The 56,446-nt window shown below is 68.6% G+C and carries 52 protein-coding genes, 2 tRNA genes and 1 pseudogene (1 of these 55 cut by a window edge); 25 read left to right on the top strand and 30 right to left on the bottom strand.

The features are described from left to right. Together polA and BM145_RS11785 are read left to right on the top strand one after the other, a co-directional pair. Positions 1–1,428, top strand: the 3' portion of a protein-coding gene (polA, locus tag BM145_RS11790; protein ID WP_093333848.1) for a DNA polymerase I. 1,341 nt of this gene lie to the left of the window's left edge; the window shows 1,428 of its 2,769 coding nt (coding positions 1,342–2,769); its start codon lies beyond the left edge, outside the window; it ends in the stop codon at positions 1,426–1,428. Between the two features lie 135 nt (positions 1,429–1,563). Then, positions 1,564–3,078: a lipopolysaccharide biosynthesis protein gene (locus tag BM145_RS11785; protein ID WP_093333847.1), complete on the top strand. Its 1,515-nt coding sequence runs from the start codon at positions 1,564–1,566 to the stop codon at positions 3,076–3,078. 179 nt (positions 3,079–3,257) lie between these two features. Here the strand turns inward: BM145_RS11785 and purH are convergent, their stop codons facing one another. The 4 genes from purH to BM145_RS11765 all read right to left on the bottom strand — a co-directional run bounded on the left by purH (position 3,258) and on the right by BM145_RS11765 (position 8,655). Beyond that, entirely contained in the window at positions 3,258–4,838 is a 1,581-nt protein-coding gene (gene purH / locus BM145_RS11780) for a bifunctional phosphoribosylaminoimidazolecarboxamide formyltransferase/IMP cyclohydrolase (RefSeq protein ID WP_093333846.1), read from the bottom strand. 19 nt (positions 4,839–4,857) lie between these two features. After that, positions 4,858–6,534, bottom strand: a complete 1,677-nt coding sequence (locus BM145_RS11775) for a heparinase II/III family protein (protein WP_093333964.1) — start codon at positions 6,532–6,534, stop codon at positions 4,858–4,860. A 53-nt stretch (positions 6,535–6,587) separates the two neighbouring features. Continuing rightward, entirely contained in the window at positions 6,588–7,247 is a 660-nt protein-coding gene (gene rpe, locus BM145_RS11770) for a ribulose-phosphate 3-epimerase (protein ID WP_093333963.1), read from the bottom strand. A 136-nt stretch (positions 7,248–7,383) separates the two neighbouring features. Further along, on the bottom strand, positions 7,384–8,655 hold the full coding sequence (locus tag BM145_RS11765) for an RsmB/NOP family class I SAM-dependent RNA methyltransferase (protein ID WP_093333845.1): 1,272 nt from the start codon (positions 8,653–8,655) through the stop codon (positions 7,384–7,386). Between the two features lie 64 nt (positions 8,656–8,719). Between BM145_RS11765 and BM145_RS11760 the strand changes: the two genes are divergently transcribed. The 4 genes from BM145_RS11760 to BM145_RS11745 all read left to right on the top strand — a co-directional run bounded on the left by BM145_RS11760 (position 8,720) and on the right by BM145_RS11745 (position 11,774). Next, the gene (locus BM145_RS11760) at positions 8,720–8,881 is read left to right on the top strand and encodes a DUF1674 domain-containing protein (protein WP_093333844.1); all 162 of its coding nucleotides are present in this window, start codon (positions 8,720–8,722) and stop codon (positions 8,879–8,881) included. A 362-nt stretch (positions 8,882–9,243) separates the two neighbouring features. Beyond that, positions 9,244–10,155 carry a hydroxymethylbilane synthase gene (gene hemC / locus BM145_RS11755; protein ID WP_093333843.1) on the top strand — a complete coding sequence of 304 codons (912 nt, stop codon included), beginning with the start codon at positions 9,244–9,246 and terminating at the stop codon, positions 10,153–10,155. Further along, complete coding sequence (locus BM145_RS11750; RefSeq protein WP_093333842.1) at positions 10,152–10,814, top strand: uroporphyrinogen-III synthase; 663 nt, start codon at positions 10,152–10,154, stop codon at positions 10,812–10,814. The genes hemC and BM145_RS11750 overlap by 4 nt, the downstream gene beginning before the upstream one ends. Positions 10,815–10,847: 33 nt before the next feature. Beyond that, on the top strand, positions 10,848–11,774 hold the full coding sequence (locus BM145_RS11745; protein ID WP_093333841.1) for an MICOS complex subunit MIC60: 927 nt from the start codon (positions 10,848–10,850) through the stop codon (positions 11,772–11,774). A gap of 9 nt (positions 11,775–11,783) precedes the next feature. Here the strand turns inward: BM145_RS11745 and BM145_RS11740 are convergent, their stop codons facing one another. Then, the gene (locus BM145_RS11740) at positions 11,784–12,587 is read right to left on the bottom strand and encodes a DUF72 domain-containing protein (RefSeq protein ID WP_093333840.1); all 804 of its coding nucleotides are present in this window, start codon (positions 12,585–12,587) and stop codon (positions 11,784–11,786) included. Positions 12,588–12,795: 208 nt separating this feature from the next. On the opposite strand from BM145_RS11740, the gene BM145_RS11735 reads away from it, so the two are divergent. The 4 genes from BM145_RS11735 (at position 12,796) to BM145_RS11720 (ending at position 20,357) form a co-directional block, all read left to right on the top strand. After that, entirely contained in the window at positions 12,796–14,697 is a 1,902-nt protein-coding gene (locus BM145_RS11735) for an Svx/AvrXca family virulence/avirulence protein (protein ID WP_093333839.1), read from the top strand. Between the two features lie 95 nt (positions 14,698–14,792). Beyond that, positions 14,793–17,348, top strand: coding sequence for a TonB-dependent receptor (locus tag BM145_RS11730; protein ID WP_245739297.1), 2,556 nt, complete (start codon positions 14,793–14,795; stop codon positions 17,346–17,348). 109 nt (positions 17,349–17,457) lie between these two features. Beyond that, complete coding sequence (locus tag BM145_RS11725; protein WP_425441093.1) at positions 17,458–18,840, top strand: DUF4139 domain-containing protein; 1,383 nt, start codon at positions 17,458–17,460, stop codon at positions 18,838–18,840. Further along, positions 18,840–20,357 carry a DUF4139 domain-containing protein gene (locus BM145_RS11720; RefSeq protein WP_245739293.1) on the top strand — a complete coding sequence of 506 codons (1,518 nt, stop codon included), beginning with the start codon at positions 18,840–18,842 and terminating at the stop codon, positions 20,355–20,357. Before BM145_RS11725 ends, BM145_RS11720 begins: the two co-directional genes overlap by 1 nt. A 77-nt stretch (positions 20,358–20,434) precedes the next feature. On the opposite strand, the gene BM145_RS11715 is transcribed toward BM145_RS11720, so the two are convergent. Beyond that, positions 20,435–20,776 (bottom strand): SWIB/MDM2 domain-containing protein, encoded by a 342-nt coding sequence (locus BM145_RS11715; protein ID WP_177200191.1) that lies wholly within the window; start codon positions 20,774–20,776, stop codon positions 20,435–20,437. Positions 20,777–20,951: 175 nt separating this feature from the next. Here BM145_RS11715 and BM145_RS16085 point away from each other — a divergent pair, with 175 nt between their 5' ends. Continuing rightward, positions 20,952–21,455: a copper chaperone PCu(A)C gene (locus BM145_RS16085; protein WP_177200190.1), complete on the top strand. Its 504-nt coding sequence runs from the start codon at positions 20,952–20,954 to the stop codon at positions 21,453–21,455. Positions 21,456–21,488: 33 nt separating this feature from the next. Here BM145_RS16085 and BM145_RS11705 read toward each other — a convergent pair whose 3' ends face one another. The 6 genes from BM145_RS11705 to BM145_RS15760 all read right to left on the bottom strand — a co-directional run bounded on the left by BM145_RS11705 (position 21,489) and on the right by BM145_RS15760 (position 26,702). Next, positions 21,489–21,791 (bottom strand): cytochrome o ubiquinol oxidase subunit IV, encoded by a 303-nt coding sequence (locus BM145_RS11705; protein ID WP_093333835.1) that lies wholly within the window; start codon positions 21,789–21,791, stop codon positions 21,489–21,491. Beyond that, complete coding sequence (locus tag BM145_RS11700; RefSeq protein WP_093333834.1) at positions 21,788–22,414, bottom strand: cytochrome c oxidase subunit 3; 627 nt, start codon at positions 22,412–22,414, stop codon at positions 21,788–21,790. The genes BM145_RS11705 and BM145_RS11700 overlap by 4 nt, the downstream gene beginning before the upstream one ends. After that, positions 22,411–24,510: a cbb3-type cytochrome c oxidase subunit I gene (locus tag BM145_RS11695; protein WP_093333833.1), complete on the bottom strand. Its 2,100-nt coding sequence runs from the start codon at positions 24,508–24,510 to the stop codon at positions 22,411–22,413. Before BM145_RS11695 ends, BM145_RS11700 begins: the two co-directional genes overlap by 4 nt. Continuing rightward, positions 24,507–25,337 carry a cytochrome ubiquinol oxidase subunit II gene (locus BM145_RS11690; RefSeq protein WP_245739292.1) on the bottom strand — a complete coding sequence of 277 codons (831 nt, stop codon included), beginning with the start codon at positions 25,335–25,337 and terminating at the stop codon, positions 24,507–24,509. The genes BM145_RS11695 and BM145_RS11690 overlap by 4 nt, the downstream gene beginning before the upstream one ends. 172 nt (positions 25,338–25,509) lie before the next feature. Then, a tRNA-Val gene (locus BM145_RS11685) sits at positions 25,510–25,585 on the bottom strand. 85 nt (positions 25,586–25,670) lie between these two features. Beyond that, positions 25,671–26,702: a retropepsin-like aspartic protease gene (locus tag BM145_RS15760; RefSeq protein ID WP_177200188.1), complete on the bottom strand. Its 1,032-nt coding sequence runs from the start codon at positions 26,700–26,702 to the stop codon at positions 25,671–25,673. Between BM145_RS15760 and BM145_RS11675 the strand changes: the two genes are divergently transcribed. Beyond that, on the top strand, positions 26,701–27,786 hold the full coding sequence (locus BM145_RS11675) for a glycosyltransferase family 2 protein (RefSeq protein WP_093333959.1): 1,086 nt from the start codon (positions 26,701–26,703) through the stop codon (positions 27,784–27,786). The genes BM145_RS15760 and BM145_RS11675 overlap by 2 nt on opposite strands. Here BM145_RS11675 and BM145_RS11670 read toward each other — a convergent pair. Together BM145_RS11670 and BM145_RS11665 are read right to left on the bottom strand one after the other, a co-directional pair. Further along, positions 27,682–28,410: a class I SAM-dependent methyltransferase gene (locus tag BM145_RS11670; RefSeq protein ID WP_093333831.1), complete on the bottom strand. Its 729-nt coding sequence runs from the start codon at positions 28,408–28,410 to the stop codon at positions 27,682–27,684. The genes BM145_RS11675 and BM145_RS11670 overlap by 105 nt on opposite strands. Then, the gene (locus BM145_RS11665; protein ID WP_093333958.1) at positions 28,410–28,817 is read right to left on the bottom strand and encodes a GtrA family protein; all 408 of its coding nucleotides are present in this window, start codon (positions 28,815–28,817) and stop codon (positions 28,410–28,412) included. The genes BM145_RS11670 and BM145_RS11665 overlap by 1 nt, the downstream gene beginning before the upstream one ends. Before the next feature lie 236 nt (positions 28,818–29,053). Between BM145_RS11665 and BM145_RS11660 the strand changes: the two genes are divergently transcribed. Both BM145_RS11660 and BM145_RS16080 read left to right on the top strand, forming a co-directional pair. Beyond that, positions 29,054–30,868, top strand: coding sequence for a hypothetical protein (locus BM145_RS11660; protein ID WP_093333957.1), 1,815 nt, complete (start codon positions 29,054–29,056; stop codon positions 30,866–30,868). Between the two features lie 29 nt (positions 30,869–30,897). Further along, positions 30,898–31,074, top strand: coding sequence for a hypothetical protein (locus BM145_RS16080; protein WP_177200187.1), 177 nt, complete (start codon positions 30,898–30,900; stop codon positions 31,072–31,074). A 10-nt stretch (positions 31,075–31,084) separates the two neighbouring features. Here the strand turns inward: BM145_RS16080 and BM145_RS11655 are convergent, their stop codons facing one another. The 4 genes from BM145_RS11655 to argB all read right to left on the bottom strand — a co-directional run bounded on the left by BM145_RS11655 (position 31,085) and on the right by argB (position 34,032). Continuing rightward, entirely contained in the window at positions 31,085–31,702 is a 618-nt protein-coding gene (locus BM145_RS11655) for a MarC family protein (RefSeq protein ID WP_093333830.1), read from the bottom strand. Further along, complete coding sequence (folD, locus tag BM145_RS11650; RefSeq protein ID WP_093333829.1) at positions 31,699–32,589, bottom strand: bifunctional methylenetetrahydrofolate dehydrogenase/methenyltetrahydrofolate cyclohydrolase FolD; 891 nt, start codon at positions 32,587–32,589, stop codon at positions 31,699–31,701. Before folD ends, BM145_RS11655 begins: the two co-directional genes overlap by 4 nt. A 5-nt stretch (positions 32,590–32,594) precedes the next feature. Then, complete coding sequence (locus BM145_RS11645; RefSeq protein ID WP_093333828.1) at positions 32,595–32,900, bottom strand: YggT family protein; 306 nt, start codon at positions 32,898–32,900, stop codon at positions 32,595–32,597. 223 nt (positions 32,901–33,123) lie between these two features. Further along, positions 33,124–34,032 carry an acetylglutamate kinase gene (argB, locus tag BM145_RS11640; RefSeq protein WP_093333827.1) on the bottom strand — a complete coding sequence of 303 codons (909 nt, stop codon included), beginning with the start codon at positions 34,030–34,032 and terminating at the stop codon, positions 33,124–33,126. An 85-nt stretch (positions 34,033–34,117) separates the two neighbouring features. Here argB and BM145_RS11635 point away from each other — a divergent pair, with 85 nt between their 5' ends. Beyond that, the gene (locus BM145_RS11635) at positions 34,118–34,708 is read left to right on the top strand and encodes an arylesterase (protein WP_093333826.1); all 591 of its coding nucleotides are present in this window, start codon (positions 34,118–34,120) and stop codon (positions 34,706–34,708) included. A gap of 310 nt (positions 34,709–35,018) precedes the next feature. Here BM145_RS11635 and ygfZ read toward each other — a convergent pair whose 3' ends face one another. Further along, a complete protein-coding gene (gene ygfZ / locus BM145_RS11630; protein ID WP_093333825.1) occupies positions 35,019–35,726 on the bottom strand; it encodes a CAF17-like 4Fe-4S cluster assembly/insertion protein YgfZ in 708 nt (235 codons plus the stop codon). 220 nt (positions 35,727–35,946) lie between these two features. On the opposite strand from ygfZ, the gene pyrC reads away from it, so the two are divergent. Then, positions 35,947–36,975 (top strand): dihydroorotase, encoded by a 1,029-nt coding sequence (pyrC, locus tag BM145_RS11625; RefSeq protein ID WP_093333824.1) that lies wholly within the window; start codon positions 35,947–35,949, stop codon positions 36,973–36,975. A 135-nt stretch (positions 36,976–37,110) separates the two neighbouring features. Here pyrC and BM145_RS11620 read toward each other — a convergent pair whose 3' ends face one another. Then, the gene (locus BM145_RS11620) at positions 37,111–37,857 is read right to left on the bottom strand and encodes a DUF1134 domain-containing protein (RefSeq protein WP_093333823.1); all 747 of its coding nucleotides are present in this window, start codon (positions 37,855–37,857) and stop codon (positions 37,111–37,113) included. A gap of 117 nt (positions 37,858–37,974) precedes the next feature. Here BM145_RS11620 and BM145_RS11615 point away from each other — a divergent pair. The 3 genes from BM145_RS11615 to BM145_RS15755 all read left to right on the top strand — a co-directional run bounded on the left by BM145_RS11615 (position 37,975) and on the right by BM145_RS15755 (position 41,109). Beyond that, positions 37,975–38,064, top strand: a tRNA-Ser gene (locus BM145_RS11615). Between the two features lie 934 nt (positions 38,065–38,998). Next, positions 38,999–40,459 (top strand): DNA modification methylase, encoded by a 1,461-nt coding sequence (locus BM145_RS11610; RefSeq protein WP_093333822.1) that lies wholly within the window; start codon positions 38,999–39,001, stop codon positions 40,457–40,459. Positions 40,460–40,545: 86 nt separating this feature from the next. Continuing rightward, on the top strand, positions 40,546–41,109 hold the full coding sequence (locus tag BM145_RS15755) for a DUF5681 domain-containing protein (protein WP_143090180.1): 564 nt from the start codon (positions 40,546–40,548) through the stop codon (positions 41,107–41,109). Positions 41,110–41,275: 166 nt separating this feature from the next. On the opposite strand, the gene BM145_RS11600 is transcribed toward BM145_RS15755, so the two are convergent. Next, a complete protein-coding gene (locus BM145_RS11600) occupies positions 41,276–41,650 on the bottom strand; it encodes a hypothetical protein (protein WP_143090179.1) in 375 nt (124 codons plus the stop codon). Next, entirely contained in the window at positions 41,647–42,834 is a 1,188-nt protein-coding gene (locus BM145_RS11595; protein WP_093333819.1) for a hypothetical protein, read from the bottom strand. Before BM145_RS11595 ends, BM145_RS11600 begins: the two co-directional genes overlap by 4 nt. 112 nt (positions 42,835–42,946) lie before the next feature. Here BM145_RS11595 and BM145_RS11590 point away from each other — a divergent pair, with 112 nt between their 5' ends. After that, the gene (locus BM145_RS11590; RefSeq protein WP_245739291.1) at positions 42,947–43,177 is read left to right on the top strand and encodes a helix-turn-helix domain-containing protein; all 231 of its coding nucleotides are present in this window, start codon (positions 42,947–42,949) and stop codon (positions 43,175–43,177) included. A gap of 64 nt (positions 43,178–43,241) precedes the next feature. After that, complete coding sequence (locus BM145_RS11585) at positions 43,242–43,442, top strand: hypothetical protein (protein ID WP_093333818.1); 201 nt, start codon at positions 43,242–43,244, stop codon at positions 43,440–43,442. An 82-nt stretch (positions 43,443–43,524) separates the two neighbouring features. On the opposite strand, the gene BM145_RS11580 is transcribed toward BM145_RS11585, so the two are convergent. From BM145_RS11580 to BM145_RS11570, 3 genes are all read right to left on the bottom strand, one after another. Then, on the bottom strand, positions 43,525–45,183 hold the full coding sequence (locus BM145_RS11580) for a recombinase family protein (protein ID WP_093333817.1): 1,659 nt from the start codon (positions 45,181–45,183) through the stop codon (positions 43,525–43,527). Continuing rightward, a complete protein-coding gene (locus BM145_RS16405; protein ID WP_143090178.1) occupies positions 45,180–45,359 on the bottom strand; it encodes a DUF2924 domain-containing protein in 180 nt (59 codons plus the stop codon). The genes BM145_RS11580 and BM145_RS16405 overlap by 4 nt, the downstream gene beginning before the upstream one ends. Before the next feature lie 234 nt (positions 45,360–45,593). Further along, positions 45,594–46,133, bottom strand: coding sequence for a DUF3489 domain-containing protein (locus tag BM145_RS11570; protein ID WP_093333816.1), 540 nt, complete (start codon positions 46,131–46,133; stop codon positions 45,594–45,596). A gap of 268 nt (positions 46,134–46,401) precedes the next feature. Here BM145_RS11570 and BM145_RS16075 point away from each other — a divergent pair, with 268 nt between their 5' ends. Both BM145_RS16075 and BM145_RS11565 read left to right on the top strand, forming a co-directional pair. Next, complete coding sequence (locus BM145_RS16075) at positions 46,402–46,560, top strand: hypothetical protein (protein ID WP_177200185.1); 159 nt, start codon at positions 46,402–46,404, stop codon at positions 46,558–46,560. A gap of 51 nt (positions 46,561–46,611) precedes the next feature. Next, positions 46,612–47,010 (top strand): hypothetical protein, encoded by a 399-nt coding sequence (locus BM145_RS11565; protein WP_093333815.1) that lies wholly within the window; start codon positions 46,612–46,614, stop codon positions 47,008–47,010. Positions 47,011–47,536: 526 nt separating this feature from the next. On the opposite strand, the gene BM145_RS11560 is transcribed toward BM145_RS11565, so the two are convergent. From BM145_RS11560 to BM145_RS11550, 4 genes are all read right to left on the bottom strand, one after another. Further along, positions 47,537–47,866 carry a hypothetical protein gene (locus tag BM145_RS11560; RefSeq protein WP_143090176.1) on the bottom strand — a complete coding sequence of 110 codons (330 nt, stop codon included), beginning with the start codon at positions 47,864–47,866 and terminating at the stop codon, positions 47,537–47,539. 65 nt (positions 47,867–47,931) lie between these two features. Then, a complete protein-coding gene (locus BM145_RS15740) occupies positions 47,932–48,255 on the bottom strand; it encodes a hypothetical protein (RefSeq protein WP_143090175.1) in 324 nt (107 codons plus the stop codon). 468 nt (positions 48,256–48,723) lie between these two features. Further along, entirely contained in the window at positions 48,724–51,339 is a 2,616-nt protein-coding gene (locus BM145_RS11555) for an AAA family ATPase (protein WP_143090174.1), read from the bottom strand. Positions 51,340–51,391: 52 nt separating this feature from the next. Next, positions 51,392–52,504, bottom strand: a complete 1,113-nt coding sequence (locus tag BM145_RS11550; RefSeq protein ID WP_093333812.1) for a Fic family protein — start codon at positions 52,502–52,504, stop codon at positions 51,392–51,394. Between the two features lie 168 nt (positions 52,505–52,672). Here BM145_RS11550 and BM145_RS11545 point away from each other — a divergent pair, with 168 nt between their 5' ends. Then, positions 52,673–55,273, top strand: coding sequence for an HD domain-containing protein (locus BM145_RS11545; protein WP_218149658.1), 2,601 nt, complete (start codon positions 52,673–52,675; stop codon positions 55,271–55,273). A 359-nt stretch (positions 55,274–55,632) separates the two neighbouring features. Beyond that, positions 55,633–56,082 (top strand): annotated as a pseudogene (locus BM145_RS11540) (IS6 family transposase); the annotation flags it as partial. Between the two features lie 25 nt (positions 56,083–56,107). Here BM145_RS11540 and BM145_RS11535 read toward each other — a convergent pair. Further along, positions 56,108–56,446: integrase core domain-containing protein (locus BM145_RS11535; RefSeq protein ID WP_143090173.1), on the bottom strand; the 339-nt coding region annotated here is incomplete at its 5' end.

The following is a 56,446-nucleotide window of genomic DNA, read 5'->3' as shown; positions in this document are numbered from 1 at the left end:
ATGGACGAGCTCGCCGCCACGCACCTGTCGCACAGCTGCATCGCGTACAAGGACGTGGTCGGCACCGGCAAATCGCAGCGCGGCTTCCACGAAGTCGACCTTCCCTCGGCAACCCGCTACGCCGCCGAGGACGCCGACGTGACCTACCGGCTGTGGAAGCGCTTCAAGGCGCGCCTCCCCGCCGAAGGATCGACCCGCGTCTACGAGATGGTCGACCGCCCGCTCGTCCCCGTCGTCGCGCGCATGGAGCGGCGCGGCATCAAGGTCGACCGCGCCCGCCTCGCCGCCTTGTCGGAGGAGTTCGCGCAGCAGATCGCCATTACGGAGAAGGAGGTCCACGACCTCGCCGGTGGCCCCTTCACCATCGGCAGCCCCAAGCAACTGGGCGACGTATTGTTCGACCGCCTCGGCCTGAAGGGTGGGCGCAAGGGCAAGTCCGGCGTCTACTCCACCGACGTGACGGAGCTGGAGCGGATCGCGCGCGAGAAGGGGCCGCATACCGACGTGGTCAGGAAGGTGCTCGAATGGCGCCAGCTGACCAAGCTCAAGAACACCTATACCGACGCGCTCCAGGCGCAGATCAACCCGAAGACGGGGCGCGTCCACACCAGCTACTCGCTGACCGGCGCGCAGACCGGCCGGCTGTCGTCGACCGAGCCCAACCTCCAGAACATTCCCATCCGCACCGAGGTCGGGCGCCAGATCCGCGAGGCGTTCGTGGCGGAGGACGGCCACGTGCTGCTCGCCGCCGATTACTCGCAGATCGAGCTGCGCCTCGCCGCGCACATGGCCGACGTGCCCGCACTGCGCGACGCCTTCGCCAACGGCGACGACATCCACTCGCTCACCGCCACCGAGCTGTTCGGCGAGGTCAACCGCGACACCCGTGCCCGCGCCAAGACGATCAACTTCGCCATCCTCTACGGCATCAGTCGCTGGGGCCTCGCCGGCCGCCTCGACGTGTCGGCGGACGAGGCGCAAGGAATGATCGACCGCTATTTCGAGCGCTTCCCCGGCGTCAACCGCTACATGGCGGAGACGCTGACGCAGGTCCGCGAGCGCGGCTTCACCGAGACGTTGTTCGGCCGCAAGACGCACTTCCCACGCATCAAGAGCCGCCAGCAGAACGAGCGTCAGGGCGCCGAGCGCGCCGCGATCAACGCGCCGATCCAGGGCACCAGCGCCGACATCATCAAGCGCGCCATGATCCGCATGGAACCCGCACTCGTCACCGCGGGCCTCGGCCATGTCAGGATGCTCCTCCAGGTCCACGACGAACTCGTCTTTGAACTGCCGGAGGCGGACGTGGAGGCGGCGTCGGCGGTGATCCGCGACGTCATGGCCACCGCCGCCGAGCCCGCGGTGAAGCTGTCCGTTCCCCTCGGCGTCGAGATCGGCACCGGCCACAGCTGGGGCGCGGCGCATTGATCCAGCCAATCACCTTCTACTTCCCCGGCGAAGGTCGGGGCCTAGTTGGGGAACGTCGGTGACCGATCACCCACGCCGTCCCAACTGGACCCCGGCCTCCGCCGGGGAGGCTCTTGAGCGCGCGACTACCGGTTGATGGCCCAGTCGGCTGATATCGACGCACTCGCCAAAGGCGGCCGCACCAACATCGCGGGGTTCATCCTGCGGCTCGTCGCGCGCATCCCGTTCCTGTTCATCGCCGGCCGCCTCTACGGTCCCGATCTGGTCGGCCGCTTCGCCATCGCGGTGGTGGTGGTGGAACTCGCCGCGCTGCTCGCCACGCTGGGTCTCAAGCGCGGCCTCGCCCAGGCGCTGTCGACGAGCGAGCGGCCGCACGCGCACGTCGTCTGGGACGGCATGGCGCTCGCCCTCGTGCTGTCGCTCGTCGCCAGCGCGGTGTTGTGGAGCTTTCCGCAGCTCCTTTATCCCAACACGCCCGTGGTCGGGCTCGACCGCTGGCTGTCGCTGATCGTCGTCGCGATCGCCTGGTCGGACGTCAGCCTGGCCGCGCTCGCCTATCGCCACGACGTCAAGGCGGCGGTGACCGCGCGCGCGGTGGTGGAGCCGTGGACGATCTCGGTCGCCGCCTGGTGCTTCTCCTTCTTCACGATCCGCGACGGCCTCGTCCTATCCTACGTCGCGTCGATGGCGGCGGCGCTGATCGCCAGCATCGTGCCCTTTATCCGCGCCTACGGCCTGCCCCACGGCTGGAGCCCGCAGGTCCGCGGCCTCGCCGCGCTCGCGCGGGCCAACGCGCCGCTCGCGGGCGCCGACGCGCTCGAATGGGGCAGCCGCAACGTCGACCGCTTCATCCTCGGCCTGCTGTTCGCGCCGTCGGTGGTCGGCATCTACTATATGGCGCAGCAGGTCGCGTCATTGCCGCAGAAGCTGAAGACCAGCTTCGACCCCGTGCTCGGCCCCGTCATCACCCAGGCACTGGCCGACGACGACCGGCCCGCGATCGCGCGGCAGGTGCGCCAGGTCGCCTTCTGGATCGTCGCCGCGCAGAGTCTGCTCGCGCTGATGGGATCGATCCCGGGTGAGGCGGTGATGGGCATCGTCGGCCCGCAGTTCGTCGCCGGCACCGCCGCGCTCGCCTTTCTGCTGCTCGGCGAGGTCCTCGCCTCCACCGGCGCCGTGGCGGAGACCGCGCTGGTCTATGTCGCGCGTCACCGCAACCTGCTGATCTCGGTCGCGATGCTCGGCTTCCAAATCGGGCTCAGCTTCGTGGCTGTCCTCGGCATGCGCGCGCTCGGCTGGCCGGTCGCGTGGCAGGCGGCGGGCGTCGCGGTGGCGCTCGCGGTCAGCCTGGGCCTCACCTCGGTCATCAAGGCGGGGCTGCTTCGCCGCCTGCTCGGCGCGTCGGTGTCGCCGCTGCGCCCGGCCCTGTTCTGGGCGATCGGGGCGGCGGCGACGGTCGGCGCCGGCTTCACGCTGCTGCCGCACCGGCTGGAATGGATCGAGCTGGTCGTCGGCCTGCCCGCAATCGCCGCGACCTACCTGACCATCCTGTGGCGCTTCGCCTTCGGTCCCGCCGACCGGGCGCTGTTCGGCAGCGTGCCGAGCAGCGACACGGCGACCCTTCCCAACGTCGGCGCACCGGTGCGGTGAGCTTGCGGCCTTCCCCTGCCAAGGCACTATTACGATCCACCTTGTTCCCCGGCGAAGGCCGGGGCCCAGTTGGGTAGCGGTTCGAGCTACTACCCAGCTCTTCCCAACTGGGCCCCGGCCTTCGCCAGGGAAGGTAAAAGGAGGTTCGCCACCACTCCCGTCCGGGGGAGCGCCGAGCATCAATGCCGGAAGTGGCGCATCCCCGTGAACACCATCGCGAGACCGGCCTCGTCGGCGGCGGCGATCACCTCGTCGTCGCGGATCGAGCCGCCCGGCTGGATCACCGCCGTCGCCCCCGCCTCCACCGCCGCCATCAGCCCGTCGGCGAAGGGGAAGAACGCGTCCGACGCCACCGCCGAGCCGATCGTGCGCGGGCTCTCCCAGCCCGCCTTGTCGGCGGCATCCTTCGCCTTCCACGCCGCGATCCGTGCCGATTCCAGCCGGTTCATCTGCCCCGCGCCGATCCCCGCCGTGCTGCCGTCCTTGGCATAGACGATCGCGTTCGACTTGACGTGCTTGGCCACGACCCACGCGAAGCGGCAGTCGGCGAGTTCTTGGCTGGTCGGCTGGCGCTTCGTCACCACCGTCAGGTCGCCGAGCCGCCCGCCGTCGCGTGACTGGACCAGCAGCCCGCCCGCGATCGACTTGACCGCCAGGCCGGGCCGCACCGGATCGGGCAACTCGCCGGTCAGCAACAGCCGCAGGTTCTTCTTCCTCGCGAACACCGCCCGCGCATCGTCGTCGGCGCCCGGCGCCACCACCACTTCGGTGAAGATGCCCGCGATCGCCTCCGCCGTCTCGCCGTCGAGCGGCCGGTTGACCGCGACGATGCCGCCGAACGCCGACACGCTGTCGCAGGCGAACGCCGCCCGGTACGCCTTGACCAGCGTGTCTCCGCTCGCCACGCCGCACGGATTGGCGTGCTTGACGATCACCACCGTCGGCGGCCCGTCGCGGAACTCGGCGACCAGCTCCATCGCCGCGTCGGCATCGTTCAGATTGTTGTAGCTCAGCGCCTTGCCCTGGATCAGGTCGGCCTGCCCCACGCCATGCGCGAACGGCTGGCGCGGCAGGTAGAGCGCCGCGGCCTGATGCGGGTTCTCGCCGTAGCGCAGTTCGTCGGCGTGGCGTACGAAGGCGAGCGGCAGCGTCTGCGGAAAACGCTCGCCCTGATCGGCGAAGGCGAACCACTGCGCGATCGCCGAATCATAGGCCGCGGTCGCCGCGAACGCCTTGGCCGCCAGCCGCGCCCGCGTCTCGATCGTCGTGCCGCCGCCGCGCACCTCGTCGATCACGCCGGCGTAATCGGCCGGATCGGTGAGACACGCGACATAGGCGTGGTTCTTCGCCGCCGACCGCACCATGCTGGGGCCCCCGATGTCGATATTCTCGACCACCTCGTCCCGCCCCGCGCCGCGCGCGACGGTCGCCTCGAACGGGTAGAGGTTGACCACCACCAGGTCGATCGCGCCGATCCCGTGCGCCTCCATCGCGGCGGCATGGGCCGGATCGTCGCGCACCGCCAGCAGCCCGCCATGAACGGTCGGGTGCAGCGTCTTGACCCGTCCGTCCATCATCTCCGGAAAACCGGTCAGGTCGGATACGTCCTTCACCTGCAATCCCGCGTCGCGCAGCGCCTTGGCGGTGCCCCCGGTCGACACCAGCTCCACCCCCGCCTCCGCCAGCGCGCGGGCGAGATCGACCACCCCCGTCTTGTCGGAAACGGAGAGAAGCGCGCGGCGGACGGGAATCTGGCTCATGGTCGCGGCCCTTGGCCGGTCACAGCGCGCGCTTCAAGGCCCAGCTGACATGCGCGCCGCCCGCCGGTGCCTCGCCGGAGACGATCAGCTGCCACGTCGATCGCGGCCGCCCCTCGCCATCGACCCACACGCTCTCCTCCACGCCCAGCCCGCCGCCGCGGCAGCGGAATTGCCACAGCCTGCCGCCGGGCAGCCGCAGGATCGCGCCCTGCCCGTCCGGGGTCGGCGATCCTTCCACCCCCAGCCCCAGGTGGAAGCGCAGCGCGAAGCGCACGCCGCGTACCTGCCGCCGGCGCCCCTCGGGCAACAACTGGTCCTCGCCGCGCAGCTCGCGCCCGTCGCCGGTCAGCAGCAGCTGGCGGCGATGGCGGAAGCCCCAGCGGCGGACATAGCCGTCATGGCTCGCCTCGATCCGGCTCGCCCCCTCCGATTCCTGGCGCGACAGCTCGACCTCGGTGACGCCGCGCCCCAGCGTGCCGTCGGCGTGAATCGCGGTGGAGTTGGAGTCGCCCAGCGTCAGCGTGGAGTGCGCCGCCGTGGTCCGCAGCCCCTCGATTAACCCGGCGGGCAGCGTCGCCAGCCCGGCCCGCGCGCCGCCGCAGCCGACGATCAGCCGCTCCGCCCCGTCGGAGAACTCGAACGCCAGCGTCGACGCGCACCCGCCCTCGACGACGCGCGCCACCGGCGGCGGCGCGGCATCGACGATCAGCACCGCGCCGCCCGCCGCCAGCCGCTGGTATCCCCAGTCGCGCGACTGGCGCAGGGGCCGCGTACGCACCCCGCTCGCCTCGATCACCGCCGCGACGTGCTCGGGCGTGGAGGGGCCCGCACCCTGCCAGCTCGACAGCATCCGGTCGCCGTGCATCACGCCCAGCAGCGCCGGCACGCTCCGGGCGAGCGCGGTCGCCACGGCGCCCGGCACCGCCTCGCGCCGCGCCGCGTACACCTCGCGCAGCGCGGCGAGCAGCGCCACCGTGTCGAGCAGCATCGCCGGGCTGCGCGATACCGCGCCGCCGTCGTCGAACAGCCCGGTTGCCAGCGCGCGCGCCAGCCCCGCCTCGCCGAACGCGCGCCGCGGGTCGCCGCCCGGGATCAGCAGCCCGGCCGTCACCACGCCGCACCACGCCGCGATCCGGCCCGGCCCCGGCGGCGCCTTGTCCGCGCCGCGATCGAGGTGCCGGGCGCCGCGGGCCAGCGCGTTGAGTACGCGGCTGCGATAGATCAGGTCGGTCGACGACAGGATCAGCGGCGCGTGCGCGGTCCAGTGCAGGATGCGCCGTCCCCAATGTTCGGGCGTCCAGGCCGGACCGCCGACGCGGTCGGCATGTTGTTCCAGCCAGCGCGCCATCAGCCCCTCGGCGATCGGCGCCCCTTGCGCGCGGGTCGCCACCGTCGACAGGTCGCGCAGCCACGCGAAGGAGTGGAGATAGGTGCCGAACGGCCGACCCCACTCGCCTCGCACGAAATCGAGCGAGTCGATGCTCCGTACCTCGCCGCGGAACGCCATCTGCCCCCTCAGCAGCGCCTGCCCGCGCGCCACGTCGCCCAGCACGGGATCATCGGGCACCGCCACCAGCTTCAGCGGATAGCGGCCCTTCAGCCGCATGGCGTGGATCGGCGTCCGCCAGGTCAGCGCGTGGAACCGCTCCGACAGCCGCTCGGCCAGCGACAATCCCTTGTCGCCGCCGACGCGCATCAGCCGCCGTCCCTCCTCGATCCCGTCGAGGCCCGGATCGAGGTCGGCGTCGCTCACCCGCCGCGAAGCGCCGCAATGTTGGCGGCGTAGGCGGCCGGACCACCGCGGAACACCGCCGTTCCCGCCACCAGCGCGTCGGCGCCCGCCTCGATGCACGCCCTCGCGGTCTCCGGGTCGATGCCGCCGTCCACCTCCAGGTCGATCGCCCGCCCGCCCGCGTCGATCATCTTGCGGATCGCGGCAATCTTCTTGAGCTGCGACGGAATGAAGTGCTGCCCGCCGAAGCCGGGATTGACGCTCATCACCAGCACCAGGTCGACCGTGTCGAGCAGATAGTCGAGCATCTTGGCCGGCGTCCCCGGGCACAGCACCACGCCCGCGCGGCAGCCCAGCGCCTTGATCCGCTGAACCGTGCGGTGGATGTGCGGCCCCGCCTCCACGTGCACGGTGATGCAGTCGGCGCCGGCCTCCGCGAACGCCTCCAGATACGGGTCGACCGGCGCGATCATCAGGTGGACGTCGAACGGCTTGGTCGTGACCGGCCGGATCGCCTTCATCACCGCGGGGCCGAACGAGATGTTGGGCACGAAATGCCCGTCCATCACGTCCACGTGGATCCAGTCGGCGCCCGCCTCGTCGATCGCGCGCACCTCCTCGCCCAGCCTGGCGAAATCGGCGGAAAGGATCGAGGGAGCGATGCGGACGGGCGTCATGACGGCATCCTGTATCATCGCCGCCCCGCTCGGCAAGTCGCTCCTCCACGTCATGCCGGGCTCGTCCCGGCATCCAGTGTAACGGAGCACAGCGCTGCTTGGCACGGGATGCCGGGACGAGCCCGGCATGACGAGGCTATCCCCGCACCAGCCTGGCCACGAAGAACCCGTCATTGCCCCCCGCCAGCATCCCCGGCAGCGTGCGCACCGCCCCCTCGGTCGCGGGCACCACCTGCGGATCGGCGGGCACCAGCGCATAATCGGATCGCGCGCGGAGGAACCGCTCCAGCTGCCGCTCCCCTTCCTCCGGCTCCAGCGAGCAGGTGGCGTAGACCAGCGTGCCGCCCGGCTTCACCCAGTCCGCCGCCCGCGCCAGCAGCCGGCGCTGCAATCCCGCCAGTTCCTCCACCACCGCCGGCCGTACCCGGTGCAGCACGTCGGGGTGGCGGCGGAAGATGCCCGTCGCGCTGCACGGCGCGTCGAGCAGCACCGCGTCGGCGGGTTCGTCCGGCGCCCAGTCGAGCACGTCGGCGCGCACCACCTCCGCCTTCAACCGCGTCCGGTGCAGGTTCTCGCGCAGCCGCTTGATCCGCCCCGCCGACGAATCCACCGCCGTCACCCGCCAGCCGGCGGCGGCGAGCTGCATCGTCTTGCCGCCGGGCGCCGCGCACAGGTCGAGCACATGAGCCCCGTCGCCGGCCCCGATCAGCCGCGCCGGGATGGAGGCGGCGACGTCCTGCACCCACCACGCCCCCTCGGCATATCCCTCCATCTCTGCCACCGGCGCGTGATCGGCCAATCGCAGATGACCGGGCGCGACACTCTCGCCGCCGAGCCGTTCGCGCCACGCCTCCGTGACATCCGGATCGGCCAGCGTCAGGTCGAGCGGCGGCGGCGCGGCGATCGCGCGCTCGGCGTCCGCCACCATCTCCTCGCCCCACGCCGTCGCCCAGCGCGCCTCGACGTCCGCCGGCAGGCTCGGCACCTCGGGCAGCAGCAGCCCTCCGCGCATCAGCGTGCCGAACACCCCGTGGACCAGCTTTCGGGGGCCCCCGTCGACCAGCGGCAGCACCGTCGCGATGGCCGCGTGCGGCGGCGTGCCGAGCACCAGCGCCTGCACCAGCGCGATGCGCAGCGCCGTGCGTGCCTTGGCATCGTCGGGCAGCACCCGCTCGGTCGCGCCGTCGATCAGCGCGTCGAGGTCGGGCAACCGGCGCAGCGTCTCCGCCGCGATCGCGTGCGCCAGGCCGCGATCCGGCCCGTGCACCATCCGCGTCGCCGCGGGCAGCGCCGCCTCCAGCGACTCGCCCCGGCGCAGCACCGCGTCGAGCAGCCTGATCGCCGCGCGCCTGGTCGGCACGCCCAATGGTTCGGGGGCGTGCGAGTGTTGCTTGGGAGAGGCGGGCATCGCCCCTATGTGGACGTGTGATCGCGAAGTCGCAAATCTTCTCCCCACAAGCCGGAGCATCCCCATGGGCCAGCGCCCCGCCGACCTGAAGCCCCCCGCCCACCTTTCCCCCAACCCGCCGGTACCCGCGCCGCAGGACACGCCCGAACCCGCGCACGACCCGCTGGGCAAGAATCCCGTCCGCTACGGCGACTGGGAGAAGAAGGGCATCGCCATCGATTTCTGAGCGTGGACGGTCCCTGTCCTTCGTCACGCCGGGCTCGTCCCGGCGTCCAGAGCCAAGCAGCACCACCGCTCGCCGCTCTGGATGCCGGGACGAGCCCGGCATGACGGCGAAGCTACGCGACGCTTGTCCCCGACGCCTACCACCCCGGCGAAGGCCGGGGCCCAGGTGGGAAGGTCTTGGTGGGGGAGCGGCATGGCTCGTATCAACTCGTCCCCACCTGGGCCCCGGCTTTCGCCGGGGTGGCGTACATGGTGAAGCGAGATGGTCACCGAACGGGTTTAGGATGCCGGGACGGGCCCGGCATGACGGCGGAGCTACGCAACCCTTGTCGCCCGCCCCCTCCCCCCGCTAGGCGCACGCGCATGATCCGGTTCAGGCTCGGCACTCGCGGTTCGCCGCTCGCCCTCACCCAGGCGGCGATGGTCCGTGCCGCCTTGTGCGCCGCGCACGGCTGGCACGACGAGGAGGTCGCCACCGTCATCATCCGTACCACCGGCGACCGGGTGCAGGATCGCGCCCTGGCGGAGATCGGCGGCAAGGCGCTGTGGACCAAGGAGCTCGACCGCGCGCTGCTGGACGGCGAGATCGACGCCGCCGTCCACTCGATGAAGGACGTGGAAACCGTTCGCCCCGCCGCCATCCGGATCGCCGCGACGCTGCCCCGCGCCGACGTGCGCGACCGACTGATCGGCGCCGCCTCGGTGGAGGCACTGCCGCGGAACGCGCGCGTCGGCACCAGCAGCCCGCGTCGCCGCGCGCAGCTGCTCCGCCTCCGCCCCGATCTCACCATCACGCTGTTCCGCGGCAACGTCGAGACGCGTCTCGCCAAGCTGGCGGCGGGCGAGGTGGACGCCACCCTGCTCGCCGCCGCCGGCTTGGCCCGGCTGGGCCGCGACGAGGTCGGCCACGCCATCCCTACCGACGTCATGCTGCCCGCCCCCGCGCAAGGGGCGGTCGGCGTCGAGGTTCGTGCCGCCGACGAGGTCGCGCACGCCGCAGTCGGCGCGATCGACGATCCCGCCACCCACGCCTGCATCGTCGCCGAGCGCGCGCTGCTCGCCGCGCTGCGCGCCGACTGCCACTCGCCGGTCGGCGCGCTCGCCTCGCTGGCGGGCGAGACCCTGTCGCTGCGCGCCGAGCTCCTCGCCGAGGACGGGGAAGCGCACGTCACCGGCTCGGTCGAGGGGACTCAGGGCCGGCTGTGCGGCGCGACGCTCGCCGCCGAGCTGCTCGATCGCGCGCCGCCCGTCGTCCGCCGCCTGTTCGCCGCGTGACGCACCGGTCGGTCGCGATCCTGCGGCCGGAGCCCGGCAACGCCCGCACCGCCACCCGCGTCGAGGCAGCCGGGCTCGCCGCGATCCGCCTGCCGCTGTTCGCCGTCGCCCCCCTCGCCTGGACGCCGCCCGAGACCACCGCCTACGACGCGCTGCTCGCGACCAGCGCCAACGCCTTTCGCCACGGCGGCGACGGTCTCGCCGCGCTCCGCCGCCTGCCCGTGCTGGCGGTCGGCGCGGCAACGGCGGCGGCGGCATGCGCGGCGGGCTTCGCGGTGGAGGCGACGGGCGACGCCGACGCCGCCAGCCTCGCCGCCCGCGCGGGATCGCGGCGCCTGCTCCACCTGACCGGGCGCGATCATCATCCGGTCGGCGCCGACGTGCTCGCCGTCTACGCCGCGGAGCCGCTACCGGTGGCACCCGCCGCGGTCGACGCGCTTGCCGGCGCGGTCGCGCTGCTCCACTCGCCCCGCGCCGCCCGGCGCCTCGCCGCGCTGGTCGCTCCTTCGCGCCGCACCGCCATCGCGATCGCCGCGCTCAGCCCGGCGGTCGCGGAGGCCGCGGGCGGGGGCTGGCGACGGGTGGCGGCGGCCCCGCACCCGCGCGACGAGGCGCTGGTCGCGCTCGCGGTCGACCTGTCCCGTGTTCAGGGCGATTGACCGCGCCCTCCGCCGCGGGGATAACCGGCGGCGATGAGCAGCCACGCGCCCGCCGATGTCCCCAGCCCCCGCGGTCGCCGCTGGGGGCTCGTCCTCGCGCTGCTGCTGCTGGCCTTCGTCGTCGGCGGCCTGTTCGCCGGTTACGCGCTCACCACCGGGCTGATCGCCGGGCGCACCGCCGCCAAGGAAGCCGCGCGCCCGGTCGCCACCGGTTTCACCCCCGCGCAGCCGCTCGGCCCCGGCGGCGCGCCGCCCGCGGTCGACCCGGCGACGCTGGTCACGCGCGAGGCCGCGCTCGCCGCCCAGCTCGCCGCGCTGGAGGCGCGCGCCGCCACCATCTCGACCGACGCCGCCGCCGCCGGTGCGCAGGCGACCCGCGCGGAGGCGCTGATGGTCGCTTTCGCCGCCCGCCGCGCAATCGATCGCGGCACCCCGCTCGGCTATCTGGAGGAGCAGCTGCGCAGCCGCTTCGTCGCCGCGCAGCCGCGCGCCGTCGCCGTGGTGATCGCGGCCGCGCGCAACCCGGTCACGGTGGAGGATTTGCGCCAGAGCCTCGACACGCTCGCCCCTCAACTCCAGTCCGGCGACGGCCACGACTGGCTCGCCGCCTTTCGTCGCGAGCTCGGCACGCTGGTCGTGCTGCGGCGCGAGAACACGCCCACCACCGCCCCGGTCGATCGGCTCGCCCGCGCGCGCCGGCTGCTCGACGACGGCCAGGTCGCCGCCGCCCGTGCCGAGGTCGCCAAGCTGCCCGGCGCCGCGCAGGCGAGCGGCTGGATCGCCGCAGCCCGCCGCTACACCCTGGTCCACCAGGCGCTCGACGTGATCGAGACCGCCGCCATCCTCGGCCAGGCACAGGGCCCGCAACCGGTGCCGCCCGCCCCCGTCACCACCGCTCCCTTGACCACCGCCCCGGCCGCCCCCGTCGCGCCGCCGACACAGACCGAAACCATCTCCTGATCGGTCAGCCTACCCCGACACCCGCTCGATCAGCGCCATCGCGCCGTGGGGTGCCCTGATTTTGGCACCGTTGATGAAGAACACAAACGTCTCGCGCGGCGTCGTCGGCGGAGCGTGGTCGGGCACGGCGTAGGGCAGTCCTTCCGGCTGGCCGCCTGCCGCCCAGACCTTCGCCTTGGCCGCCCAGTCATCGAGCTGCGCGGGCGAGTAGCCCGCCGGCTCCTCCTCCACCCCGTTCTCCAGCCGCGCGTAGACGATCGGCCCGCCCACGTCGGCGATCGCGGGGTAATCGGCCGAGTCGGCGTAGACGATCGCCACCCCCGCCGCGCGGCACATCTCGACAAAGGCCGGCACCGCGAAGCTCTCGTGCCGCACCTGCACCGCGTGGGTCAGCGTCACGCCGGCCTCCGCGGGCGGCAGCAGCGCCAGGAAGGCGCGGAAATCGTCCGCGTCGAACTTCTTGGTCGCCATGAACTGCCACAGGATCGGGCCAAGCCGGTCACCCAGCTCGACGATCCCCTGCGCGACGAAGCGCGCCACCGACTCGCCCGCCTCCGCCAGCACCTTGCGGTTGGTGCAGTAGCGCGACGCCTTCAGCGCGAAGACGAAGCCGTCCGGCACCTGCGCGCGCCAGCCGGCGAAGGTCGCGGGCTTGAAGCTGGAATAATAGGTGCCGTTGACCTCGATCGCGGAGAGCCGGGCGGCGGCATATTCCAGCTCGCGCTTGTGCGGCCATTTCGCCGGAAAGAAGGTGCCGCGCCACGGCTCGAAGGTCCAGCCGCCGATGCCGGCGCGAATCGGGGCGATGCTCATGCCCGGCAGCCTAGCGCAACCGCGGCCGCCTGTGGATGCCGCCGCCGATTGTCGCACCCACGACACAGCACCCGACCAAAACGGCGATTTGGCGAGGGATTTCCGCTGCTTAACGATGCGGCAACCTCTTACCCTGCTATGACGGCAGCTTGATCCAGATCACGGTCGCGACGGCGGCCGGACAGCATGCGTGCGGGAAGTGAAGAACATGAGGAACGGGATGTTGGTCGTCGCGGCGCTCTCGATGGCGCTGGCGGGATGCGGCGGCGGGGAAGACGACGCGGCACCCGTGCCGACGGGCATCGCCACGCCGGCGCCCGCGCCGACCGTCGCACCCGCCGCCACCGCCAATTCCGCCTGCGTCACCGGCACCTGGTCGGTTGCCGCGCCGGACCCGCACGACGCCGCGAACCGCGACATGCCGGTCCGCCACGAGACTGCGCACTTCGCCTTCCGCTGGCTCGACCAGGTCAGCAACGACGCCGACGCGCGCGAGGCCGGCGAGTTCCTGGAGATGGCCTGGGGTCAGTTCATCGACCGGATCGACATGATCCAGCCCTTCTGTTCCTCGGCGGCCAAGCGCAAGGTCAACGTGTTCGTCGGCGCCGGTTACGGCCTGTCGGGCGGCATCGACGCCACCGGAACGCCGGGCATGTGGATCGGACCGGGCGGCATGCGCGACCGTCACGGGCTGGCGCACGAATTCACCCACGCGCTGCAGGGCGGCACCGGCGGATTGCAGGATTCGCCCTATGTCGGTTGGCTGTGGGAGGATCACGCCAACTGGATGACGCACCAGCTGCCCGAGTTCCGGTCGAACACTCACTGCTCGGTCTTCCAGGTCAACTATCCGCATCTCTATTACGGCACGACGCGGATGCGTTATTGCAGCTGGCAGTTCTTCGAATACGTCAAGAACCGCTTCGGCTACCGCGCGGTGTCCGACATCTGGAACAGGGCGCCGCGCCGCGGCCAGCCGGGGTTCGAGAATGCCGACCCGCTGGAAGTGCTGATGACCAATCAGGGCTGGACGCTGTCGCAGCTCAACGACGTGTTCGGCGACTGGGCGATGCACAACGCCAACTGGGACTACACCAACCCCGACGGCAGCGACCAGGGCGCGGTGTATCGCCGCAATTACGGCGACTACGCGCCGCAGGAGGGCGACCGTTTCCTGCGCTCCACCCGGCTCGACCCGCTCGACCTCGGCAACCGCCGCTTCGCCGTGCCCACCGCCTGGGCGCCGCAGCGCTGGGGCTACAACATCGTGCGCCTTCACCCCGACGGCGCGTCGGGCAGCGTCAGCGTAGATTTCCGCGGGGTCGTCCAGCAGGCGCCGGCGACGACCACCCTGCCGGGTCTCGTGCTCGACCCGCCGGCGGTCGACCAGCCCTCGTCCGACTGGCGCTGGGGCCTGGTCGCGGTCGGCGCCGACGGCAAGAGCCGCTACTCGCCGCTTCAGCGCGGGGCGGACGGCCGTGCGACGCTGACGGTCCAGCAGGGCGACACCGGCCTGTACCTGATCGTGATGGCGACGCCCTCCACCTTCCATCATATCCGCTGGGACCAGGGCTATTACTCGATCTACCGCTATCCCTGGATGGTGCAGTTCACCGGCGCGATGCCGGAAGGGTATCAGGCGAACGCCCCCTCGCCGGTTCCCGGCGGGCATCGCCACGCCAATGGCGGCGGCTGGGTCGCGGCGGGCGCGACGGTCGAGTCCGGCGCCTATGTCGGCCCCTATGCGCGGGTGTTGTCGGGCAGTGTGCTCGGCCGCGCGCGGGTGGAGGACCATGCCGTGGTCTATGGCGGCACATTGCGCGACGACGCGCGCGCCTCCGCCCTGTCGGTGATCCGCGGCAACACCGTGCTGCGCGACCGCGCGCACGCCGCCACCACCTTCCTGGGCCTCGGCGAGTATGAACAGGGGATCGTCCTTTCCGGCACCGCGCAGATGGTCGGCGATGTCGAACAGCGTGGCGCTTCGGCCTCGAAGGGTGTCTTCTACGGCTTCGTCGCCGGCGATCTCGACAGTGACTCGACCTATGGCGGCCTGACCGCGCCCCTCGCGGAGGTGACGGCGGCACCCAACTACGTCTGGCGCCCGTGACAGCGTAGCGGAGCGCCTTTGCCAGTCGCCCGACCGACATAGTTCTGCGACATATCGACGGTAGGGCACCGGTCCCCACGCGAAGGATCGGGCATTTGCAACACCATTGGCCGTTGATGATCGTGGCGATGACGGCCCCCGCCGCGGCCCAGCAATCGCCGCCTTCGCCCGCGGCGGACGCGAGCCCCGCCGCCGCAGACGCGCCCGCGGACGCCGACGAGGGGGAGGAGATCGTCGTCACCGGCTCGCGCCGGCTACCGGGCCAGGTGGTCGGCGACATCCCGGCCGATCAGCAGCTCTCGCCCGCCGACATCCGCTCCTACGGCGTCAACTCGGTTTCGGAGCTGCTGACCGAACTGGGGCCGCAGACCCGGTCCGGCCGCGGCGGCGCGCCGGTGGTGCTGCTCGACGGTCGCCGCATCTCCGGTTTTCAGGAGATCCGCGACATTCCGACCGAGGCGATCCTGCGCGTCGACATCCTGCCCGAGGAGGTGGCGCTGAAATACGGCTACCCCGCCGACAGCCGGGTGGTGAACTTCGTGCTGCGCCGCCGCTTCCGCGCCGTGACCGCGGAAGCGTCGGACCGGATCGCGACGGAGGGCGGCCGCCACGCCGCGCAGGGCGAAATCGACCTGCTGTCGATCCGCCGCGGCGGCCGCAACAACCTGCACTTGTCCTACCAGCAGGCGAGCCCGCTGCTCGAATCGGAGCGCGGCATCCTGGCGCGCAGCAGCGACGACGGCACCGGCAACGGGTTCGACCAGACGCCGTTTCGCACGCTGCTGCCGGAAACGCGGACGTTCAGCGCCAACGCGGTGCGCGCGCAGCCGCTGCTCGGCGTCAACGCCACGCTGAACGGCCGGATCGAGGTGACCGACAGCGTCGGCCGCTTCGGCCTGCCCTCGCTGGCGCTGACCACCCCCGCGGGCGCCGTCACCCGCGTCGTCGACCAGCGCGGCGTCGGCCCGCTGTTCCAGCGTACCGGCGGGCTCACCGCGCGACTGGGCGCCACCGCCAACGGCACGATCGGCCGCTGGCAGTGGACCGCGACCGGCGCCTTCGACCGCGCGGAGACGGAAACCGCGACCGAGCAAGGCTTCGATGCCGCCGGCTTCCAGGCGCTGGTGACGGCGGGCGCCGACCCGCTGGGCACCATCCCCGCCGCCGCCCTCGCCGGGCTGCCCGCCAACCGCGCCCGATCGGTGACGAGCAGCGGCACCGGCGATCTGCTGTTCACCGGCACCGCCTTCACCCTGCCCGCCGGGCCGGTGTCGACCAGCATCCGCCTGGGCGCGAGCACGCTGGATCTCGACAGCCGCGCCTTCCGCCAGGAATTGGTGACGCAGGGCGCCGTGTCGCGCGACGCCGTCAACGGCCAGGCCAGCGTCGACCTGCCGATCACCGCCCGCGCCGCGGCGATCGGGCGCCTGTCGCTCAACGGCAATGTCGCGGTCGATCGCCTGTCGGATTTCGGCACGCTGGTGACCACCGGCTACGGCCTCAACTGGCAACCGGCGGAGGGCGTGCGCCTGCTCGTCAACGTCACCGATCAGGCGCAGGCACCCAGCCCGACGCAGCTCGGCGCGCCGACGGTGACCACGCCCGGCGTGCGCGTGTTCGACTTTACCCGCGGCACCACCGCGACGGTGACCACGATCACCGGCGGCAACCCGCTGCTGCGCGAGAGCGACCGCCACGTCGAGCGCGTCGGGCTGACGCTCAAGCCCTGGACCGCGACCGACCTCGTCCTCACCGCCAACTACACGGGCACGCGGATCGACGACCCGATCCGCAGTTTCCCCTCCGCCATCCCGGCGATCGAGGCGGCCTTCCCCGGCCGCTTCGTGCGCGACGCCGACGGCGACCTCCTCAGCGTCGACACCCGCCCGGTCAGCCTGTCCCGCTCCGAACAGCGCGAGCTTCGCTGGGGCGTCAACTTCTCCCGCCCGCTCCGCTCCCGCCTCCAGCGCGAGATCGAGGCGTTCCGCGCCGGCACCGGTCCCAATCCCTTCGCCGGGCTGCGACCGCCCGGCGGTTCGCCGCCGCAAGGGGAAGGCGCACGTCCGGCAGGCCCCGGCGGGCCGGGTGGTGGAGGGCCGGGTGGCGGGAGGCCGGGCGGGCGCGGCTTCGGCGGCGGCGGCTTCGGCGGGCGCGGCGGTGGCCAGGCCGGCGGCCGCCTTCAGTTCGCTCTCTATCACACCTGGCATTTCACCGATCGGGTGCGCATCGCCGATGGCGGGCCGGTGCTCGACCTGCTCGACGGCGACGTGATCGGCGGCGGCGGCGGGTCGCCCCGGCACGAGCTGGAGGGCCAGGCCGGCTACACCAACAACGGCCTCGGCGCGCGACTATCGTTCGACTACCGGGCGGCGACGCGCGTCAACGGGCTGGCGGCGGCGGACGATCTGCGCTTCGCCGACCTCGCCACCGCCGACCTGCGGCTGTTCGCGGATTTCGGCGGCCGGATCGACTGGGTGCGCGCGCATCCCTGGCTGCGCGGCGCGCGCGTGACGATCGGCATCGACAATCTGTTCAACCGCCGCCAGCGCGTCACCGACGCGACCGGCACCACGCCGATCAGCTACCAGCCCGCCTATCTCGACGCGCTCGGCCGCTCGGTCAGGCTGTCGATCCGCAAGCTCCTGTTCTGATCGGGCGCGGGCGCCGGTTGCGTCCCGCCGCGCCGCCCCGCATGATGCTCGTCGGACACGAGGGGAACTTAGGATGCGCGCGATACCGGCTTCGGCCCTGATGCTGGCGATGCCGACGGCCCTGGCGGCGCAGCAGGTCGCACCGCCACCGGCGGCCGCGCCGGGGGCGGGCAGCGCGCAGGGCGACGTGTCGGTCACCATCTACAACAACGACGTCGCGCTGGTGCAGGACGTCCGCCCGCTCGACCTCGCGCGCGGCCGGGTGCGGCAGGACTTTCCCGACGTCAGCGCGCAGATCCGGCCGGAAACGGTGTCGCTCGCCGTGCCCGACGCCGCCATCGTCGAGCAGAATTTCGACTACGATCTGCTCAGCCCGTCCAGCCTGATGGAGAAGGCGGTGGGCGAGGCGATCACGCTGATCCGCACCAACCCGGCGACCGGCGCGGAAACGCGCGAGCGGGCGCGGGTGCTGGCGGTGAACGGCGGCGTGGTGCTCGACATCGACGGGCGGATCGAGGTGCTGCGCGACGACGGCTTGCCCGTCCGCGCCGTGTTCGACCGGGTGCCCGCGTCGCTCCGCGCCCGCCCGACGCTGTCGGTCACGCTGGCCAGCACCCGCGCCGGCACGCGCCCGGCGCGCTTGTCGTATCTCAGCCGCGGCCTGGGGTGGAGCGCCGATTATGTCGCGCTGTTCGACGATAGGAGCGGCACCGTCGACGTGCAGGGCTGGGTCACCCTGCGCAACACCAGCGGCACCACCTTCAACGACGCGCGCACCCTGCTGGTCGCGGGCGATGTCGGCAACGCCGACAACGACGACTACTTTACGCCCCGCCCCCGCCGCCCGGTGCGGATGACGCCGGGGACGGAGAGTTCGGGTCGCGAGCAGCTGGGCGATTACTACCTCTACCCGCTCGCCCAGCGCACCACGATCGCCGACAAGCAGACCAAGCAGGTCAGCTTCCTCGACGCCAAGGGCGTCACCGCCAGCTCCGGCTACCGGTTCGAGAACGGGTGGCTCGGCACCGCCGATGCGCCGCGCAGCGCACAGAGTGTCCTCCGCTTCGCCAATTCGGGCGCCGCCGGGCTGGGCGACGCGCTGCCCGCCGGCGTGGTCCGCGTCTACGTCCGCGACGCGCGCGGCCAGCCGCAGTTCACCGGCGAGAACCGCATCGATCACACGCCGCAAGGGTCGACGATCGCGCTGCCCACCGGCGACGCCTTCGACGTCAAGGTGCAGCCGACCACCGTGTCGCGCACCCGGCAGGGCGGCGACCGCTGGCGCACGCAGGTCCGCTATCGCCTGACCAACGCGCGCAACCGCCCCGTCACGGTGGAACTCGCCCAGGCCGGGCTCGGCTATGCCGATACGCGCATCGTCGAGCAGAGCCGCCCCAGCGAACGGCGCGATGCCGGCACCGCGGTGTGGCAGGTGCCCGTGCCCGCCAATGGGGAGGCCGTGGTTACCGCCACCTTCGACACCCGCTACTGATGCCGGCCGCCCTGCTCCGCGCGGCGCTGCTGATCGTGGCGGCAGCGGCCACTCCCGCCGCCGCGCAGCCGCGCGTGGTGACATCGCCCGCGCCGCAGCGGGTGGCGCTCACCGTCTACCGTGCGCCCTACGGCCGCGGCGCGATCGACCTGAACGACCTGCGCGGCTTCGCACTCGTCACCGAGACGCGCCGCATCGCCGTGCCGCGCGGCCCCGCCACCCTCCGGTTCGAGGGCGTGGCGGCAGGGATCGTGCCGGTCAGCGCGGTGGTCGACGGCCTGCCCGGCGGCGTGGTGGAGAAGAACCGCGACGCGCGCCTGCTGTCGCCCGCCTCGCTGATCGACGGCACGCTGGGCCGGCAGGTGACGCTGACCCGCACCGACCGCGCCACCGGCCGCCGCACCAGCGAGGAGGCGACGATCGTCGCCGGCCCTGCATCCGGCGTGGTGCTGCGAACCGCCACCGGGATCGAGGCGCTGCGCTGCGCCGGCCTGCCCGAGCGATTGTCCTTCCGCGGCGTGCCCGCCGGCCTGTCGAGCAAGCCGGTGCTCAGCGTCGCCGTCGACAGTCCCGTTGCGCGCACCGTCACCGTGCGGCTCAGCTATCTCGCCTCGGGTTTCGACTGGCGCGCGAGCTACGTCGCGACGATCGCCGCCGACGCGCGCTCGCTCGACCTGTTCGCCTGGCTGACGCTCGCCAACGGCAATGCGGAGGCGTTCGCCGATGCCGAGGTCGCCGCCGTCGCCGGCCGGCTTAACCGGATCGCCACGCCCGATTTCCGCGTCCCGGCCGCGCCCCTGTCGCTGACCTGCTATCCCCTCGGCACCACCACCTCCGACCTGCGCGAGCAGGTGTACGAAGAACCAGGGTCGATCGTGCTCACCGGCTCGCGGGTGGCGAACGCCATGTTCGCGCCGCCGCCGCCGCTACCGCCCCCTCCACCACCGGCGCCGCCCCCCCCGCCCGAGGATGTCGGCGACCTCAAACTCTACCGCGTGCCCGAGCCGGTGACCGTCCGCGCGCGCGGCCAGAAACAGGTCGCCCTGCTCGCCCGCACCACCGTCCCGTTCGAGCGACGCTATCGCCGCCCGCTCTATCCGGGCCAGACGGCGACGCCTTCGCCGACTCCCGTCGTCCTCGTGCTGCGCAATCGCAAGGAAGAGGGCCTCGGCCTCGCCCTGCCCTCGGGCAGCACCGCCACCTACGCCCGGCGCGGCGAGGAACGGCTGCTGCTCGGCCTGGGAACGCTGGACGACCGTGCCGAGGGGGAGACCTTCCGCATCGCCGTCGGCACCAGCCCCCAAATCCTGGTCGAGCAGACATTGCCCGCCAGGAACGAGGCGCTGATCCAGGCCACCAACGGATCGCGCCTGCCCGCCACCATCGACGTGCCGATCGGCGCCGCGGGGCAGAAGATCGAATCGGACGATCCCGACCTGCGCCGCGTCGACGGTGTCGCGACCTGGTCGATCGTCCTCCAACCGGGCGACCGTGCCAGCCTACGCTACCGCTACTGACCTGCCCACGCGTCGTCGATCACGCGCGGGCAAGGTACCACGCGGTCACCGCCCTGTTCGACGGCGACCCCGACCCGTCACTTCTTCGTGGCGGAAAGATGCGCGCTCAGATGCTTGTTCATCTCGAACATGCTCGCCGATTTCTTGCCGAAGATCTTCTCCAGCTTGTCGTCCGCATTGATCTGGCGGCGGTCCTTGGCGTCCTGCAGGTCGTGCTTCTTGATATATTCCCACACCTTGCTGACCACCTCGCTGCGCGGCAGATCGTCCTTGCCAACGATCTCCGCCAGTTCGGGCGACGGGGTCACCGGCGCGGTGATGCCGCCGCGGGCGCCGCCCACCGGCTTGCCGGTCGCCTTGACCTTCTTCTCCGCGGCCTTGGTCTCGTCCTTGCCGCGCTTCTCCGCCGATCGTGCCATAACCCTGTTCCTTGCTGAGGATGTTGGACGCGTAACGATCCAGCACGCATCTGGCTCCCCACCGCCCCCACGGGCGAGCCGCCCCCTCACGCCAGCGCCCCAGCCGCGCGTTATCCGCTTGGCCCGCCGCCGTCCGCAGGGCATCATGCACCCGGACGCGAGCGGAGGGACGACCATGGTGAAACTGGCCGCAATGGCCCCGGCCGTGCTGCTCGCCGCCTGCGCCGCGGCACCGTCGACGCAGGTGACGGTGACGAATGCCTGGGCGCAGCCGCTGGACGCGAGCGGCACCGTGGTGGCACTCTACATGACGGTCACCCCGCGCTGTTCGGGGTCGGAGGCGATCCGCTCCGTTTCCGCAGCGCCGCCGCTCACCGCCTCGCTCCACCAATCGAGCATCGCCGACAACGCGCTCAAGATGACGCCGCTATCCTCCGTCGAGACGCCCTGCGGCAAGCCGACGCTGCTCAAACCGATGGGCCAGCACGTCATGGTGTCCGGCCTGCCCCGACCGGTCTCGATCGGCTCCACCATCCCGGTGACGCTGACCTTCCGCGACGGTGCGGCCGTGAACGTCACCGCCGAGGTGACGACGATGGCGGCGCTCGCCAACGTCGATCCCATGAACATGCACGGGCATGCCGGCCACATGAAGATGGACGGCATGTCCATGCACTGACCGCGACGCCGCCCCGAGCGGCGGCGTGCGTCCTTACATCATCCGCTCGCGCAGGTTGAACAGGATGACCAGCGTTCCCGACACCATCAGCGCGATGATGAGCGTGGAGAAAAGGATCAGCTGCAGGTCGTGGCGCGACGAGCGTTTCAGGCTGACGTGGAGGAAGCAGCGGAACTGCACCGCCATCTGGATCACGCCGAGCACGAGAACGACGCCGAAGGTCGCGCGCGCGCCGACCGAGGGCCAGCGTACCGCCGCGAACGCCGCGACGGTGAGCGCGAGCGACAGGGTGTAGCCGATCGCGTAGGAGGTCAGTTCCTGGCGGCGGTCGTTCATCGGATCGCCCCTTGCAGGTAGACGACGGAGAAGATCGCGATCCAGACGATGTCGAGCAGGTGCCAGAACAGCCCGAGGCGCAGCAGGTTGATCTTCACCCGCGCATCGAGGCCGTAGGCGAGCACCTGCCCCACCATCACCACCAGCCAGAAACAGGCGACCGCGACGTGGAGGCCGTGAAGCCCCGTCAGCGCGTAGAAGGCGGACAGGAAGCCGCTGCGCGACGGGACCGCGCCGTGCGCAACCATGGTCGCGTAATCGTTCGCCTCCAGCGCCAGGAAGGTGAGGCCGAGGCCGAGCGTCGCGCCGAGCCAGCCGAACAGCGTGCGGCGCGGCTCCGCATATTTCATCGCGATGCTGGCGCGCCCGAAGGTAGCGCTGCTGGTGAGGAGAAGCAGCGTCTCGACAAAGGCCGGCAGCAGCTTGAACTCCGACGCCGGGGTCGGCCCGCCCGCGGTGCCCGCGACCATCGTGCCGTAGGTGGCGAAGAGCAGCGCGAAGATCACCGCGTCGCTCATCAGGAAGATCCAGAAGCCGAAGATGGCGTTCTCCGCCCCGTCGCGCGTCAGCTCCGCCGACGGACCCAGATTGAGGCCGGCATGGGCGAGTTCGGGCTCGCTCACGCGCGCACCTCCGCCAGGCCGCGGTTGATCGCCTGCGTCTCCAGCCGGCGCGGGATCGGCCGGGTGGCGCGGACACGGGCGAGCCATGCCTCGTGCTCGGCGGCGATCTCGGCGGCGGGGATGGTGCGATGCTGGTTCCGGCCGAAGCTGCGCAGGATCAGCGCAGCCACGACGACCTCGGCGGCGACCAGCGTCAGCCACCACATCTCCCACACCAGCCCGAACGCCGCCACCGCCGCGCCAAGGCCGATCGCGATACCCGCCATGCTGCCGCGCGGCACCTCGATATCGGAATAGTCGGTGGGCGAGCGATAGGGATCGGGTCGGCCGGCGTCGTGCTTGTCGTCGTAGAAGGGGTTGCGGCCATCGACGTGCGGCAAACCTGCGAAATTATACTCGGGCGGCGGCGCGGCGACGGACCATTCGAGGCCGCGCCCGTCCCAGGGGTCGCCTGCCTCCACCATCGTCGCGGCGCGGTCGCGGATGCTGACGTAGAGCTGGATCATCAACGAGGCGAGCGCGGCGAGCAGGATAAAGGCGCCGACACCGGCGACGTACAACCAGGGGCGGAAGCTCGGCTCGAAGATCGCCTGCGTCCGCCGCGCCATGCCGCTCGCGCCCAGCACGTAAAGGGGGAAGAAGGCGAGATAGAAGCCGACCACCCAGCAGGTGAACGCCCGCCTGCCCCAGCGCTCGTCGAGGCGGAAGCCGAACGCCTTGGGGAACCAGTAATGATAGCCCGCGAGCATGCCGTAGAGCAGCCCCGGGATCAGCATGTTGTGGAAATGCGCGACCAAGAACAGCGTGTTGTGGACGAGGTAATCGAGCGGCGGCATCGCCAGGATGATGCCGGTGAAACCGCCCAGCACGAACGTCATCATGAAGGCGATCGAGTAGAGCATCGGCACGGTGAAGCGCACCTCGCCCCGGAACATGGTCCAGATCCAGTCGTAGATCTTGACGCCGGTCGGCACGCCGATCGTCATGGTCGCGATGCCGAACACCGCGTTGATGTTGGCCGACTGTCCCATGGTGAAGAAATGGTGGACCCAGACGGTGAAGCTCAGCACCGCGATCGCCATCGTCGCCAGCACCAGCGAGACGTAGCCGTACAGGTCCTTCGAGGAGAAGGTGGAGACGACCTCCGAATAGACGCCGAACGCGGGCAGGATCAGGATGTACACCTCCGGGTGGCCGAACAGCCAGAACAGGTTGGCGTAGTTCATCATGTTGCCGCCGAGATCGTTGGTGAAGAAATGGAAATCGGCGTAACGGTCGAGTGCGAGCAGCAAGGTCGCGACGGTGAGCGGCGGCATCGCGAAGATCATCAGGATGGCGGTGCACAGGCTGGTCCAGCAGAACATCTGCATCCGCATGAAGCGCAGGCCGGGCGCACGCAGCTTGTAGATGGTGCAGGCGATGTTGATCCCCGCCATGGTCGATCCGATCGAGCCCAGCGTCACCGCCCATATCCAGTAATCGACGCCGACGCCGGGGCTGAAATCGCGTTCGGTATAGGGCGGGTAGCCGCTCCACCCGCCGGTCGAGAATTCGCCGACGACCAGGCTCGCCATCATCAGCCCGGCGCCGCCGATCGTCAGCCACAGCGCGACCGAGTTCGCCCACGGGAACGCCATGTCGCGCGCGCCGATCTGCAGCGGCACGACGTAGTTGATGAGGCCGGTGAGGAACGGCATCGCCATGAAGAAGATCATGATCGAGCCGTGGGTGGAGAAGAGCTGGCCGAAATGATCGGGCGACAGGAAGCCGGGCGCGTCGATCGCGACCGCCTGCTGCATCCGCATCAGCACCGCCTCGATCAGCGCGCGCGACAGCATCACGCCGGCGAGCACCACGTACATGATGCCGATCTTCTTGTGGTCTAGGCTGGTCAGCCATTCCGACCACAGCCGGCCCCACCAGCGATGGCGCGTCAGCACGGCGGCGACGGCGATCGCGCCGACCACCACCAGCCCGCCCGCAAAGGCGCCGATGATCTCGCTCGCCGTCGGGTTCTGCCACGCGCGGACGAAGGGCAAGTCGTGCCAGCCGAACCGGCCGAGCAGCGCCGGCAGCACGGGAGTGGACGGGCTCATGGGCGGGCCTTCGAGAGGGAATGCGCGGCGCCACCGGTGGCGGCGACGACGCGGTCGAACAGGTGCGGCGTGACGGCCGAGAAGGTGACGGGCGCGGCGATCACCGAGCGCGCGGAGAGACGCCGCCACGCCGAGGCGTCCAAGGCGCGCCGCCCTGCCTTCGCCCGCGCCAGCCAGCGCTGGTAGTCGGCGGGCGCGAGCGCCACGACCGCGAACTTCTGATGCTGGAAGCCGGCACCGTTATACTGCGTGTTCTCGCCCCGGAACACGCCGGGGCGATGCGCGGCGATGTTGAGCTCGGTCGTCATCCCGGCCATGGCGTAGATCTGGCCCGCCAGGCGCGGGATCAGCAGCGATTGCATCACCGTGCCGCTGGTCAGCCGGATATGGACGGGGCGGCCGGCGGGGATCGTCAGCCGGTTCACCTCGGCGATGCCGCGCTGCGGATGCACGAACACCCATTTCCAATCGAGCCCGATCGCCTGCATCTCCACCGGCGGACCGCCGGGAAGCCTGCGGTACGGATCGTCGATGTGCGTCCAGCGCCACAGCAGCACCGCCAGCCCGACGACGATCGCGGCCGGCGGTATCCAGATCAACCCCTCGATGCCCCATGAGAACTCCCATTTGGGTCGATAGGCATGGTCGGTGTTGGACAGACGATAATGCCACGCGAACAGCGGAACGAGCAGCAACACCGGCACCGCGACGAACAGCAGCACGCCGCAAACGACGAGGAACAGGTGGCGCTCCTGTTCCGCGACAGGACCGGCCGCGGCGAGAAAGCCGTGGGACAGCGCGCTACACCCGCCCAGACACCCCGACATGGATGCGACCATCGCGCTGCGCCACGACACCATGGACCCGCGGTGACTCTCCAACGGCAAGAAGCGACCCTCCCCCTTGCTCCGATGAGCGCTCGCGGCTGCTAGTGCGCCGGTGGGCGGGAACCGTCAACAGCGTCCGGGGGCGCGGACGGCGCGCGGCGGCGATCGACGGTGGTGGGCGCTGACGGGCTCGAACCGCCGACCCTCTCGGTGTAAACGAGATGCTCTACCAACTGAGCTAAGCGCCCCGTCGCCGGGTGGCTGCCCGCCTAGCGCGGATCGGCCATCGTCGCCAAGCCCCTGATTGACGGCGCCGTCCCCATCGGTGCCGGATCAGAAGGCGCCGCGCGGCCTCGCCACCGCGCGCGGCAGGGTGAAGCGGATCGAGCGGCCGGGAAAGTCGATCTCGACGCGGCGGAACAGCCGCAGCGTCTCCATGCCCAGCAGCAGCGCCGGCGTGTCGGCCAGGTCGAAACGGTGGAACGGCGCCGCGTCCGCCACCGCGACGGCCACCCCGTTCAGCGTCACGCTGCCGATCTCCACCCCGTCCAGCGCGCGCGCGTCGGCGGCGAGGACGCTGCCGTCGGGTGCGATCACCGACAGCGTGCCGAGCCGCGCGGGCGCCCGGCGTGCCGCGGCGAGCAGCGCGGGGTTGGCGATCGTCACCGGCGATCCCGTGTCGATCACCACCGACACCCGCCGCCCGCCCCAGCGCGCGTCGGTGACGACCAGCTGGCCCGATCGGCGCTTGGCGGTGACCACGATCTCTCCCTCGCGCGCGACCAGCTTGCGCCGGCGCGACGGGCGCAGGCTCATGGTGTTGGCGTCGAAATCGATCACCACCGCGTGCCCCTGCAGCGCGTCGAGCCCGATCATGCCGATCGCGCCCAGATTGACGCGCCCGAACAGCGGCGCCTCGATCGCGGGCGGCGCCAGCGTGCTGACGCGCAGCGCCGGCACCACCGCGGTCGGCGTCACCACCAGGCCGGTCATGGTGGTGACGCGCACCGGCCGCCCCGGCGCCAGCGCCAGCCGCTCGGCCAGTTCGCGCGACAGCACCGTCCGCTCCGCCCCGGTATCGATCACGAACGGCCATACGCCGCGGCCGCCGACATCGACCGGCACCGTCATGCGCAGATCCTCCGCGCCGATCGCGAGCACGTCGGCCGGCACTTCCGTCTCCGGGGCGGGCGCGGGCAGCGCGTCCTGCGCGGCGGCGGGGTGCGCCGCCGCCAGCGCCAGCCCGATCAGCGCGGCGATCCTCTCCATCGCCCGCGACGATGCGCCGCCGCCATCACGCTGGCAAGCGGCGCGCGATACGGGGGCGATGACGCGGCCGCCGCCGCTCGCTACAAGCGGGGTCATGTCCTGGCCCGCCCTCTCCATCGTCGTTCCCTGCTACAACGAGGCGGCGTGCCTCGACATCCTGCACGCGCGCGTGTCGGCGGCGGCGCGTGCGGCGGTGGGCGACGATTACGAACTGGTCTTCATCAACGACGGCAGCCGCGACGACAGCTGGCCCGCGATGCAGCGCATCGCCGCCGTCGACCCGCATCTGGTCGCGATCAACCTGTCGCGCAACCACGGCCACCAGCTCGCGCTCACCGCCGGGCTCGACCTGTGCGCCGGGCAGCAGGTCCTCATCATCGACGCCGATCTCCAGGACCCGCCCGAACTGCTCGCCGACATGCGCCGCGCGATGGTCGAGCAGCAAGCCGACGTCGTCTACGCCGTCCGCCGCAAGCGGGAGGGCGAGACCTTCTTCAAGAAGGCGACGGCCGCCGCCTTCTACCGCGTGCTCGACCGGGTCACCGACACGCCGATCCCGCTCGACACCGGCGATTTCCGGCTGATGAGCCGCCGCGCGCTGGACGCGTTCCTCAGCCTGCCCGAACAGGCGCGCTTCATCCGCGGCATGGTCGCCTGGGTCGGTTTCCGCCAGGTCCCCTTTCCTTACGACCGGGCAGAGCGGCACGCGGGCGAGACGCATTACCCGCTCGGCAAGATGGTGCGCCTCGCCTTCGACGCGGTGACCGGCTTCTCCACCGCGCCCCTGCGCTGGGCAAGCCATCTCGGCCTGGCGCTGACCGGCGTGTCGCTGCTGCTGATCGTCTACATCGCCGCCGGCTGGCTATCGGGCACGGCGGTCGCCGGCTGGACCTCGACCATGCTGGTCACCGTCGCGATCGGCGCGGCGCAGTTCTTCGTGCTCGGCATGATCGGCGAATATCTCGGCCGGCTGTACATCGAATCGAAGCGCCGCCCCTTGTACCTGGTCGCCGACGTCGCCGGCCCGGTGCAGGGGACAGCGACGCTGGGCTTCACCGCCGCGCCCGCGCCCGGATCAGACCGGCCGGGCGAGCGTGACGATGGACAGGCCGGGGGTCAGCGGCACGCGCCCGACCAGGTGACGCTCCAGCCGGAAAACGGCCTCGAACACCGCGTTTAGCGGCTTGGCCGGCGGCGAATCGTCGCTGTCGTCGCGCCCGGTCAGCTTGCCCGCCAGCCGCGCCGCGACCGCGGCGGGGAACAGCAGCGAGTTCATCCAGCCCATCTTCTCAGGCTTCAGGCCGGCGCGCTCGATCGCCGCCGTCAGCGTCCTGCGCGAGTAGCGCCGGTGATGGTGGTTGACCGTGTCGTGCGCCGACCACATCCACTGGTGCGCCGGCACCGCGATCAGGATGGTGCCGCTCGGTTTCAGCAGCGACTTCATCGCCGCCAGCGCCGCCACGTCGTCCTCGATATGCTCCACCACGTCGAGCACCGCGACCAGGTCATACGCCCCGCGCTCGACGCCGGGCAGCGCGGGCAGCGGCGCGGCGCCGACGGGCTTGCCCAGCCGCTCGCTCGCGATGCCGCGCGCCGCCGGGTCGATCTCGATCGCCTCCACCGCGCCGAAGCGCGCCAGCATCGGCAGGTTGTGGCCGGTGCCGCAGCCGATCTCCAGGATGCGCGCGGCCGGCGGCAGGGCGCCGTAGCGGGTCAGATAGTCGGACAGGATGTCGCGGCGCGCGCGATACCACCAATGGGTGGAGTCGTGCGCGGCCATGCGGTCATAGACGATGCGGTCCATCAGGCGAACACCAGGTAGCGGTTGAGGAGAAAGGTCATGCCCGTCGCCAGCACGATCGCCGGCAGCAGCGGCACCCAGGCCGGATAGCCGAGCAGCGCCGTGCCCGCCCAGGTGACGACCGCGTTCAGCGCCATGCCCGATCCCTGCACCGCGACGAACTTCGCCTGCTGCACGGGCCCGGGCGTGCGCGTGCCGTGCCCCTTGAAGCTCCACCGGCTGTGCAGGAAGAACCCGGCCGTCACCGCCACGGCAAAGGCGAACGGCACCGCGTAGACGGCTTGCTCGCGCGCGAAGACAAAGCTGGTGAGCGGCAGGTACACGCTCGCGTAGATCAGCGTGGAGATACCGCCGGCGATGCCGAAGCGTATCAGCTGGCCCAGCACGCCGCTCTCCCTCCACCGCCGCATCGTCGTCACCGCCAACCGCTTGCCCTTTGTTCCGCCTGGATTAGAGACCGTGCCTTGAGCCCCCTTCGTCACCCCGGACTTGTCCCGGGGTCCACCCGTCCGCTCACGCCCGGTTGGTGGCGTATGCGGGACAGTGGCCCCCGGAACAAGGCTCTCCTGAGCTTGTCGAAGGGTTCGGGGTGACGGTCAAGGATGGCGGGCGAGCGGGGCAGAGAGAACATATTTTGACGAACGGCATGACGACCAGCCTCGACGACCTCCGCCGCGATCTCGACCGCCGCTGGCTGCTCCTCGTCCTCGTCGCCTGGGTGGCGGTCGCCGGCTGGTACGTGTTCGATCGCTGGACGATGATCCGCTGGCTGTCGCTGGGCGACACCGACGACAACATGCGCCTGATGCAGGTCCGTGCCTGGATGGCGGGCCAGGGGTGGTACGACCTGCGCCAGTACCGGATGGACCCGCCCGCCGGCTTCGACATCCACTGGAGCCGCATCGTCGACCTGCCGATCGCCGGGCTGATCCTGTTCTTCCGCCTGTTCACCTCGCCCAGCTGGGCGGAGCGGCTGGCGGTCGGCGTCGCACCGCTGCTGCCGCTCGGCGTCACCATGGTCGCGCTCGCCGCCACCGCGCGCCGGCTGGTCGGGCCGCTCGCCTGGCCGTTCGCGCTGGTGGTCCTCGTCACCAGCGCCTCCACCACCATGCTGATGTTCATGCCGGAGCGCATCGACCATCATAACTGGCAGCTCGCCGCCCTCGCCGTCACCGTCGCCGGGCTGTGCGATCCGCGCATGGCGCGCGGCGGCGCGCTGGTCGGGCTCGCCACCGCCTTCTCGCTATCGATCGGGCTGGAGATGCTGCCCTACGCGGCGATGGCGGGCGCGATCATCACCTTGCGCTGGGTGTGGGACGCGGGCGAGGCGCGGCGCCTCGCCACCTACGCGGTGACGCTGGGCGGCGGCGGCGCGGCGGGGTTCGCCGCCTTCGCCTCCTACGCCAACCGGGCGCTGCGCTGCGACGCGCTGACGCCGGTGTGGCTCAGCGTCGTGGTGGTCGCCGGCGCGCTCCTCCTCCTTCTCGCGCTCGCCTCGCCCCGGCGACCGGCCGCGCGGCTCCTCATCGCGCTGGCGGCGGCGGCGGCGATCGCGCTCGGCTTCGCGCTCGCCTTTCCGCAATGCCTCGGCCGGCCCGAACAGGTCAGCCCGGAACTCGCGCGCACCTGGCTCGACAACGTGAAGGAGGCCAAGCCCCTCTACAAACACCCGTTCCGCGTCGCCTTCCCGATCGCGGCATTGCCGGTGATCGGGCTGATCGGCGCCGCCGTCGCCACCTGGCGGGCGCGGCGCACGTCGTCGGTGGTCGGCTGGGCAGCGGTGGCGCTGTTCACCGCCTTCGCGGTGGCGATGCTCGGCTGGCAGGCGCGCGCGGCATCGGCGGCGCAGCTCCTCGCCATTCCCGGCGCGGCGGCGCTCGCCGCGCTGCTGCTGCCCTGGCTGCTGCGCCGGTCGCTGCCGGTGATGATCGGCGGCATCGCGATCGGTTTCGTCCTGGTCACCGGCATGTTCGCCGGGCTGCTCATCAAATGGTTCCCGATCGACCCGCCCAGCGCCTATACGCGCCGTATCAACGGGGCGACGGGCGAGTGCATGCGCACCTCGCGCCTGCTCGCCCTCAACCGCATCCCGAAGGCGACGATGTTCACCTTCGTCGATCTCGGCCCGCGCCTCATCACCGTCACCCATCACGATGCGATCGCCGGCCCCTATCACCGCAATGGCACCGCGATCCTGGACGTCCAGCACGCCTTCAGCCGCTCGCCCGCCCAGGCGCGCGCGATCATGGCGCGGCACGGCGCGACCATGCTGCTGGTCTGTCCGGACATGGCCGAATCGACGATCTACCGGGCGCGCAATCCCGGCGGCTTCTACGACCAGCTCGCCCATGGCCGCCGCTTCGCCTGGCTGCAACCGGTGCCGCTGCGCCGCGGCCTGCCCTATCGGCTCTACCGCATCGCACCCCCGAACGCAGCGTTTCCGATTACCCGGGCACCTTAACCATCAGCTCCTGCTTATGTGCGCCCGCCATGAACAACGATTCCCATGGCGACAGGCGGCAGGCGCTCGCCGCGATCATCGCAGAGGCCCTGCACCTCGCCGACTCGCTCGACCTGTCGCTGGTCGGCATCTCGCTCACCGGCGCGCTGGAGCGGCTGACCGGCCACGGCCTCGCCATCGAGCCGCCGACCTCGTCGCTCCACTGACGCGCGGGCGTCAGTGGAGCGCCGCCTCCAGCCCGTCGATCACGAACTGCACCGCCAGCGCGGCCAGCAGCACGCCGAGCAGGCGGGTGATGACCGCCTCGATCTTGGCCCCCAGCAGCCGCATCAGCGGCCCCGCCGCCAGCAGCGCGACGAGCGTCAGCAGCAGGATGGCGGCGAGCGCGGCGAGCACCACCAGCGACCGCTCGATCCCGTCGTTCCTCGCCATCAGCAGCATCACCGACGCGATCGATCCCGGCCCGGCGATCATCGGCATCGCCATGGGGAAGATCGACACGTCCTCCGCCTCGTCCGGCGACACCTTGGCGGCGCGATCCTCGCGGCGCTGGGTGCGCTTCTCGAACACCATCTCCAGCGCGATCAGGAACAGCATGATGCCGCCGGCGATGCGGAAACTGTCCAGCTCGATGCCCAGCCCGTGCAGCAGGCTCTCGCCGAACAGCGCGAACACCAGCAGGATCGCCGCCGCCACGCCCACCGCGCGCACCGCCATCGCGCGGCGATGCGCCGCGCTCGCCCCGGCCGTCAGCCCGGCATAGATCGGCGCGCAGCCGGGCGGATCGATCACCACGAAGAAGGTGATAAGCGACGAGACGAACAGCTCGATCAAGCGCTCGCCCCGATCGGCCCGGCCGCGATCAGCCCCACCGGCGCGCGCCGCCTGGCGGAATCGAGCGTGTTCGACAGCAGGCACGCGATCGTCATCGGCCCGACCCCGCCCGGCACCGGCGTGATCGCACCCGCCACCGCCGCCGCGCTCGCGAAATCGACGTCGCCGACCAGCCCGCTGTCGGTGCGGTTGATGCCCACGTCGATCACCGTCGCGCCCGGCTTGATCCAGTCGCCCCGGATCATGCCGGGGATGCCGACCGCCGCAACGACGATGTCCGCCTCGCGCACCCGCGCGAACAGGTCGCGCGTACGGCTGTGCGCGACCGTGACGGTGCAGCTCTCCGCCAGCAGCAGCTGCGCCATCGGCTTGCCGACGATGTTGGAGCGCCCCACCACCACCGCGTCCAGCCCGGCCAGATGCGCGTGCACGTCGCGGAGCAGCATGACGCAGCCGAGCGGCGTGCACGGCACGAAGCCCGGCATGCCGGTCGCCAGCCGCCCCGCATTGACCGGGTGGAAGCCGTCGACGTCCTTGTCCGGGTCGATCGCCAGCAGCACGGCGGCCGCGTCGACGTGGGCGGGCAGCGGCAGCTGCACCAGGATGCCGTCGATGGCCGGGTCCGCGTTCAGCGCCGCGACCAGCGCCAGCAGCGTCGCGGTGTCCGTCTCCGCCGGCAGCCGCCGCTCGACCGAGTTCATCCCCGCCTCGCGCGTCGCCTTGCCCTTGGACCGGACGTAGACGGCCGAGGCCGGGTCCTCGCCGACCAGCACCACCGCCAGCCCCGGCGCGCGGCCCGTCTCCGCGCGCAGCGCCTCCACCCCGCGCGCGACCTCCGCGCGCAGGCGCAGCGCCCGTGCCTTGCCGTCGATGATCGTCGCGGCCACGGCCGTCAGTAACCGCCGCCGGAGGCGACGTAGCTCGCCGCCAAGTTGTTCAGCACGATGTTCGCCGCGGCGAGCAGCAGCAGCACGACCAGCGGCGACAGGTCGAGCGCGCCGAAATCGGGCAGGATGCGCCGGATCGGCCGGTACAGCGGCTCCGTCATCCGCTGCAACGCGGTCCACACGCTGCGCACCAGGTCGCTGCCGGTGTTGATGATGTTGAACGCGATCAGCCACGACAGGATCGCCTGGACGATGATGATCCACCAGATGACGTTGAGCAGCAGCTGGATGATCTGGAACACGGCGAGCAAGGCGGGATCTCCGGATGGGTCGGGCTATCTATAGGGATGGCTCGGCGGGACGAGAACCCTCCACGTCCTCCGTCATGCCGGGCTCGTCCCTCAACCGAGTATCGGAAACGCCTGCACCACACACCCCGTCACCCCGGCCTCGTGCCGGGGTCCAGGGCCAAGCAGCGGCACCGTCCGTTGCCCTGGATGCCGGGACGAGCCCGGCATGACGGATGTCCTATCCTCACGCCGCGCCCGCGCTCACCAGCGTCCCCGCGCCCTGTTTAGTGAAGATCTCCAGCAGCATCGCGTGCGGAATACGACCGTCCAGGATCACCGCCGCGTCCACCCCGGCCTCCACCGCCGCCACGCACGTCTCGATCTTGGGGATCATGCCGCCCGTGATCGTGCCGTCGGCGCGTAAGGCGGCCACCGCCGCCGCGTCGAGCGAGGTCAGCAGCTCCCCCTCCTTGCTCAGCACGCCGGCCACGTCGGTCAGCAGGAAGAACCGCGCCGCCCCCATCGCCGCCGCGATCGCGCCTGCCATGGTATCGGCGTTGATGTTGTAGGTCGTCCCGTCCGCGCCTACGCCGACCGGCGCCACCACCGGGATGATCCCGGCGTTCGACAACGTGTCGAGGATGCGCCGGTCGACCGCGATCGGCTCGCCGACGAAGCCCAGGTCGACGTGCCGCTCGATCCCCTGGAGCGGATCGGGATCGCGCACCCCCACCTTCTCCGCCAGCACCAGCCCGGCGTCCTTGCCCGATACGCCCACCGCGCGGCCGCCCGCCTGGCCGATCCAGCCGACGATATCCTTGTTGATCGATCCCGCCAGCACCATCTCGGCAATCTTGGCGGTCTCCGCATCCGTAACGCGCAGGCCGTTGACGAAGGTCGATTCGACGCCCAGCCGCTTCAGCATCGCGCCGATCTGCGGCCCGCCGCCGTGGACGACGACGGGGTTGATCCCCACCGCCTTCAGCAGCACCACGTCCTCGGCGAAATCGCGCTGCAACTCGGGGTCGCCCATCGCGTGGCCGCCATACTTCACCACGAACGTCTTGCCGGCGTAGCGTTGCAGATAGGGCAGCGCCTCGGTCAGCGTCTCCGCCTTGGCGAGAAGGGTGGCGTCGGGCGTGTGATCGGTCATGGCCGCGCCTGTAGCGGCTGGCGCACACGATTTGAACCGACCGCTGCCGCTAGTAAATTCGCCCCCTCGTCCCGATCTGGGGACGATGCCGCATTCCCCCACGGGCGATCCCGTCGTCCTCGCGTTCGGCGACAGCCTCACCGCCGGCTACGGCCTCCCCTCCGATCAGTCGTTCGCCGCGCAGCTCCAGGCGGCGCTCCGCCGCACGCGCCCCGCCGCGCGCGTCATCAATGCCGGCGTCTCGGGCGACACCACCGCGAGTGCCCTCGCCCGCCTGCCGCGCGTCCTGTCGGGCCTGTCGGCGCGGCCCGACCTCGCCATCGTCGAACTCGGCGCCAACGACCTGCTGCGCGGCGTCGAGCCTGCCCGCATGCGCCAGAATCTCGACGCGATCCTCCACGGCCTGCGCGACGTCGGCATCCCGCCGCTCGTCGCCGGCATGCGCGCGCCCTTCTTCCTCGGCCCCTTCGCCGCGACCTTCGACGCCGTCTTCCCGGCCGTCGCCGCCGCGCACGGCGCACCGATCTACCCCTTCTTCCTCGACGGCGTGATCGGCGACCCGTCGCTGGTCCTGGCCGACGGCCTCCACCCCAACGCCCGCGCCATCGGCATCGTCGTCGACCGCATCCTGCCGACCGTCACCACCGCCCTCGACACCCTCGCCCGAGCGGCCTGACCGTTCGGAGCCGATCGACATTCGCGTTGCTACCTCCCCGGCGAAGGCCGGGGCCCAGTTGGGGAGGGCTATTGAGGCATCGCAACGCTTCCCATCCTCGTTACCCAACTGGGCCCCGGCCTTCGCGAAAGCTCTGCGAAAGTCCTTCCGTCATGCCGGGCTTGTCCCGGCATCCAGGGTCAAGCAGCGCCGCCGTTCGTGGCTCTGGATGCCGGGACAAGCCCGGCATGACGGAAGAAGCAGGTGCCAAGATGTTTCGCAGAGATCTCGCCTCCACCGGGGTGCAGCAATGCGCTGCTCCCATTTGAATCTACGCCAACGCCGCCTCCAGCCAAGCCGACCGCACCGCATCCCCCAGCGCCTCGACGCGCCGATGCTCCACCATCCACCCCAATTCCGGATAGCGCACCCGCGTCCGCTCCCCCTCGTCCGCGACCCGCACCACCACCAGCCGCCGGTTGACCTTCGCCCGGTGATGCATCCGGGCCGTATTCTCCTGCCCGACATAGCAGCCCTTGGTGAAGCTCACCCCGCCCAGCTCGCCCGCATTGCACTCCAGCCACAGCGTCTCGCCCGACCCGAGCTCCCCCACGCCCTCGACCACGCCCAGCGACAGCCGATGCGCCCGCCACCCCTCGACCGGCGCGCCCGGCGGCGCCAGCCAGCGGTATCCCAGCTCGGCCAGCCGCGGATCGTGCCTCGCCACGCCATGCGGCCGGGCGGACCAATGCACCGCCAGCCCCTCGACCTGCTCGATCGCGATCGCCCGCCGCAGCCGGTACATCGCCAGCCGCTTGGCCAGCGCCTCCGCCTGATCCGCCTCGCAGTCGATCAGCACGTCGTCGCCATCCGCCCACAGGATGAAGTCGAACAACGCCTTCCCCTGCGGCGTCAGCAGCCCCGCCCACACCGGCAGCGCGCCGGCCGTGTCATTGGTCACAAGCCCTTGCAGGAACCCGCGCGGATCGTCTCCCGACACGCGCAGCAGCGCACGGTCGGCCAAAGTGGTCGCGTTCATGCCCCGTCAGATGGCGCGCGTTTGCCCGATTTCCAACCGACGCGACCGAAGCTAAGTCGGAGCGACAATCAGGCAAGCAACCGTTCGTGCTGAGGAGAGGCTGAGCGAAGTCGAAGCCTCGTCTCGAAGCACAGGCCCTTCGAGACGCCGTTTCGACGTCGCTTAACGGCTCCTCAGGGCGAACGGAAGTTGAATGTCGATTCATCCTAGGAAGCTCCGCATGACCGATCGCCTCACCATCCGCCGCCCCGACGACTGGCATGTCCACCTGCGCGACGGCGCGATGCTGCGCGGCGTGGCACGCTTCACCGCGCGCCGCTTCGCCCGCGCGATCGTCATGCCCAACCTCCAGCCGCCGGTCACCACCACCGCCGCCGCCGCCGCCTATCGTGACCGCATCCTGGCGGCGGCGGACGGTTTCCAGCCGCTGATGACCTGCTACCTGACCGACCACACCGACCCGGACGACCTCGCCGCCGGCCACGCGGACGGCGTGTTCACCGCCGCGAAACTCTACCCCGCCGGCGCCACCACCAATTCGGCGAGCGGCGTCACCGACGTCGCCAAGCTCGCCCCCGTGCTGGACCGGATGCAGGCGATCGGCATGCCGCTCCTCGTCCACGGCGAGGTGACCGATCCCGCCATCGACATCTTCGACCGCGAGGCCGCGTTCCTCACTCGCGTCCTCACCGGCATCCTGCGCGACTTCCCCGCGCTAAAGATCGTCCTCGAACACATCACCACCGCCGACGCCGCGCAGTTCGTCGCCGACGGCCCCGCCACCCTCGCCGCGACGATCACGCCGCAGCACCTGCTACTCGATCGCAACGCGCTGTTCGAGGGCGGCCTGCGCCCCCACGCCTACTGCCTGCCCGTGCTGAAGCGCGAGCGCCACCGCCGCGCCGTGGTCGACGCGGCCATTTCCGGCTCCCCCAAATTCTTCCTCGGCACCGATTCCGCCCCTCACGGCGTCCGTCGCAAGGAGGCCGCCTGCGGCTGCGCCGGCATCTTCAACGCTCCCTTCGCGCTGGAAAGCTACGCCACCGTCTTCGACCGCGAAGGCGCCCTAGACCGATTGGAAGGCTTCGCGTCCGAACACGGCGCCCGCTTCTACGGCTTGCCGCTCAACGAAGGCACGGTGACGCTGGAGCGCGCGCCCGTCCTCGTGCCCGAGCGGATCGCCACTGAGGACGACGCCGTCGTCCCCTTCCACGCCGGCGAGACGCTCGGCTGGCGCGTCGTCGACTGACGCTGTCCTACAAGCGCCGGCCATGACATAACGAGCCGCGTGCCTTCCGGCGCTCGCTCTTATTACCTCGATTTCCGGAAACGATCGGCCCGACGAGTTTCGTTCCAGGGGTCAATCAGTCAAGCAAGCGTGAACTTAAAACGGCAGCCACCGGCTCTTGTGCGTGATGTTCATGTAGCCGACGTTGACGCCCGCCCGCCAGCCGACCCCCAACCGGATCGGGATCAGCACCACGTTGCCGCGCCGCAGGTACGACGCCGCGAACCCGCCGATCGCGTACAGCCGGCCCTCGGCCGCGGGGAATCGGTGGAACAGCTCCTCCGTGTCGTAGAGGTTGTAGACCAGCACGAACACCTTGTTGGCGTCGCCGCCCACGTCGAAACCCACCGAAGGGCCCGTCCAATATACCGGCTGCTGCCCCTCCACCTTGTGCGTCATGATGCCGGAGCCGTAGCGCAGGCCGACGATGAACGCGCCCGATGCCTCGCGCCCGGCGATATAGGCGTTGGGCCGTCCCTGGTCCTTCAGGACGCGCTCGATGATGCCCGCCAGGCCCTCGGCACCCTTGCCGAACACCCCTTCGCCCGCCGCCATCAGGTCGTCGCGCTCGTAGGTTTCCGACGCGCGCGTCGTCGCCTCTGCCCGCGCTTCCTGCCCGCTCTGCACGGCGGCGGTCGGCGGCGGCGCGGTCGGGGCCTGCGGCACGGGTGCCGGGATCGATGCCGGCCGGGCCGGCTCGACCGGCGCGCGCTCCTGATAACGCGCGCCCGGCGCCAGATCCGCGTCGATCGCCTGGTTGGGGTCCACCGTGCGGACCTGCGCCGCCACGGGCGCCACCATCATCCCCAGCGCAGCCGCCAGCCCCATTGTTATCCAGCGCATGCCTGTCCCTCTCGTATCCACCCCCGACGTTAACCGCGAACCGCCTGTCCCCGCAATGAACACCGCCACGGTTGATCGCCCCACCGCACCCCGCTATAGCGCGCCTCTGCCGCATCCGGAGACGTGGGTGAGTGGCTGAAACCAACGCTTTGCTAAAGCGTCGTACGGGAAATCGTACCGAGGGTTCGAATCCCTCCGTCTCCGCCACCAAGTCTTCAAGCTTTTGCAATGCCACGGTTTTCGCCAATTTCAGGCGGCAGAACCGCGCAAATTCGCGGGTGTTGAGTTTGGTTCGGTACTGCAGAGAGTCAGCTGCAAACCAACAGTATGCATTTTCGCGCTCTGTTTCTCCATGTCAGACCGATCCGGTACGAAATCTGACTTGAGCGATTCCGTATCGATGGTTCGAAGGACGGTCCGCTCCGCCATTTAGTCCTCCGATCTTATATCTAAGCGGCTTGGCCGCGCAGAACCGGCGCAGTTCTGCGGCCTTGAGGTCATCCGACGGTACCAGAGAGACTGGTGGTAGAGCGCCGTCCGGCTGTTTTGAAGGCCATCTTCTCCACGCGGCTGGTGGGCAGTACCGCTAACCTCGGACAACCAGTTAGACGCCATAATTTTGTTTGTGCGCATCGGCGCGCGACTGCGTCCATAAGCTCAGCACCAGGTAGCGTTCGACATCGGCAGAAAACCGCCGCTTTCAACGGCGATCAGAGTCGGTCCCAACCTCGCTGCCTATCGGCAGCCCATTCTCCCAAACAGGTCGATAACCGGAGCATATCTGGGCGATAACTGGTAACAACCGGTGACGCTGCGTACCCGCCTGTCGAGGGCGAGGCAGGCAGCGATGAAGACGGATTGTACAGGCGGGCACCATCCAGGTGGTAGGCGGCTGGCGGGCAGCACCTAGCAGCGCGTCAGCGTGACTAAATAGTCGCGCTAACTTTTTTCTCCGGCTTACGTTTTTTGGCTTGCCGTATCTCTACGGCGCCCGTTTATATGGTGCAAGCCAGCACTGCTGGCGCGTCACTCAAGGAAGAGAACGACGAACTTGTTTTCCGCTTTCGGGCGGAGACTGGATCGTGTCTCTTCCGGAGGCAGGCCGGTCTTCGTTCCCGAGGCAACTCGAGGAGGAAGAACGATGACGAAGACTGCTACGGGGGGCGCCCTTAAGAACGCGTTGTTGATCAAGACCGCTACGCGCAAGGCCTCGCTGAAGGTGGCGACCGAGACATGCGGCGTGGCGGCCAAGGTTACTCAGAAGGATCTGCTGCCACTGCTCACCGTCGAGCAGCGCCCACTTGGCTCACTCAAGCCGGCTACGCAGCGGGTACGCAAACCCAAGCCATCGTTGGTCAAGACGCTCGTCGCCAACATCGCGGCCAATGGCTTCGTGGTGCCGGTGCTGGTGCGTGGCGACGAACTGGTCGACGGCCATAGCCGGCTGGAGGCCGCCAAAGCCTTGGTGCTGCCGACCGTGCCGGTGATCGATCTGGTCCATCTCAGCCCCGCTCAATGCAAGCTGGTCATGGTGGCGGTGAACCGCACGGCTGAGCTGGGTGAATGGGACCTCGATCACCTCCGCGAGGTCATCATCGAGCTCGACGCTGATAGCTTCGATCTGAGCCTCACGGGCTTCACCATGCCTGAAATCGACATCATCAAGCTGGACGGCGAGCCTGACCCTTCGTCAGCGCTGAACGAGGTACCCGAACCAACGTCGCTAAACGTCACTATGGTGGGCGACCTCTGGCAGCTCGGCAAGCACTTGCTGCTGTGCGGATCTGCGACAGAACAAGACAGCTACAATCTACTGCTCGGCGCCGAGCAAGTGATGATGATTTTAACCGATCCGCCGTACAATGTTAAAATTGACGGTAATGTAAGCGGCCTTGGCAAGAAGAAGCACGGCGAGTTCGTCGAGGCCACGGGCGAGATGTCAGACGCCGCTTTCTTGGAATGGCTGTATAAAGTTTGCTTGCTACTAAAGCAACATCTATCTCACGCAAGTGTCGCGATGTTGTTCATGGATTGGCGTCATATCGGCGATTTGATGAGCGCCGGTAGAAGTGCCGGCCTTAGCCTCATCAACATGGTGGTATGGGACAAGCAGCGCGGGGGCATGGGTGGCGTCTATCGCTCCGCGCATGAACTCGTGGCCGTGTTCTGCAATGGCAGTATGACACCGGCGGTGAACAACATCAAGCTGGGCGCCAACGGTCGCGACCGTACCAACCTGTGGAGTTATCCGGGCGCCACCACCCCTGGCAGCTCGGCGGCTAAGATGCTGGCTCACCATCCCACACCCAAGCCGGTCGAATTGCTGGTCGACGCGATGCTGGACGTGACGCATGCCGGCGACCTCGTCCTTGATCCGTTCCTTGGCTCGGGGAGCACCATCATCGCTGGCGAGGAGTGTGGGCGACGCGTTCGCGGCATCGAACTTGACCCTAAGTACGTCGACGTCGCGGTGCGCCGCTGGGAGCAAGTCACCGGCCAGCGCGCAGTGCTCACCGCTACCGGCCAGTCGTTCGCCGCGGTCGCCGAGGAACGCTCCGGCGGCGATGTCGACGCTGACACTGCCAAGGCTGGCCATGGCTGAGCGGCGGTAGCGATCAAACACTACCAACAAGTTCATCAACAAGCCAGCCGGGGGGGCGCGGCTTCAGCAACCGGGGGATCATCATCGTGTCTACCACGCACCACAACGGTCATAGCGGCAACGCCAACCACCACAGAAGCGGCGACGATCGTCGCTCATCACCTGAAGAGGAGGGAGCGACTCCCCGCCCCACCAGGAACCAGCGCGGACAGTTTGCTGGCGGCAGCCACAACCCAAAAGGTCGACCGAAGAAGCTGCCTCCGCCAACCTCGATGGGCGAGGCTGCCGCGCGCGCACTAATGGAACCGGTGAGTGTCACCATCCAGGGCAAGGTGATCAAGATGCCGAAGTACCAGGCGCTCGCCCACAAAATGGTCGCCAACCTCATCAATGCCAACCCGGCTGACATGAGCCGCCTCTTCCGTATGCTCGAAAAGGCCAACGCCTTCGATGAGCTCAAGCATCAAGAGGCAATGCAGGCCGATGAACAGAACGGAAATGTGTGGACGGCTGAGCTTGAGGCTCAGTTCCAGGTCCTGGAAGCTGAATTTGCCTGCCAACCAGATGATGTGGGCACGATGCCCAGCGGAAACGTTCCATCTGGCAACGGTGACGGAGATCTAGCTCCTGGCAGTTTTCAAGCGCGCTGAAGGTGTCCGGATTACCTGATAAGGTTGGCTTTGGCGCCTACAGGCGCGTCACTATCGAAGTGTGGATGAAGCTGGAAAGTGAAAACGTTTTCACAAGGCACAATCCAGTGAAAACGTTTTCACTTCCACCGCTGAAGCTTGGGATCGTGGCAGCGCAACGGCGCCGCTAACCGGGCTTGTACTGCGACAGCGTCGTCGAGCGCTTCAGCGCCTCGATCATCATGGTGGCGAACCCTGGCGTGTACACCGACACCCAGGCCGCGGTCAGCGGCTCGAAGATGATGGTGCGGTCATCATCGACCATCTCGTGAACCACGAGTGCGCCAGCATAGCGGTGAATGGTGCGAAAACGCTTCTCCATCATCTGTACGCCCGAAGCATAGCCAACGTTGTAGAAGGAAAGGTCGAACGCTCGTCCGCCGAGCGCCTCGAGGCCGTGCACCTCGACCGGAGAGCGATACGGCTCGTTGCCGTAGCCGGGATACATCGTCATCGCGTACCAGCCGCCTGGCTCGAGAGTGAAGCGCGGCGTCTTCGTCACGCCGCGTCGTCCTGCGCGGTGCGAGCCGCGGCGAGCAGCTCGGCGATGATGTCGACCCACGCGTCCTGATGCTTCGGCAGCAGCGCAGAAACGAGTGGCGCGCCACCTGTCTGGGCGAGCAGCCTGGGTGTCGGCGTAGCGGCGACCTTGCCGCCGATCAGGTGGGCGAGCTGCTGATTGTACCGGGTCGCCAGTGCGACCGGCACGCTGTTGCTGAGGTAATCGGTCCACAGCTGCCCTGACTTCGAGATGCTGCTCAGATTGACGAGCTTGGGGCCGCCGACATCGGCCTTGAGGCTGAGTGATGCCTTCTGCTCGGCGACGACGCCGAGCGGCGCCAGCCGGGCGACGAAGGCGGCGAGTGCCTGCGGCAGCGTCGGGTCAACGGCGGCGAGCTGCTCGAGGAACATGGTGCCGGTGAGCGTTTGCGGCGTGGCGCCCGGTGCGCTCGTCGGCACCGGCAGCACCTTCGCGACGCCCTGCTCCACCCTGACGATGCCGCGCTCGACCAGCACCGTCTGGAGGAGTGTGCTGGGCAGACATAGCCAGCGGCCCGCCTCCTTGTCCTCCCACAATCCCAGCTCGACCAGTGCCAGGCTGAAGTGCGCACCGGCATGCGACTGGAGCAAGGAGGCGAGCGCGCGTGCCTCGGCGCGGACACCGTCGCCGACCGCGAGCGCCAGCAGGCGCCCGCGAGCGAGGTTCGCCGACACCGCGTCGATGAAGTCCGCCTCGCTGCCCGCGTCGGGATGGTCCTTGAACAGGTCCCACAGCGTACTCGTGATCCGGGTCGGCCTGGCCTTGGCGAGCGCCTGCTCGAAGGCTTGATAGTCCATGGTCATGAGTGCTGCGACATAGTCGAGGAGCTGCGCCACCATCTCGCGCCTGGCCTGCGGGTTCTTCCACAGCTTGACCTCGATGAGGACGATGTCGCCGCGCGGTGTCAGGAACAGATTGTCGATGAAGCCGTGCGCGCAGGGCACCTCGCAGGCAATCGGCACAGCATCGGCGAAGGCAGGCTCGATGCGGCCGAGCGGCAGCAGCTCGGGGTGGCTCTGCACCAGCATCTGCAGCCAGGCCTCGTTATACTCGCCCGTACCCAGCACGACGCGCGCAAGCGCGGTGCCGCCCACCCCCGGCGTGATCATCACCGGCGTACCGGCGGCATCTCTCATCTGGACCATGGCCTCTCCCTTGTTACTCATCGGAGACAAGGGAAAGCTTGGAAGCGGGGATCAAGTCAACGCCATTGTTACTCATCAGCTGTAGATCAATGAGCATCATCCAGCGCTCAAGATGCGCGTGGACTTACGCGAGCGCCTCGGTCGGAACGTACGTGCCCTGCGCGAGGCGCAAGGCTGGAGCCAGGAGGAGTATGCCGACCGCTCCGGTCTTCACCGCACCTATGTGAGTGCCATCGAGCGCGGCCGGCGCAATCCGACCATTGACGTCGTCGAGCGGCTCGCCGCGCCCTTCGGGGTGGAACCAGGCAGCCTTTTGGGCGATCCGGGCAAGCAGCTCGACTAGATCGCCGCTGCCGGAAAAGCTGGCGGTCGACTTCGGCGCCCTCCCGTGCGCGTGATGCGTCACCATGACCCAGGCCGATGACGTGCAACGCTACCTTCTCACCCTTGCCGGCATGGTGCTGGAGCATGCGAGTGCCGTGCTGCTCGACGAGCGAGCAGACCAGCCGGTCGTTGCCCGGCTCGACGCGCTGCGCCAGGCGCGCCGAGACCTGGCCGCGCTGGAACGTACTGCTGCTCTGGTCGCTCGGCATGCTCCGCTGGACTAGGAGCGTGGGAGCTTCCCCGAGCGCAGCGCAACGGTGCCAAGCCTGCTGCGGTCCGCTTGCCCTATTGCATTCGCACCTCTGACTAGCTGGCGGCGAGAAGCGCTGTCGCCTGCGCCTTCCAATCAGGCGAGATAGCGCCCTCGACGGTCAGGCTGCCGCCGGTCACCCCGGCGCGCTGGCGACCGGCGAGGATCGCCTCGGTGACAGCGGGCGAGAGGAAGGCGAGCCGCAGCACACGCGTGGCGTAGGAGGCGGTGACGCCTTCGCGCCGCGCCAGTTCGGCAACCGCGATCTCGCCGACGCGCAGCACCTGCCACCAGCGCCGCGCCTGCGCCACCAGCCGGACGAGCGACTTGTCCGCCACCGCGCGGGTGAGCACGCCATTGTCGTGGACCAGCCGGAGCGTCCGCCCCGATCGGGTCAAGCGCGCCGCGCATGCCAGCACGATGGTGTCGGGCCCGGCGACCGGCTGCTCGACGCCTAGTGCCGCGGCGAGCGCCGGCAGATGAACGGTGACGCCGATCTCGCCCGCGCCGACTTCTACCCGCGTGACCACCGAAGCGACGAGTGAGGGGCGCCTCTCGCCGAGCTCTACGGACAGCGTCGTGCACCGTGCGGGCAAGGCGTTCAGGAGGTGTGGCGTCACCGTCAGCGACATCGCAGTCGCCAGTCGCAGCGGATCAGCGAGCAGCGTCGCCAACCGCTCGGTCACAAGGCTCTCCAGCTCGCGCGCGGGCACGCGCAGCCCGGTGTCGCTGCCGCCGTGATGGAGAGCGCGGCTGACATAGTAGCGATGTCGCACCTTGCCCTTGCAGGCGTGCGTCGCGATTAACGGCTCGCCTCTGTCATCGACGATCTTGCCGGCGAGCAGGCTGGTCTCGGTCGCGTTCACGCGCCCGCGGTGACCCTGGAGATGGTCGGCGAGCATGGCTTGCGTGGCCGAGAACGTCTCCTCGTCGATGATGGCAGGGTGAAGACCGGGGTAGACCTTGTCCTTGTGCCCGATCTGACCGCGGTAGATCACGTTCTTGAGGATGCCGTAGAGCTGTCCCCGCGTAAACGAGCCGCCACCGAGCGGCTTGCCGGCGATGCTGACTCGCGCCGGCACGGTGATCCCCTGCCCTGCCAGCTCCTCCTGGAGCAGCCGTACGCTGCCGAGTGCGAGATAGCGGGCAAACAGGTGTCGGATGAGCGTCGCATGCTCGTCGACGATGGTGAGCGTACGGTCGTTCGGCGCGTAGCCGAGCGGTGGGGTGCCACCCATCCACATGCCGCGCGCCTTCGAGGCGGCGATCTTGTCGCGGATGCGCTCGGCGGTGACCTCGCGCTCGAACTGCGCGAAGGACAGCAGCATGTTGAGCGTGAGTCGGCCCATGCTGGTCGTCGTGTTGAACGACTGGGTCACCGACACGAAGCTGGTGCCCGCCGCATCGAACGTCTCGACCAGCTTGGCGAAGTCGAACAGCGAGCGGGTCAGCCGGTCGACCTTGTAGACGACGATGATGTCGACGCGGCCCGCCGCCACCTCGGCGAGCAGGCGCTTGAGCGCGGGCCGCTCCAGCGTACCGCCGGACAGGCCGCCGTCATCGTAGATGTCGGGCAGCGCGGTCCAACCCTCCGATGCCTGGCTGAGGATGTACGCGCCGCACGCCTCGCGCTGCGCGTCGAGGCTGTTGAAGCTCTGCTCCAGCCCCTCATCCGACGACTTGCGCGTGTAGATGGCGCAGCGAACCTGTTTCATGCGGCGGCCGCCTTCTTCTTGAGGCCGAAGAACGCCGGACCCGACCAGCGCGTGCCGGTGATCGCGCGCGCGACCTCCGACAGCGAGCGCCACTCGCGCTCGTCCCAGCAGATCACGCCGTCGTCACCGACGGTGACGACGTGCACCTGTCCCTGCCACTCGCGTACCAGCCGCATGCCAGGAGCCGCATTCTGCGTGCGGGTCTGCCCGCGTGCCAGCTGGTCGAGCGCCTGGGTGACGCCGCGCGGGTGCCCGCCCCCCTGCCCTCGCCTGGATCTCCCAGGCGAGCGCGAGGCGGAGCAGCTTGGGGCTGATCTTGGGCGCGGGACCGCCGACCAGCGTTCGCCAGCGCTGCCGCAGGTCGGCGGAGGTCAGCAGCTCCAGGCGGCCTAGTTCGCCGGCGACGTCCATCACGCCTGCTCCGCGATGTAGTAGCATGTCTCGCCGTGGCGCTTGGTGCGCACGATGCCGTGTCCCTTCTTGCGCAAGCCGGTGAGGGCGGCGCGCGTGGTATGCGGCAGCCAGCCGGTCGCCTCGATCAGCTCGGACAGTGTGGCACCATCGGTGCGCATCAGCAGGCCGAGCACCAGTGTCGCCTTGCTGGTCCGCTCCGGCGCTGTAGCATCGCTAGGCTCATCGACCGACGACGGAGCCTGTGCTGCCGCACCGTCGATGTCCGTGGCGACCGACCCACTCGGCTCGACGCCGATGGCGCGCGCTCCGGCAGGCGTGAGGTACAGCGCGTAACGCAGGTCACCATCGATGCGGTGCACGGCGTCCTGGTCGCTGGTCTGGCGCTCCTCGACCAAACCGCGCTTGCGCAACGCGGCCAGCGCCTTGCTGGTGCCGCCGCCCGCCTTGATCGTGTCAGGCAGCGGCAGCACGCTTCCATCCTCACGCTGCGAGGCGGTCGAGAGCAGGATAGCTTGCGTATCAGTGAGCTTGATCATGATGCTGGTCTCCGGTGGAAGGCAGCACCGTTGCTGCTCCCACCGGCCGCAGCCCCGGTGAGCGGTCACTCAGGGCTAAGTGGGCGACTCGCCGCCCTTGTTCGTGTGCAACCGCTGTCGCTCTGGAACAGCAGCAAGTCGAATGGATTGTGCAGCGGCATACTGGAAACGCACGCCAGCTAGGCAAGCACTGATGCTGAGATAGCCAGCTTCCATTAACGCGGCGCGCATAATTCGCTGCTACCCTGACCATAAACGAGGAACATCGATGTCCGAGACGGCAGCGGCATTACTTCAGATCAGAGACCTGCTGGATGAAGCAATCCTGTGGGCCGAGGCAAATGGCGACACACTGTTGGCCGTGCGGCTGGCAGAGGCTCACCATTGCGTCGAGGAGCGCATCGACGGGAACACTGACACGGCATAGTGATGGAAATTAGCGTGGAACCAGCCTGCGCGGGCGGTTATTTAAGCCGATATGAGCAGCGCACGGGACGAGAAGGTCTGGGTTGCCGAGGCGATCCTACGCTATCGGAGCAAGCGTGAGGAGGTTCTGCCGTCCACGCTCTTCGCCGAGCAACCCTGGGAGGCATTGCTCCACCTCTTCATCGCCGACGCCAACAGCAAGCGCCTCGATGGTCATGACCTGGCGCGACTGACCAGCACCAGCCCTGCGATCATGAGCCGCTGGATCAAACACCTCAACCACGCGAACCTGATCGAAGGCGACGGACACGGCGAGATGGATACGGTGCTGGTGCTGAACCATCGCGCGCTCGATGCAATCGAGTTGTTCCTCGCCCAAATGCAGGAGCTCGGTGAGGAGTTCACCGTCGTGCATAGCGGGCGAAAGGCAGCGGACGGTAAGTCGGTCTAGGCGCCCGGCTGCTCGTTTCGGATGACGAGCAGACGGCGAGCAATGGTGGAGAACGGAGCGGCCGTTCTCGGGTTTCTGATCTTAGCCGCCGTTCAATCCGGCTATGTCTACGTATTCGTCTTGCTTACGACCGCGCTGCATTGCACCATGGCGATGCCTTTCAGGCATCCTCTCTTACAAACTTCGGGCCGGCCCTACGCGCCGGCCCTTTTTGTGCGGGTCGGCCATCGAGGTAGCAGCAAAGCGGTCAGCTAGAACCGCTGCCAACACCGCGATGGCGCAGCAGCGGCTCCCGCATCCTCCCAGCGGTGACGGTGTCAGGATCGTAACGTCCCGACTCTCGTGTGGCGTACCCTAACCGGTTCACGGTCAAGTGGAAGTGGTCAGGTCGGACGTCGATGATCTCGCGATCGGTGATCAATGCGACCGGGTAAGCTGGCAGAACTGATCCGTTGGTTCTTCGCGGCGGAGATGAACTGACATGGCGCGATACCACCTGCCGAACTTCATCTGTTTGTCGGCCAGCCTATCTACCCTGCCCTGAGATAACCGTCGAGGCGATCAACTCTGCTCCTTGTCCAGCCCACCAGTTATCCATCAGGAGCGCGCCGATGCCGGCGGAGAAGCGAAGATCGTCGCGGCCGAAGGCGTCGCGAATGGCATAGTACTGCCGCTGATCAGGAAGGAACGTGCCTCGCACGATGTCGAGCGAGGCGTCGCTAAGCGGTGCGACATCGAAGGCAGCAGGCGACGCGCTCGCAGGAACCGTCGGTAGGGTGATCAGCGCCGCCAGCGCAATCGGCCACGCTTTTCGTCCAAGATGCTGCATTGTCGCCACTCCTGCCAGCGGCGTCATCGGCCGCTGGAACAGGTACGGTGGCGCGGACAAATGGCTTCACTGCAGAGGTGATAATCGAGCAGCTACCATTTGATCAGGACTGCCGGCTCGCCGAAATCAGGCACCCAGCTGCCGCGCGTTTCTGCGTGGCGGAGTGCGGTCTTCTTGGCGGCGGTAACGTCACCGCCGCCGGCACTGAGTAGTCGGCTCCACGCGTCCACCTCGACCAGGATGACGAGCGAGCCTTTCTCCCAGTTCGCCGGAATACAGACATGGGGCGACTGGAACCATGATCCACGCTTGGAGATGGTCAGCGCTGGTAGTGCCGTTGTGCAAGCCGGGTTCGTCGCAGGTTGGGCAAATTCGCCGTCGATAGCGGTACTGGGTGCTCGCTGTGCTTGCGGCAAATCGCTCTCCTACGCTGTTTCGAGCCGGAGGTACGGTCGACGGTCGCAATTTGACGCGGAAAGGCGTTAAGGTTTCACGAAAAACTCGATCAGTTTTGCGCCGGACGCTCTGATCTGAAACAGCCACGCTGGCTACAATGGTCGGCGTGAGTGAATTTGGCGTCAATGCGCAAACGCCGGATCGCCAAACCACGTCTTGGACCCATCCTTCTGCGGGTCATGCAGCAGTCGGTCGCAAATTAGTAAAAGCTGAACCAACCAGCGATCGCGACCGGATCATTGTTCTGCGAAGCGTAGCTGCAGAAGGACTGCTTTGGTGGATTTCGGCCCGTCCGCTAACCGGCGCTTAGACGGCGTAAGCGGACGATTGTTCATGAAGCTGGCGATAGCACCTACGCGCCCTATATCGCGTTCGCGAGGCGGGGCCTGCAGCTCGTAAGCAGTCATTACCTCAGCGCGAAAGATGCCCTATCGGGCGACCTCCGCTTTCGGTGGTTGTTCCAAATTCTTGCGGCGTTCGCTCGCGGCTTGGCCCTTCTTTTTGTGGGTCGCTATAAAGCCTCGAAGTTCAAGAAGATCCGATTCCATCTGCTTATTGTCGGGCGCATCGATCTGTTTCGCGTTCGCCTGATCGTGCCCAGAGCGCTCGGAGGCACGTTTCATCGCGAAGAAGATCGTCCGATAGTCGTTGTCGTCGATATCGACCATCTTGAGGCTTTGCGTCTTCACGTCAGATCCAAATCGTTCGACCACGCCGCCCAGAACCACCTCTTCGACCGCACGCTCCCATGTTTCGCGGAGATCTGTATAGAATTGCTTCGCGCGACGGCGCAGCTCCTCGCTGTCCGAGGCTAGCCCATCGGGAATCGATTTGAGCTGCTCTTCCAGCGCCCGCTCCCGCTCGCGCACTTTCTTGGCAATCCAGGGTTGGTCATTGATGGACGCGAGACCAAATCCGTCCGCCGAGTGTTGAATGAGACATGGCAGAGCAGGAACTTGCGGATGGCGGTCCGCGCAGGCGCGAAGCACTTCCTGGTAGAACAGCAAATTGTGGGTGAAGATGATTACCTGTCGTCTGCGCCCCGCCTCAGCCACGAAGCGGTTCGCCACACGGCGGATACGCTGGTGATCGAGGCTGGTTACGGGATCATCGACAATGATGGCGCCCTTGCTCTCACTGACGTGCGCATCCGCTAGGAAACAAGCTATCGCGAGCGCTCGCTGCTCGCCCTCGCTCAAGACCGCCGCCTTCTTCGCGCGACCGACGCTCGCGAGCGCCATTTCGAAAAAGCTCTTGCCTGACGCGCTCTGCTCGGTGAATCGCAGCGGGACGTGGTCTATGCCGAGGCCTGTGATCTCGCGCTCGATCCGACCACGCAATTCGGGGGTGACGAGCTCGCCCCGTAAGGACGAGGCGAGGATCGAGATTGGACGCGTGCCCAACGCGGCCACGCAGGCAAGGTAGCGCTGACGGTCGGCGAGACCATCGCGTCGGGTGATTATCATCTCGATACAGCCGGCCAACGTCTCGCGGTCGCGCAACTCTTGCTCCACTGCAGTTGCAGCCGGATCGACACCACCTTCCTGCTCGAGCGTCACGGCGCGGGCGAGAAGATCATCGGCGGCGCGAGAGAGCGTGACGATCGCTGCGATTTCTGGTCGGTCACTGAGGGCGGATCTCCCTTCTAGGTGATCAATCAGGCGTTGCCGATGCTCATTCAACGCCCCGATCGCATCGGCCGCGCGTTCGACAATTGCGCGCAGCGCCTCGTCACTGGCGCGATGCTCGGCGACGGTTTGAAGGGCCTGTTCGGCAGTAACGAGATCGAGAGCGCGAAGCGCCGCTACGCGTGTTGCGATGGCGTCGTTAGCAGCACCCACCGCTGCGGCCGCCTCCGCCTCGATATAGGCGTCGAACGCGGCAAATCGGTCTCGCGCTTCCGCATCCAACGGCCGCTGACAGAGCATGCAGAGGTCGTCTATCTCGAACGCGCCATCTTCAGGCACGAGCCCGGCTTCCGCGGCGAACTGGCGTGCGAGACGAAACAACTGGCGCCAGGTGTCGCTGCCGGTGGTGGCGATCGGGAAGCGGCCAACTTGTTCGGCCGCGAACGCATCGGCAGCGACGCGCGCGTCGGCGCGTTTGCGCACGAGCTCCACATCCTTGTCGATCTCGGCCTGCCCGAGTGAGGGGATCGCGGCGATACCCTTGTCGGCGATCAGCTTGGCGACGTCGCCAAGGCGGCGGAGCGTTCTGGCCTGGGCGGCCGGGCCTTGGGCAAGCTGTAGTCGAACGTCCGCGAGCTGAGCGGCAGCGTTGTCGTCCCAGGCTGCCGCAGCCCGAAGCGCGTCGGCCGACGGTAAGTCGGCGAGCGCCGTTGCTGTCGTCAGCTTGGTGACGAGCGCTCCGGCCGTCGTAGTCAGGAAGAATTGCCCGCCGACGGCGCCGCTGTGGGCGGTGGTCAACGCGTCGGATGCTGTCTGACATTGCTGCGCGGCCAGCCCATAGAGTTGACCCAAAGTGGTCAGGCAGCGGACTTCCGGCGGGAGGAACAGGATCTCGGTCTTGTCTTCGACATAGGTGCGCGCGTTGGCGGTATCGAGGAAGGTCATGTGCGCACAGGCGCCGGGGAGAGCCGTACCTTCGACCCATTGATGCGCGACCGGATCGGCGTCCCCGGTCTTGATGGTGAATCCTACCGTCGGCGCCGCCTCATTCTCTTTGTAGACATTGCCCTGCAGCGTGAACGGAGTGCGCGACGTGCAGAGGCGGCGTGCCGCGCGGGCGTAGCCGCTCTTGCCCGAGCCATTTTCGCCGAAGATGATCGTCAGCCCGTCGAGCGCGAATTTGAGCTCCTGACCTGGGGCCAGTCGATCGACATGGTCGAGCGGGCCGATAGAGCACAGGAGAGCGTGGTCAGCAGCACCGCCATTCGGGACGAGGCAAGCTTCGTCGAAGGCTTTGCATTCCGGTTGCTCCTCGACGGCTATCCCGTGCGCCGCCTGGACCCGGATTGCGATGGCCGTGGCATCTTCCGCCGTCGGACCATCGGCCAGTGCTGCTCGATGCAGCGCATCGCCCACCCAGGCGCTTTGGCCTGCAAGCCAGTCCCCCAACTTCCCCACTTGACCCTCCTCAGCCGATCTCCTCGTCGGCTAGCGAATAACTTGTGCTCCGTCCGCCTCCCTCGTCACGAAGAAGGATTCCTTTGCCCATCAGATCTTGGATGTCGCGCAACGCAGTATCGTTTGATGTCTTGGTTAGCTTAGCCCATTTCGAGCTGGTGAGCTTGCCTTCGAAGCCATTCAACAGACGGTTTATAATCGCGCGTTGACGCTCGTTGATCGGGGCGCCTTGGTGCCGATCCCAGAAGCGGGCTTTGGCCAGCACCGTGGCGAGGGCCTGTTCGGAGCCTTCAAACGCCCGGCCGAGGCAGTCGAGAAACCAATTCAGCCAAGGCGAAATGTCGAGATCGCCTTTCTGCGTGCGCTCCAGAAGTTCGTAATAGGTCCGCCGCTCCGCGCGAATCTGGCTCGACATGCTGTAGAACCGCTGGGCGCTCTCGTCCGAGCGAGCCAGGGCAAGATCGGCGATCGCGCGCGCAATCCGGCCGTTGCCATCCTCGAAAGGGTGGATCGTCACGAACCAGAGGTGGGCGATACCGGCTTTCAAAACGGGATCGAGTTCTTGCCGACCCTCGAACCAGGCTAGGAAGACAGACATTTCGCCATCGACGGCGGGTGCTGCCGGCGCCTCAAAATGCACATTCTCATGACCGACAGCGCCCGAGACGACCTGCATCGGCCCATTTTCGTCGGTGCGCCACGCCCCTACGGTGATCACGGTCATTCCGCTGCGTGCGGTTGGGAACATGGCGGCATGCCAGTCGAACAGCCGCTGGGCGGTCAGAGGCTTGGCGTAATTCTGGGTGGCATCGAGCATCATCTCGACCACGCCCTCGACGTGCCGATCGGAAGGGATCAGGCCGGCAATGTTCATGCCGAGCCGGCGCGCAATCGAGGAGCGCACCTGCTGCTTGTCGAGATGCTCGCCCTCGATTTCGCTGGATTTGAGGATCGTCTCGGTGAGAGTGGTCAGGACAGCTTCGCTGCGCGACTCGAATCCGAGGGCACCCATGCGGCCAAGGAGAAGGCCCTGGCGGTGGCGCACGGCGGCGAGTTTGGTCGCGAGGGCGTCGCCACTCCAGCGGAAATGGGGCCAGTCGTCGCGTTCGTAGATGTAAGGCATATTCACCGCACCCTTTGCGGAGAATGTAGCGCTTAATCGCCGCACCGGCAAAGGCTAGTTTCCGCAAGCTATGCGGCGGATACGATCGCTATTCGCCGCAGGAGACGCCAGCGGACGCGAGACCGGTCGGCTTTCACCGCGAGGCGTTAGCACTATTCCGTTGCGACGATGAATGACCTGCTGTTCAAGACAACCATGTCGTTCAAGCATTCAGCACTCTGGAAGGCGGCCTTCGAGGCAAGCCGCACCGACGCCACTCCTGAAGAGCAGGCGCGCCTTGCCGGTTGCTACGACGCGATGCGCGCGCGTGCCAGCATGCTCGTCGCAAAGATCGCCAGCGATCTTCCCCACATGACCGTCCATGACGTCACGCACCTCGATGCCCTGTGGGAGATGGCGGCCATTGCCGCTGGCGAGAATGTCGAGCTCAACCCCGCCGAAGCGTTCGTCTTCGGCGGCGCGATTCTGCTGCACGATGCAGCGATGACGCTTGCGGCCTTTCCTAACGGGATCGCAGAGCTGCGCGAGCAAACCGAATGGCGCGATCTGCATGCGCGGTATCTGACATCTGTCCCGGCCGGCGACACGGCCGCCGCAAAGGAAGCCGAAGACCGCGCCACCGCGGATGCGCTCCGGCTGCTTCACGCCAAGCAGGCCGAGAACCTGCCGATGATCTCATGGACCGGCCCGCAGAAGCAGCCGATGTTCATCATCGAGGATCAGCAGGTCCGCAACTTCTATGGCCAGAAAATCGGGAAGATCGCCTACAGCCATCGGTGGGGTATATCGAGGGTCGAGGAGGAGTTGTCGGGCATTCTCGGTGCCCTGCCGGACGTGACGAATTGCACGGTCGATCTGCTGAAGGTGGCCTGCCTGCTCCGGGTCGCCGACGCGATGCACCTCGACCAGCGCCGGGCGCCAGCCTTTGAATTTGCGCTCGTTCAGCCCACAGGCGTCTCGGCGGATCACTGGAAATTCCAAGAGCGAATGGCGAAGCCGTACGTTCAGGCCGACGCGCTCGTTTATACGGCCCAACCGCCCTTCGAAGCCGCCGACGCCGATAGCTGGTGGACAGCGTTCGACGCGCTCCAAATGGTCGATCGCGAGCTGCGTGACGTCGATCGTGTGCTCCGCGACCGTCAAAAGAAGCCACTCGTCGTCCGGCGGGTCGAGGGCGCGCATTCTCCTAGCGATCTTGCCCGGACCGTCGAAACGGTCGGCTGGGTTCCGGTCGACAGCACCGTTCGCGTCAGCGACGTTCCCAAGATCGTTGCGACACTCGGTGGCAGTAAGCTTTACGGCGACAGCACTGCGGCGCCGATCCGCGAGCTGATTCAAAACGGCCTCGATGCAATCACCGCGCGACGACGGCTACAGGGACGTCCGCCCAAATGGGGCGAGCTCCAAGTGCTGCTTCAAAAGAGGGACGACGGATTTTGGCTCTGCTTTGAAGACAATGGCGTCGGGATGTCGCAGACCGTCCTGACCGGCCCATTGATCGATTTTGGCAATTCGTTCTGGAAGTCGTCGCTCGCGATCCAAGAGTTTCCCGGCCTGGCCGCCGCGGGCATGAAATCCCGCGGCAAATATGGGATCGGCTTCTTCTCGATCTTCATGCTCGGCGATTTCGTTCGCGTCATCAGCCGGCGTTACGATCGTGACACGCATTCTGCCCGCGTGCTGGAATTCTGTCACGGCCTTGGCTCCAGGCCCAATCTGCGCAACGCCGACCCCAAAGAGGTGCCGATGGACGGCGGCACGCGGGTCGAGGTTAAGCTCAACACCAATCCGTTCGACCCCGATGGATTGCTCTACCGGAAGAATCCTTTTTCAAAGGGACAGGTGGTCAGGTTGAGCCGAGTGATTGCCGCGATCGCCCCCGCCTGCGATGTGGCCATTACCGTCAGCCAGAACGATGAGCCTTTGCGCAATACTTCGGCTGGCGATTGGCTCGAGATCAACTCGGCCTCCCTCTTGAGCCGCATCACAGGGGGCAACGACCCCGACGACGATGATGAGCCTCTTCCGCCGGTTAAGGCGTGGGAGGAACTCGTGGAGCTGCGAGACGAAGATGGGAAGCTCTACGGGCGCGCACGCATCGATGCGGCAAATCAGTGGTCGACTTCTGGCCTGCTTACCGTCGATGGGCTGGCCGCGAGCAAGATCGGATTGGTTGCGGGCATTCTGATTGGTGTCGAGACCACCGCGTCGCGCAATTCCGCGAGCCCGATCGTGCCCGCGCCAGTGCTCGCATCCTGGTCGTCCGAACAGGCAATAGCGCTCGCCGCGGCCGAAATACCCGACGCGGAAAAAGCGCGAGCGGCTGCATTCGTTATGGGTTGCGGCGGCGACGTCGGGGAACTGCCGGTCGTCTGGTGGCAGGAAAATTGGATGACCGCTTCGCAGTTTGTTGAGGCCGTCGAGCCGCTCGATCGGCTGGAGGTCTACGAAGGAACCATCAGTCACGAGGATGACGACGACGTTACAAAGCGCGAGTTCGAATCTTCGTTTAAGGCCAGCACCAAGATCGCCCAGACCGCCGATGGAAGGTACGGCAGACTGCGCGACACCGACTGGATTTCTACCGTCACAAAGGGTGGCGGCTCAACGCCTCTCGATGTGATCGAGGCGCTGCTCTGCGAAGCATGGGGAAAGGTCGAGACCGAGGAAGACACGCTCGTCGTCGGCGAGTCCAATGGGACTGAAATCTTTCGAAACGTGGGTATCTACACCCCAATGTCGGAAGTCGAGGACGAGGAAGCCGAGTAACCGCGCCCAATTGTTCGCCGCACCGCTCGAAATAGTTTCAGATCGACGGTCCCGCCTCTGCGTCAGCGCCGTGAGCCGCCTGTAACTATAGCGAGCTCCTTCATCACGATCGTAAAGCTTCGTTCGTCGCAACAGAAATCGATCGGACGTTGACACAGGAAGCGACGATTGGTGCTATTCAGAAATAACCGACCTCTCTCGTCGCGCGCTTGCGCGCGAAGGAGGTCGCGCAGGCGGGCCACCTCGGAAAGGCGACGCCGCTCTTCCACGACAGGCCGTAGCGCCCGTAAAGCCTCGGCGAGGCCGGCCTCGTCCCTCGATGCGAGCTGATGGTAGGTCAAATCGCCGCTCGAGCGACGGTGGACGAGATGTACGTGAAGCTGAATGGCGAGATGGTCTACCTCTGGCGAGCGGTGGATCACGAAGGTGAGGTGCTCGAGAGCTACGTCACCAGAACCCGCGACAAGGCAGCCGCCCTCACCTTCATGAAGAAGGCGCTGAAGCGCCACGGTACACCTGAGGCAATCACCACCGATGGCCTGCGCAGCTATCGCGCGGCGATGAACGAGCTCGGCAATGCCGACAAGCAGGAGGTCGGCCGCTGGGCGAACAACAGGGTGGAGAACAGCCATCATCCGTTCCGACGACGAGAACGGGCCATGCTCCGCTTCCGGCAGATGAAGACGCTACAAAAGTTCGCCTCCGTCCACGCCAACATCCACAACCACTTCAGCCTGGAGCGCCATCTCACCGACCGGCAAACCTACCGGGAGAGACGTTCCGCCGCGCTGGCGGAGTGGCAAGTGCTCGCCAGCTATGCCCTGTTGTTGCCCCCTAAAGGCCTGACGGGTCCTCGCGGGTTTGCGCGATGTACTCGCGGGGTGATCGATAGCCCAGAGCGCGATGCGGATGCACCTCGTTGTAGTGGGCGAGCCAGCCTGGCAGCTGCTTGATGACGGTCTGGGCGTCCGGCCTGGGGTTCACGCGGACATAGTCGCGCTTGAGGGTGCGGACGAACGCTTCTGCCATGCCGTTCGACTGCGGGCTGCTGACCGGGGTGGTGCGCGGGATCAGCCCGATGTCGCGGGCGAAGGCTCGGGTGTCGCGCGCGACGTAGCAGCTGCCGTTATCGCTCAGCCACTCGATCGGCTCGGGCAGGCGGTTCACCGGTCC

The organism is Sphingomonas rubra (assembly GCF_900115745.1).
In the GTDB taxonomy this organism is placed as follows: Bacteria; Pseudomonadota; Alphaproteobacteria; order Sphingomonadales; family Sphingomonadaceae; genus Sphingomonas; species Sphingomonas rubra.
The sequence above is the reverse complement of the archived record's forward strand: the minus strand, read 5'-3'. Positions and strand labels throughout refer to the sequence as shown.

Bases quoted from the DNA above. Each gene is read 5' to 3' on its own strand.
- BM145_RS11570 (WP_093333816.1), bottom strand. From the start codon at position 46,133: ATGATCAAGCTCACTGATACGCAAGCTATCCTGCTCTCGACCGCCTCG.
- BM145_RS16080 (WP_177200187.1), top strand. From the start codon at position 30,898: ATGAACAACGATTCCCATGGCGACAGGCGGCAGGCGCTCGCCGCGATC.
- BM145_RS11740 (WP_093333840.1), bottom strand. From the start codon at position 12,587: ATGAGCATCGCCCCGATTCGCGCCGGCATCGGCGGCTGGACCTTCGAG.
- BM145_RS11775 (WP_093333964.1), bottom strand. From the start codon at position 6,534: ATGCGCGTCGGCGGCGACAAGGGATTGTCGCTGGCCGAGCGGCTGTCG.
- BM145_RS11610 (WP_093333822.1), top strand. From the start codon at position 38,999: ATGACGAAGACTGCTACGGGGGGCGCCCTTAAGAACGCGTTGTTGATC.
- BM145_RS11765 (WP_093333845.1), bottom strand. From the start codon at position 8,655: ATGCCCGCCTCTCCCAAGCAACACTCGCACGCCCCCGAACCATTGGGC.
- BM145_RS11725 (WP_425441093.1), top strand. From the start codon at position 17,458: ATGCCGACGGCCCTGGCGGCGCAGCAGGTCGCACCGCCACCGGCGGCC.
- BM145_RS15760 (WP_177200188.1), bottom strand. From the start codon at position 26,702: ATGACCCCGCTTGTAGCGAGCGGCGGCGGCCGCGTCATCGCCCCCGTA.
- BM145_RS11745 (WP_093333841.1), top strand. From the start codon at position 10,848: ATGAGCAGCCACGCGCCCGCCGATGTCCCCAGCCCCCGCGGTCGCCGC.
- purH (WP_093333846.1), bottom strand. From the start codon at position 4,838: ATGAGCCAGATTCCCGTCCGCCGCGCGCTTCTCTCCGTTTCCGACAAG.
- rpe (WP_093333963.1), bottom strand. From the start codon at position 7,247: ATGACGCCCGTCCGCATCGCTCCCTCGATCCTTTCCGCCGATTTCGCC.
- BM145_RS11560 (WP_143090176.1), bottom strand. From the start codon at position 47,866: ATGACGCCGCTGGCAGGAGTGGCGACAATGCAGCATCTTGGACGAAAA.
- pyrC (WP_093333824.1), top strand. From the start codon at position 35,947: ATGACCGATCGCCTCACCATCCGCCGCCCCGACGACTGGCATGTCCAC.
- BM145_RS11670 (WP_093333831.1), bottom strand. From the start codon at position 28,410: ATGGACCGCATCGTCTATGACCGCATGGCCGCGCACGACTCCACCCAT.
- BM145_RS11705 (WP_093333835.1), bottom strand. From the start codon at position 21,791: ATGAACGACCGCCGCCAGGAACTGACCTCCTACGCGATCGGCTACACC.
- BM145_RS16405 (WP_143090178.1), bottom strand. From the start codon at position 45,359: ATGCGGCTGGTACGCGAGTGGCAGGGACAGGTGCACGTCGTCACCGTC.
- BM145_RS11715 (WP_177200191.1), bottom strand. From the start codon at position 20,776: ATGGCACGATCGGCGGAGAAGCGCGGCAAGGACGAGACCAAGGCCGCG.
- BM145_RS11635 (WP_093333826.1), top strand. From the start codon at position 34,118: ATGCCGCATTCCCCCACGGGCGATCCCGTCGTCCTCGCGTTCGGCGAC.
- BM145_RS11675 (WP_093333959.1), top strand. From the start codon at position 26,701: ATGTCCTGGCCCGCCCTCTCCATCGTCGTTCCCTGCTACAACGAGGCG.
- BM145_RS16075 (WP_177200185.1), top strand. From the start codon at position 46,402: ATGTCCGAGACGGCAGCGGCATTACTTCAGATCAGAGACCTGCTGGAT.
- BM145_RS11590 (WP_245739291.1), top strand. From the start codon at position 42,947: ATGCGCGTGGACTTACGCGAGCGCCTCGGTCGGAACGTACGTGCCCTG.
- ygfZ (WP_093333825.1), bottom strand. From the start codon at position 35,726: ATGAACGCGACCACTTTGGCCGACCGTGCGCTGCTGCGCGTGTCGGGA.
- BM145_RS16085 (WP_177200190.1), top strand. From the start codon at position 20,952: ATGGTGAAACTGGCCGCAATGGCCCCGGCCGTGCTGCTCGCCGCCTGC.
- argB (WP_093333827.1), bottom strand. From the start codon at position 34,032: ATGACCGATCACACGCCCGACGCCACCCTTCTCGCCAAGGCGGAGACG.
- BM145_RS11665 (WP_093333958.1), bottom strand. From the start codon at position 28,817: ATGCGGCGGTGGAGGGAGAGCGGCGTGCTGGGCCAGCTGATACGCTTC.
- BM145_RS11785 (WP_093333847.1), top strand. From the start codon at position 1,564: ATGGCCCAGTCGGCTGATATCGACGCACTCGCCAAAGGCGGCCGCACC.
- BM145_RS11760 (WP_093333844.1), top strand. From the start codon at position 8,720: ATGGGCCAGCGCCCCGCCGACCTGAAGCCCCCCGCCCACCTTTCCCCC.
- BM145_RS11595 (WP_093333819.1), bottom strand. From the start codon at position 42,834: ATGGTCCAGATGAGAGATGCCGCCGGTACGCCGGTGATGATCACGCCG.
- BM145_RS11690 (WP_245739292.1), bottom strand. From the start codon at position 25,337: ATGTCGGGGTGTCTGGGCGGGTGTAGCGCGCTGTCCCACGGCTTTCTC.
- BM145_RS11720 (WP_245739293.1), top strand. From the start codon at position 18,840: ATGCCGGCCGCCCTGCTCCGCGCGGCGCTGCTGATCGTGGCGGCAGCG.
- BM145_RS11580 (WP_093333817.1), bottom strand. From the start codon at position 45,183: ATGAAACAGGTTCGCTGCGCCATCTACACGCGCAAGTCGTCGGATGAG.
- BM145_RS11545 (WP_218149658.1), top strand. From the start codon at position 52,673: ATGAATGACCTGCTGTTCAAGACAACCATGTCGTTCAAGCATTCAGCA.
- BM145_RS11620 (WP_093333823.1), bottom strand. From the start codon at position 37,857: ATGCGCTGGATAACAATGGGGCTGGCGGCTGCGCTGGGGATGATGGTG.
- BM145_RS11735 (WP_093333839.1), top strand. From the start codon at position 12,796: ATGAGGAACGGGATGTTGGTCGTCGCGGCGCTCTCGATGGCGCTGGCG.
- BM145_RS11565 (WP_093333815.1), top strand. From the start codon at position 46,612: ATGAGCAGCGCACGGGACGAGAAGGTCTGGGTTGCCGAGGCGATCCTA.
- BM145_RS11550 (WP_093333812.1), bottom strand. From the start codon at position 52,504: ATGCCTTACATCTACGAACGCGACGACTGGCCCCATTTCCGCTGGAGT.
- BM145_RS11585 (WP_093333818.1), top strand. From the start codon at position 43,242: ATGACCCAGGCCGATGACGTGCAACGCTACCTTCTCACCCTTGCCGGC.
- BM145_RS11695 (WP_093333833.1), bottom strand. From the start codon at position 24,510: ATGAGCCCGTCCACTCCCGTGCTGCCGGCGCTGCTCGGCCGGTTCGGC.
- BM145_RS11660 (WP_093333957.1), top strand. From the start codon at position 29,054: ATGACGACCAGCCTCGACGACCTCCGCCGCGATCTCGACCGCCGCTGG.
- hemC (WP_093333843.1), top strand. From the start codon at position 9,244: ATGATCCGGTTCAGGCTCGGCACTCGCGGTTCGCCGCTCGCCCTCACC.